The 57,671-nt window shown below is 66.7% G+C and carries 48 protein-coding genes and 1 pseudogene (2 of these 49 running past the window's edge); 27 read left to right on the forward strand and 22 right to left on the reverse strand.

Translation table 11 applies throughout. The features are described from left to right. Positions 1-237, reverse strand: the 5' portion of a protein-coding gene (locus FB547_RS25155; RefSeq protein ID WP_145746378.1) for a tripartite tricarboxylate transporter substrate-binding protein. Its footprint begins 744 nt before the window's first position; only the first 237 of its 981 coding nucleotides appear in the window; the start codon lies at positions 235-237; the stop codon falls past the left edge of the window. Between the two features lie 208 nt (positions 238-445). Between FB547_RS25155 and FB547_RS25160 the strand changes: the two genes are divergently transcribed. Together FB547_RS25160 and yccS are read left to right on the forward strand one after the other, a co-directional pair. Then, positions 446-988, forward strand: coding sequence for a MarR family winged helix-turn-helix transcriptional regulator (locus FB547_RS25160; protein WP_225613148.1), 543 nt, complete (start codon positions 446-448; stop codon positions 986-988). A 62-nt stretch (positions 989-1,050) separates the two neighbouring features. Then, a complete protein-coding gene (yccS, locus tag FB547_RS25165) occupies positions 1,051-3,264 on the forward strand; it encodes a YccS family putative transporter (protein ID WP_261380380.1) in 2,214 nt (737 codons plus the stop codon). A gap of 13 nt (positions 3,265-3,277) precedes the next feature. Here yccS and FB547_RS25170 read toward each other — a convergent pair whose 3' ends face one another. The 4 genes from FB547_RS25170 to FB547_RS25185 form a co-directional block, all read right to left on the reverse strand. Next, positions 3,278-4,180: an amidohydrolase family protein gene (locus tag FB547_RS25170; protein WP_145746380.1), complete on the reverse strand. Its 903-nt coding sequence runs from the start codon at positions 4,178-4,180 to the stop codon at positions 3,278-3,280. Between the two features lie 678 nt (positions 4,181-4,858). Beyond that, on the reverse strand, positions 4,859-5,785 hold the full coding sequence (locus FB547_RS25175; protein WP_186454246.1) for an alpha/beta hydrolase family protein: 927 nt from the start codon (positions 5,783-5,785) through the stop codon (positions 4,859-4,861). Between the two features lie 8 nt (positions 5,786-5,793). Then, on the reverse strand, positions 5,794-8,961 hold the full coding sequence (locus FB547_RS25180; RefSeq protein WP_145746382.1) for a CapA family protein: 3,168 nt from the start codon (positions 8,959-8,961) through the stop codon (positions 5,794-5,796). A gap of 182 nt (positions 8,962-9,143) precedes the next feature. Then, on the reverse strand, positions 9,144-10,097 hold the full coding sequence (locus FB547_RS25185) for a GlxA family transcriptional regulator (RefSeq protein ID WP_145746383.1): 954 nt from the start codon (positions 10,095-10,097) through the stop codon (positions 9,144-9,146). A gap of 108 nt (positions 10,098-10,205) precedes the next feature. On the opposite strand from FB547_RS25185, the gene FB547_RS25190 reads away from it, so the two are divergent. Then, complete coding sequence (locus tag FB547_RS25190) at positions 10,206-11,204, forward strand: SLAC1 anion channel family protein (RefSeq protein WP_145746384.1); 999 nt, start codon at positions 10,206-10,208, stop codon at positions 11,202-11,204. Between the two features lie 48 nt (positions 11,205-11,252). On the opposite strand, the gene FB547_RS25195 is transcribed toward FB547_RS25190, so the two are convergent. Both FB547_RS25195 and FB547_RS25200 read right to left on the reverse strand, forming a co-directional pair. Further along, positions 11,253-12,179: a protein NO VEIN domain-containing protein gene (locus FB547_RS25195; RefSeq protein WP_145746385.1), complete on the reverse strand. Its 927-nt coding sequence runs from the start codon at positions 12,177-12,179 to the stop codon at positions 11,253-11,255. A gap of 86 nt (positions 12,180-12,265) precedes the next feature. Next, positions 12,266-13,264, reverse strand: coding sequence for a LysR family transcriptional regulator (locus FB547_RS25200; protein ID WP_145746386.1), 999 nt, complete (start codon positions 13,262-13,264; stop codon positions 12,266-12,268). 102 nt (positions 13,265-13,366) lie between these two features. On the opposite strand from FB547_RS25200, the gene FB547_RS25205 reads away from it, so the two are divergent. From FB547_RS25205 to FB547_RS25215, 3 genes are read left to right on the forward strand one after another with little or no spacing between them, the layout of a single operon-like run. Further along, positions 13,367-14,572, forward strand: coding sequence for a pyridoxal phosphate-dependent aminotransferase (locus FB547_RS25205; RefSeq protein ID WP_145746387.1), 1,206 nt, complete (start codon positions 13,367-13,369; stop codon positions 14,570-14,572). 17 nt (positions 14,573-14,589) lie between these two features. Further along, a complete protein-coding gene (locus tag FB547_RS25210) occupies positions 14,590-15,579 on the forward strand; it encodes a Bug family tripartite tricarboxylate transporter substrate binding protein (RefSeq protein ID WP_145746388.1) in 990 nt (329 codons plus the stop codon). Positions 15,580-15,589: 10 nt separating this feature from the next. After that, positions 15,590-16,279, forward strand: a complete 690-nt coding sequence (locus tag FB547_RS25215; protein WP_145746389.1) for an RraA family protein — start codon at positions 15,590-15,592, stop codon at positions 16,277-16,279. 151 nt (positions 16,280-16,430) lie between these two features. Here FB547_RS25215 and FB547_RS25220 read toward each other — a convergent pair whose 3' ends face one another. Continuing rightward, positions 16,431-20,033 (reverse strand): indolepyruvate ferredoxin oxidoreductase family protein, encoded by a 3,603-nt coding sequence (locus FB547_RS25220; RefSeq protein ID WP_145746390.1) that lies wholly within the window; start codon positions 20,031-20,033, stop codon positions 16,431-16,433. Positions 20,034-20,125: 92 nt separating this feature from the next. Here FB547_RS25220 and FB547_RS25225 point away from each other — a divergent pair, with 92 nt between their 5' ends. The 4 genes from FB547_RS25225 (at position 20,126) to FB547_RS25240 (ending at position 24,977) form a co-directional block, all read left to right on the forward strand. Next, the gene (locus FB547_RS25225) at positions 20,126-20,644 is read left to right on the forward strand and encodes an Lrp/AsnC family transcriptional regulator (RefSeq protein WP_145746391.1); all 519 of its coding nucleotides are present in this window, start codon (positions 20,126-20,128) and stop codon (positions 20,642-20,644) included. Positions 20,645-21,100: 456 nt separating this feature from the next. Further along, positions 21,101-23,272 carry an aminodeoxychorismate synthase component I gene (gene pabB / locus FB547_RS25230; RefSeq protein WP_145746392.1) on the forward strand — a complete coding sequence of 724 codons (2,172 nt, stop codon included), beginning with the start codon at positions 21,101-21,103 and terminating at the stop codon, positions 23,270-23,272. Next, positions 23,265-24,128, forward strand: coding sequence for a DMT family transporter (locus FB547_RS25235; protein ID WP_261380381.1), 864 nt, complete (start codon positions 23,265-23,267; stop codon positions 24,126-24,128). The genes pabB and FB547_RS25235 overlap by 8 nt, the downstream gene beginning before the upstream one ends. A gap of 186 nt (positions 24,129-24,314) precedes the next feature. Then, the gene (locus FB547_RS25240; protein WP_145746394.1) at positions 24,315-24,977 is read left to right on the forward strand and encodes an acyl-homoserine-lactone synthase; all 663 of its coding nucleotides are present in this window, start codon (positions 24,315-24,317) and stop codon (positions 24,975-24,977) included. Here the strand turns inward: FB547_RS25240 and FB547_RS25245 are convergent. Beyond that, a complete protein-coding gene (locus FB547_RS25245; RefSeq protein WP_145746395.1) occupies positions 24,954-25,661 on the reverse strand; it encodes an autoinducer binding domain-containing protein in 708 nt (235 codons plus the stop codon). The genes FB547_RS25240 and FB547_RS25245 overlap by 24 nt on opposite strands. 308 nt (positions 25,662-25,969) lie before the next feature. On the opposite strand from FB547_RS25245, the gene FB547_RS25250 reads away from it, so the two are divergent. After that, on the forward strand, positions 25,970-26,950 hold the full coding sequence (locus tag FB547_RS25250) for a helix-turn-helix domain-containing protein (RefSeq protein ID WP_145746396.1): 981 nt from the start codon (positions 25,970-25,972) through the stop codon (positions 26,948-26,950). Between the two features lie 54 nt (positions 26,951-27,004). Here FB547_RS25250 and FB547_RS25255 read toward each other — a convergent pair whose 3' ends face one another. Together FB547_RS25255 and FB547_RS25260 are read right to left on the reverse strand one after the other, a co-directional pair. Then, positions 27,005-27,904 carry a ParB/RepB/Spo0J family partition protein gene (locus tag FB547_RS25255; RefSeq protein ID WP_145746397.1) on the reverse strand — a complete coding sequence of 300 codons (900 nt, stop codon included), beginning with the start codon at positions 27,902-27,904 and terminating at the stop codon, positions 27,005-27,007. A gap of 2 nt (positions 27,905-27,906) precedes the next feature. Then, entirely contained in the window at positions 27,907-28,689 is a 783-nt protein-coding gene (locus FB547_RS25260; RefSeq protein WP_145746398.1) for a ParA family protein, read from the reverse strand. A gap of 237 nt (positions 28,690-28,926) precedes the next feature. Between FB547_RS25260 and FB547_RS25265 the strand changes: the two genes are divergently transcribed. The 14 genes from FB547_RS25265 to FB547_RS25330 all read left to right on the forward strand — a co-directional run bounded on the left by FB547_RS25265 (position 28,927) and on the right by FB547_RS25330 (position 44,469). Beyond that, positions 28,927-29,487 (forward strand): hypothetical protein, encoded by a 561-nt coding sequence (locus tag FB547_RS25265; protein WP_261380382.1) that lies wholly within the window; start codon positions 28,927-28,929, stop codon positions 29,485-29,487. Positions 29,488-29,491: 4 nt separating this feature from the next. Beyond that, positions 29,492-29,812: a TrbC/VirB2 family protein gene (locus tag FB547_RS25270; RefSeq protein ID WP_145746399.1), complete on the forward strand. Its 321-nt coding sequence runs from the start codon at positions 29,492-29,494 to the stop codon at positions 29,810-29,812. Between the two features lie 12 nt (positions 29,813-29,824). After that, a complete protein-coding gene (locus FB547_RS25275) occupies positions 29,825-30,193 on the forward strand; it encodes a type IV secretion system protein VirB3 (RefSeq protein ID WP_145746400.1) in 369 nt (122 codons plus the stop codon). A gap of 14 nt (positions 30,194-30,207) precedes the next feature. Then, a complete protein-coding gene (locus FB547_RS25280) occupies positions 30,208-32,715 on the forward strand; it encodes a VirB4 family type IV secretion/conjugal transfer ATPase (RefSeq protein ID WP_145746401.1) in 2,508 nt (835 codons plus the stop codon). Next, positions 32,708-33,442 (forward strand): type IV secretion system protein, encoded by a 735-nt coding sequence (locus FB547_RS25285; RefSeq protein ID WP_145746402.1) that lies wholly within the window; start codon positions 32,708-32,710, stop codon positions 33,440-33,442. The genes FB547_RS25280 and FB547_RS25285 overlap by 8 nt, the downstream gene beginning before the upstream one ends. A 64-nt stretch (positions 33,443-33,506) precedes the next feature. Next, positions 33,507-34,481 (forward strand): IS5 family transposase, encoded by a 975-nt coding sequence (locus tag FB547_RS25290; RefSeq protein WP_145746403.1) that lies wholly within the window; start codon positions 33,507-33,509, stop codon positions 34,479-34,481. A gap of 386 nt (positions 34,482-34,867) precedes the next feature. Continuing rightward, positions 34,868-35,920 carry a type IV secretion system protein gene (locus tag FB547_RS25295; protein WP_145746404.1) on the forward strand — a complete coding sequence of 351 codons (1,053 nt, stop codon included), beginning with the start codon at positions 34,868-34,870 and terminating at the stop codon, positions 35,918-35,920. Positions 35,921-36,074: 154 nt separating this feature from the next. Continuing rightward, positions 36,075-36,797 carry a virB8 family protein gene (locus tag FB547_RS25300; protein WP_145746405.1) on the forward strand — a complete coding sequence of 241 codons (723 nt, stop codon included), beginning with the start codon at positions 36,075-36,077 and terminating at the stop codon, positions 36,795-36,797. Further along, positions 36,794-37,636 (forward strand): TrbG/VirB9 family P-type conjugative transfer protein, encoded by an 843-nt coding sequence (locus tag FB547_RS25305; protein ID WP_145746407.1) that lies wholly within the window; start codon positions 36,794-36,796, stop codon positions 37,634-37,636. Before FB547_RS25300 ends, FB547_RS25305 begins: the two co-directional genes overlap by 4 nt. After that, positions 37,633-38,970, forward strand: coding sequence for a type IV secretion system protein VirB10 (gene virB10, locus FB547_RS25310; RefSeq protein ID WP_145746408.1), 1,338 nt, complete (start codon positions 37,633-37,635; stop codon positions 38,968-38,970). The genes FB547_RS25305 and virB10 overlap by 4 nt, the downstream gene beginning before the upstream one ends. Then, a complete protein-coding gene (gene virB11 / locus FB547_RS25315) occupies positions 38,939-40,087 on the forward strand; it encodes a P-type DNA transfer ATPase VirB11 (protein WP_145746410.1) in 1,149 nt (382 codons plus the stop codon). Before virB10 ends, virB11 begins: the two co-directional genes overlap by 32 nt. Then, positions 40,053-42,008, forward strand: a complete 1,956-nt coding sequence (locus FB547_RS25320) for a type IV secretory system conjugative DNA transfer family protein (RefSeq protein ID WP_145746411.1) — start codon at positions 40,053-40,055, stop codon at positions 42,006-42,008. The genes virB11 and FB547_RS25320 overlap by 35 nt, the downstream gene beginning before the upstream one ends. A gap of 188 nt (positions 42,009-42,196) precedes the next feature. Further along, a complete protein-coding gene (locus FB547_RS25325; protein ID WP_145746412.1) occupies positions 42,197-43,282 on the forward strand; it encodes an LPD7 domain-containing protein in 1,086 nt (361 codons plus the stop codon). Between the two features lie 500 nt (positions 43,283-43,782). Further along, entirely contained in the window at positions 43,783-44,469 is a 687-nt protein-coding gene (locus tag FB547_RS25330) for a TraX family protein (RefSeq protein ID WP_261380383.1), read from the forward strand. A 72-nt stretch (positions 44,470-44,541) separates the two neighbouring features. On the opposite strand, the gene FB547_RS25335 is transcribed toward FB547_RS25330, so the two are convergent. Further along, positions 44,542-45,648, reverse strand: coding sequence for a relaxase/mobilization nuclease domain-containing protein (locus FB547_RS25335; protein ID WP_145746414.1), 1,107 nt, complete (start codon positions 45,646-45,648; stop codon positions 44,542-44,544). Beyond that, entirely contained in the window at positions 45,641-46,219 is a 579-nt protein-coding gene (locus FB547_RS33665; protein ID WP_261380384.1) for a hypothetical protein, read from the reverse strand. Before FB547_RS33665 ends, FB547_RS25335 begins: the two co-directional genes overlap by 8 nt. A 606-nt stretch (positions 46,220-46,825) precedes the next feature. Here FB547_RS33665 and tnpC point away from each other — a divergent pair. Beyond that, positions 46,826-47,548: pseudogene (gene tnpC / locus FB547_RS25345) on the forward strand (IS66 family transposase); the annotation flags it as partial. Positions 47,549-47,661: 113 nt separating this feature from the next. Here the strand turns inward: tnpC and FB547_RS25355 are convergent. Next, positions 47,662-48,135 (reverse strand): helix-turn-helix domain-containing protein, encoded by a 474-nt coding sequence (locus FB547_RS25355; protein WP_145746416.1) that lies wholly within the window; start codon positions 48,133-48,135, stop codon positions 47,662-47,664. A gap of 1,441 nt (positions 48,136-49,576) precedes the next feature. Between FB547_RS25355 and FB547_RS25360 the strand changes: the two genes are divergently transcribed. Next, the gene (locus FB547_RS25360; RefSeq protein ID WP_145746417.1) at positions 49,577-51,112 is read left to right on the forward strand and encodes an FAD-dependent monooxygenase; all 1,536 of its coding nucleotides are present in this window, start codon (positions 49,577-49,579) and stop codon (positions 51,110-51,112) included. Positions 51,113-51,165: 53 nt separating this feature from the next. On the opposite strand, the gene FB547_RS25365 is transcribed toward FB547_RS25360, so the two are convergent. The 8 genes from FB547_RS25365 to FB547_RS25400 all read right to left on the reverse strand — a co-directional run. After that, positions 51,166-51,651: a transposase gene (locus FB547_RS25365; RefSeq protein ID WP_261380385.1), complete on the reverse strand. Its 486-nt coding sequence runs from the start codon at positions 51,649-51,651 to the stop codon at positions 51,166-51,168. A 143-nt stretch (positions 51,652-51,794) separates the two neighbouring features. Continuing rightward, positions 51,795-52,532 carry a sel1 repeat family protein gene (locus FB547_RS25370; protein WP_145746420.1) on the reverse strand — a complete coding sequence of 246 codons (738 nt, stop codon included), beginning with the start codon at positions 52,530-52,532 and terminating at the stop codon, positions 51,795-51,797. Positions 52,533-52,549: 17 nt separating this feature from the next. Beyond that, a complete protein-coding gene (locus tag FB547_RS25375; RefSeq protein WP_145746421.1) occupies positions 52,550-53,014 on the reverse strand; it encodes a hypothetical protein in 465 nt (154 codons plus the stop codon). 126 nt (positions 53,015-53,140) lie between these two features. After that, positions 53,141-54,136, reverse strand: a complete 996-nt coding sequence (locus FB547_RS25380) for a branched-chain amino acid ABC transporter permease (RefSeq protein ID WP_145746422.1) — start codon at positions 54,134-54,136, stop codon at positions 53,141-53,143. Then, on the reverse strand, positions 54,133-54,996 hold the full coding sequence (locus FB547_RS25385) for a branched-chain amino acid ABC transporter permease (RefSeq protein WP_145746423.1): 864 nt from the start codon (positions 54,994-54,996) through the stop codon (positions 54,133-54,135). Before FB547_RS25385 ends, FB547_RS25380 begins: the two co-directional genes overlap by 4 nt. Then, positions 54,983-55,723 carry an ABC transporter ATP-binding protein gene (locus FB547_RS25390; RefSeq protein ID WP_261380386.1) on the reverse strand — a complete coding sequence of 247 codons (741 nt, stop codon included), beginning with the start codon at positions 55,721-55,723 and terminating at the stop codon, positions 54,983-54,985. The genes FB547_RS25385 and FB547_RS25390 overlap by 14 nt, the downstream gene beginning before the upstream one ends. Then, complete coding sequence (locus FB547_RS25395; RefSeq protein WP_145746424.1) at positions 55,720-56,448, reverse strand: ABC transporter ATP-binding protein; 729 nt, start codon at positions 56,446-56,448, stop codon at positions 55,720-55,722. Before FB547_RS25395 ends, FB547_RS25390 begins: the two co-directional genes overlap by 4 nt. Continuing rightward, positions 56,445-57,671: the 3' portion of an ABC transporter substrate-binding protein gene (locus tag FB547_RS25400; protein ID WP_145746425.1), read on the reverse strand. Its footprint extends 42 nt past the window's final position; 1,227 of the gene's 1,269 nt are visible here — the last part of the coding sequence; its start codon lies off the right edge, out of view — the gene reads right to left on this strand; its stop codon occupies positions 56,445-56,447. Before FB547_RS25400 ends, FB547_RS25395 begins: the two co-directional genes overlap by 4 nt.

Raw genomic sequence — 57,671 nt, forward strand, 5'->3', positions numbered from 1 at the left:
GAGCCGGCCGCCTTCGCCGGGGCGGTTCTCCACCGTGACGGCCACGCCGAGCTTCGGGCCCAGCCGCTCGGCGACCAGGCGCGCGATGCGGTCGGTGCTGCCGCCGGCGGTGTAGCCGACCACGAGCGTGAGCGCGCCATCGAGCGCGGGCGCCTGGGCGTGGGCCAGGGGAGCGGCACCGGCGGCGAGCGCCAGGCACCATGCCGAGAGCTTGCGCCGGGAAAGGAATGCGGTCATCGGATCTTCTTCCTGCTTGCAGTGGTGGCGACCGGGCGCGCGCAGGACTTCACGGCGACAATCGCCGGTCCACACTCGTTTCTTCCCGTGTCATTTGTTACATGGTTATACGCACGCAACAAACAGTTGATCTAATCCATCATTTCCGCGCGAGGCGCGCGAACGACACCGCCTTGACGGCCCCGACCTGATGCACGACACGCAAGGCATGCCAGCCCTCCCCGACGCCAGCGCCCTGCGCGCGCCCCGCTCCCTGGACGAGCTGCTGCTGTACCGGCTGTCGCGCGCGGTGCGCAACGCGAGCGGCATGGCCACGCGCCTGGTCGAGGGCGGCTTCGGCATCACGCGGCGCGAGTGGGGAATGATCGGCATGCTCGCGCAGCACGGCGAGATGAGCTCCTCGGCGCTGGCCGCGCACCTGCAGCTGGACCGCGTGCGCACCTCGCGCGGCCTGCGCAGCCTGGTCGAGAAGAAGCTGGTGTCGCGCCGACAGGACGAGGAAGACCGGCGCGGCGTGCATGTGCGGCTGAGCCCCTCGGGCCGGCAGCTCTTCGAGCGGGTGTTTCCGCGCATCGCGGCCCTCAACACCGATCTGCTCGCCGGCATCGAGCCCGCGCAGCTCGACATCTTCCTGCAGTGCCTGCAGCATCTCGAACAGCGCGCCGGCGCGCTGAGCGCACAGGGCGTGGTAGCAGAGAAGGCCGACCGGCGCGCGGGCGGCACGCGGCACCGCTGGCCGGAGGCGGGCTGAATCCTGCGGAGGCGGCCGCAGAACAGGCCGCGCGCTGGCACGCATCGTGCAAAACGATGGCAATGTCTTCTCTCTCCCTCGATCTTTTCCACCAGCGGCTTCGCCGGATGGCCGGCCACGCCCAGCCGCTGCGGGTGTTGCTCACGCTCGGCAGCCTGATGGCCATCGGCAGCCTCAGCGGGCATGCGGAAGCCATGATGCCGCTGTTCCTGGGTGCCATTGCCAGCGCACTGGCCGAAACCGACGACAGCGGCCGGGGCCGGTTGCGCGCGCAGGCCGTCACGCTGGCATGCTTCGCGGCGGCGGCGCTTGCGGTGGTTTCGTGGATCGACCACCCCCTGCTCTTCGTCCCGGGGCTGGCGCTGGCCGCGTTCTCGCTGACGATGCTGGGCGCGATCGAGCCTCGGTACAAGGCCGTCGGCTTTGCGACGCTCGCGCTGGCGATCTACGCCATGCTGGGCATCGACGGCAGCGCGGCCGCCCCTGGCGGCACCGGCCGGCTCGGCGAGGCGCTGTGGCTGCTGGCGGGCGCGGCCTGGTATGGCGTGTTCTCGGTGGCGTGGTGCACGCTCTTTCCGGCGCAGCCGGTGCAGGCGCAGCTGGCGGGGCTGTTCCGCGTGCTGGGCGACTACGTGTGCTTCAAGGCCTCGCTCTTCGAGCCGCTGCGCGGCATCGATATGGAGCGCAAGCGGCTGTCGCTCGCGCAGCTCAACACGCAAGTGGTGGGTGAACTCAACGCCGCCAAGGAAGGCATCTTCCGGCGCATCGGCAGCACGCGCGCGCCCACGGGCCGCATCGTGCGCTACCGCGGCCTCTACCTGATCGCGCAGGACGTGCACGAGCGCGCGACCTCCTCGCACGAGGACTACAACGCGCTGGCCGATGCCTTCTTCCACAGTGACCTGCTCTATCGCTGCCAGCGCGTGCTGGCCCTGCAGGGCGAGGCCTGCCGGCGGCTCGCCCTGTCCATCGAGCGGCGCGAGCCTTTTGCCGCCGATCCCGCCACCGGCCACGCGCTCGCGGAACTGCAAAGCGCCATCGATCACGAGCGCGCGCAGCTGCGCGAACCGCGCCGGGTAGCGCTGCTCGCGTCCGTCGAGGCCATGGCGTGGAACCTGGCACAGCTCGAGCGGCAGCTCGCCGGCGCCACCGAGCCATCGGCCCGGGCCGGGCGCGCCGACATGGGGTTGTTCGACCGCTCGCCACGCTCCGGACGCGAGATGGCGGAATGCGTGCGGCGCCAGTTGACGCCGCGCTCGGCGCTGTTCCGCCATGCGCTGCGGCTGGCGGTGGCGCTGGTGGCCGGCTACGGCGTCATGCTGCTGATCCACCCGGTGCGCGGCTACTGGATCCTGCTGACCACGCTGTTCGTCTGCCAGCAGGCCTGGGGCGACACGGTGTCGCGCGTCGGCCAGCGCATCGCCGGGACGGCGCTCGGCGTGGTGGCCGGCTGGGCGCTGCTGGTGCTCTTTCCGCAGCCCTGGGCGCAGTCGCTCCTCGCGGTGGCCGCGGGTGTGTTCTTCTTCGCCACGCGCGCGACCCGCTACCTGCTGGCGACGGCCGCCGTCACGGTGCTGGTGCTGATGTGCTTCAACCAGGTGGGCGACAGCGACGCGCTGATGGTGCCGCGCCTGATCGACACCGCCATCGGCAGCCTGATCGCCGCGCTCGCGATGCTGCTGGTGCTGCCGCACTGGCAGGCGCGGCGCTTCAGCGATCTGGCGGCCGCGGCGCTGCGCAACCATGCGCACTACCTGCGGCAGATCGCGGACCAGTACCGCTCGGGCGCGCGCGACGACCTGGCCTACCGGCTAGCCCGGCGCAACGCCCACAACGCCGATGCGACGCTGTCCACCGCCGTGTTCGAGATGTTCCGCGAACCCGGCTTCGTGCGGCCGCGCGCGGGCACGGCGCTGCGCTTCCTGATCCAGTCGCACACGCTGCTGAGCTACCTCTCGGCGCTCGGCGCGCACCGCGTGGCGCTGCCTGCGCCGCAGCAGCTGGAAGCGCTGCGCGCGGAAGCCGAAGGCGCCGCGGCGGCGCTCGATGCGCTGGCGTCGTACATGGAAGGCGGCTCGCCGGATACCGGCGAAGCGAGCGCCGAGCCCGTGGATCCTGCGCCGCCGGAAACAGTGCCCCAGGAAAGCGATGCCAGCGGTCACGCGGCGAAGCTTTTCCGCACCGAGCTGGCGCTGGTCCGGCAGCAGATCGAGGCGCTGCGCGAACAGGCCGGCCGATGGCTGCAGCCGCAGCCGGACGACGCGCCCCGCAACTGAGCGACCGAACCGCTCAGCGCAGGTCGAACAGCGCGGCCGCGTTGCCCCAGGCGATGCGCCGCGCCACATCGGGGGGCAGGTCGCCGAGCCAGGTGCGGTAGCCGCGCATGATCTCGTCGTAGGCGCTCCAGCGCTGGTTCACCCAGGTGTCGGAGCCGATCATGAAGCGCCCCGGGTACTTGAGGATCAGCGCACGCCACTCGGGGCACAGCCTGCCGCCCTCGCAGGTCAGCCCGGGCCGGTACGAGAGTTCGCCCATCAGCAGCGGATAGCGTTCCAGCAGTGCCTGCACCCGCTCGATGGGCGCGCCGCCGATGCCGGTGTGGGCCCAGATCAGGCGAAGGTCCCGGCCCTTCGACGGCGCGTTGGCCATCAGGAGGTCGACCGCCACGTCGTCGACATGCGCGAGCACCGCGAGCTTCTGGCGCTCCGCCAGCGCGATCAGCTTCTTCGCCACCGGGCCATTCGCATTGGCGCTGTCGTACAGGTGGAACTCGCCGAGCCCGCGGTAGGGTCCGCTCGCGGTGCCACGCGCCAGCTCGGCCTGCACCATGTCGTGGATGGTCTCGTCGCGGAACCAGTTGCTGTAGTCGTCGCGGTTGCGGTACAGCCGCACGAAAGGCACCACGGTCACGCCTGCGTCGCGGGTTTCGCGCGCGGCAGCCAGCGTTTGCGTGCCTGCGTTGGGCCGCGAATTGGCAATGATGGCCGTCACATTGTTGCGCTGCATGCGCGCGATCGCCTCGGGGGGCGGATAGGGGCCGGTGTTGCCGTCCCAGGCTTCCTGGTTGTAGTGCAGGTGCGTGTCGAACAGCGGGCCGGCGTAGGGCGACGGGTTCTCCGCAGCCTGGGCGTGGGGCGCCACGGCGAAGCAGGTGGCCAGGACAAGGGCCGCGACGGACGTAGCGGTTTTCATGTGTTTCGTAAGGGTGGAACCCCGCCCATTTTGAACCTGCCGAACGGAGCGGCGAGACGATGCCGAAAAGCCCGAACCCGGTTCGCTTCCGAGATTGGCTGATTTCAAGGTCGATCCAGAAAGGCTCCAGGCCCACTTTCTGGACCGTCTAGCAATCGAGCGAAACGGCTGATCAGCCATCGCTGACTCTGCAAGTACCTTGACGCCTTCGAGGACGACTGGGAGAACGCACGTACGTTCTAAAGTTCGTGTTTCGAGAGACGGGCAACCGCTGATTGATTCGACCAACCTGACAGTCGGTGTCCCGAAAAATCGAGGCCTGAAGCAGCCATTCGTGGTCAGTCTCACCGTGGACTCAGCGCTGGTGATGCAGTTTTGAGCGCGACATCCGATTGGTCGAAGGGAAGCGGAGTAAAAAAGAGCCGGTTGGGCGCTACTTCTTCAACGCATGTTCACTCGAATTCATCCAATATGTGGGCCATGAGTTCAATGCGGCAAGCACATTGCTTTAAGGCTTTGGGATTACAAAATGCGGGCCGGCTTCAAGTAACTCGCGACTCGCGCGCCGACTGGGCTTTTATCTGAACGATCAAGCAGAATTCATTGCTGCGCCCCGCGTTGCTCCCGCAGAGTGGCGTTGGTGCAGGGCCCCTTGAGCTCCGGCCGCCTTCGTTCGCTCTAGTCGCCTCGCGCGCAAGCCGCAGCCTGGCGAAACCCTGCCTCCTCGCGCATGTCGTGATATTCCGGCGGCCTGCCCTCGGCTTGTCGCACTTCAGCCTGGTGCCCGGCTCGCTGCAGCGCATTGGCGAACTCAACCTGCAGCACGAAGGGCGTGACGGTGTCACGCGGGTCGCCAAGCACATAAACCGTCCGACGCGGGTCGTGCACCACGCCGGCCACATGCGCAAGTGGGTCGTACATCGCACGCGCGAGAACCTGTCCCCGCTCGACCGAGGGTGCTGGACCGCCCTGGATGCGGTTGATGCGCCAGCGCTCCAGGTAGTCGAAGGCCGCAGAGGTGATGACCGCGCACCGCAGGTCGGTCCGGCCCATCGTGAGCATGGCGGCCGCCGCTGTCGCCCCTCCGCTATGGCCCCACAGCACCAGGCGCCCGATACCATGGCGGCGTCGCAGCAGATCCAGCCCCGCGTACAGAGGTTCAAACTCCTCGGTCATCCGGCGGCGCAGCCGGTGGTCACCCGAAGACCCATACGTGCCAGGACGGGCCAACATCACCACGGGCACAGCGGCTTGGCGCGACAGCCGCTGCATGGCCGCTATCTGCGCCTGCGCCGTGTTAGCCGGAATCTGGTCGGGTGGCACGCGCAGCAGCTTGTCGCGATCGCCCGTGAGGTACACGATGGCTGTGCCCGCGCCCTGCAGGCCCGCCGATGCAAAGTAGCGAAGACACACATTGCCGCTGGCAAGCGGCAACCACAGATAACTCTCCTCGTCCGGGCACGCGTCACGGCTCGCTCTCTGGCTCCAGGGCAATGGTGCATCGGGTGCCAGCAAAGCCCATGCGGGGCCGGGGGCCAACCAGGTTGAAAGAGCGGCGCATGCCAGGCGCAGCAGGACGGGAAGAAGAGATGAGGGTTGACCCATAGCAAAACTCACCGTGGCGTCGTCTGGCACAGCGCCTGAAGTCTCGGAAAGACTTCGCCAAAGTCCGAGTCGCGGCGCGAGCCCTTGATCAATAGCGCATCGCCATCTTGCAGATGTGCATGCAGCCATCGCGCCATCGCGTCAGCGGTTTCGAAATGCGGTCCCAGGCGTTCAGGCGGTAGCTCGTCGCGCATGTGCAACATTTCTTCGCCATGGGTCAGTACCAGCTCGACGCCGTTCTGCAGAAGAGGCTTGGCCAGGCTGCGATGGAGTTCCGCAGCCATGTCGCCCAAATGCACGATGCGTCCCAGCGCGGCCCACTTGCGGCTGTTGCGCTTGAGCGCCAGCACGCCGAACGCGTGGACCATGGAAGCGACCTCTGCGTTCCAGCTGTCATCAAGTACGTCGGCACGCCGACCGTCCCAGGCCAGGCTGTGCCATTGCAGCCGGCTCTGCGAGGAGGCCATGGCACCCAGGCGCGCCATGCCGGCTTCCACGTCACGGCCCATCGCATGCAGCACCGATGCCACGGCCAGGGCGTTGGACACCATGCCCTCGCCAGGTATGGGCACATAGAAGCGGAAGATCCCGGCGCCAATCCGAATGGTGGCCCAGGAGCCATCGGGGCTGGCCTCCACATCTGTCAACCGCACCTCGCAGTCGACGCCGCGTCCGTAGACGATGCTGCGACTCGCGTGTCGCCGCGCCTGGGCCCGGACTTTCTCCAGGTGCGGCAGGTGATCACCGAATACCGCGACTGCCGCACCCTCGAGACCGTCGAACACGCGTGTTTTCCACTTCACCACGTCCTCGGTCGAGCGCACAAGCCGTTGGGTCTGCGAATGGGCGATGGCCGTGATCAGCGCGATCGTTGGGCGCACTTGGCGCGTGACGGGGCCGCGGTTCATCCAAAGTGCGCTCTGCGCCACCTCGACGACGGCGGCCTCATGGTCTGGCGCAAGGCTGGCCAAGGTGGTGGGCGCGCCCACGCGCGAGTTGTAGTTGTCGATGCTGCCCAGCACACGTTCGGGGCCCCCGAGGGCCTGCACCAACATGCCCAGCGTGCTGGACTTACCCACCGTGCCTGTGACGGCAACGACCTCGCCGCGGTAGCGCGCGCGGGCCGCGAACCCCAGCTCCATCACCGCGCGGATCGGGTCATCGACCAGCAGCAGCGGCAGGTCCGGCGACAGCCCTGGCACGGGCCGCGACACGATGGCGCCGGCAATGCGTTCTTGCAGGCCGGGCAGCAACAGGTGTCTGTCCTGCGAACGGGCGGGCGGGTTGGTGTGCTGCTCATGGCGCATGCGCTGCGCCGTGGTGTTGGCCACGAAAAGCACCGGCTGCTGCCGGAGCGCCACATGGTTGGCACCCGAGACCACCGATCGCACAAACCAGCCTCGCGGCGGTTCGACAAGCCATCGTCCGCCCGTGATGCCGGCGAGTTGGGCCGCGTCCCAAGTCTGCCCGGGCACGCTGCGCAGCAGCGCCTCGTCGAACGCCGTGCGGTATACCTGCGGTGCAGAAATCTCTGCGGGCGGAAGATGCGCTGGCGGCGCGGCATCGGGCCGGCCGGGGATCGCCACATCGATGAAATGGTCCAGGTCGTGTACGTACATCCGCTCAAGCCCCTGCACGAGGGCCGCCTGCAGCTGCAGGCGGCCGTTGAACAGCTCGCTCAACGGTGGCGGGCGAAGCGGACACAGGTCCACATAGATCTGCCCCGGCTGCCAGCGACTTGTCGGCCAGAGCCAGTCACAGGGATCGTGGTCCATGCCCAGGCCCCAGTGCTCGCGCTTGTGCGGCCCCATCGGCACCGCGCGCAAGTCCAGCCGCAAGTCATGCTCCACCGGCGCATCGCAGCACCAGTAGCTGCGCAGCCAAAGGCTTTGCCGCTTGGTGAGCGGCGTTTTGGACTCGACACTCAGGCCCAGCAGGCGCAGCGGGCCAAGCTGCAGTGGCTGGGTCAGGCGCGCTTCGGTGGGTACCTCCTGCACTGATGCATCGTCCGGCATCGGCTGCGGTGCGCGGATGGCGCGCAGGTCGTAGCCCGCGGGAGGCGGCAATGAGCGCCTGGCGCGCGCCGGGCGCGCGGGCGGCGCCAGTTCAAGTGACGCGGTGCCGTCCTCGCGCAGCAGCAATGAGGTGCCCATGGCGTCGCACAACCTGGCGTAGCGTTCCGCCGCCGCGCTGCGGGCCTCGCCGGCCAACTCGGTGCTTTGGCCGAAGCCAACCTTCACCGGCACGAAGACGACGCGCTCAACACCGCCGGCGCCGATCTCGAGCTCGAACACGCCGCCGACGCCGCCGTCGTTGCGCTTGGCGTCGAAAAGCAGATCGCCAGCATCGAAGATGATCGGGCGGCCCTGATGCGTGCCGATGCCTTGCAATCTGTGCGCAGAGGCGCCCAGTACCGCGTCGGCACCGATTTCGATCAGTGTCTTTCCCAGCGCGACCTGCGCGGCCGCAGGTTCGTCTCGACGGTTGTCGCCCCAATGCACCGCCACCAGCACTACGTCTGCTTGTTCACGGGCCTCAGCGATGCGGGGCCCGAGCATGGCCCGCCAAGCTTCAGGATCGGCCAGAGGCAGGTGCGCGCAGCCCGGCGAAGTGGGTCCGGCCGCAAAGCGCCGCTGCGTGCTGTCGACAGAGAACACCGCCACCGTGAACGGCCCGGCCGACGCCAAGGCCGGACGCAGCGCCTCGTCCGCATTGCGACCACTGCCGCATTGAGCGATGCCCGTGCGCTCAAGCCACTGCAGCTGTTCCAGCACGGCCTGCGGGCCATAGTCCCCGGAATGATTGTTGGCAGTGCTGACCATGCGCACACCCGCTGCGGTAAGCACCTCCAGCATGGCCGGCCGGGCGCGAAAGTAATACGGACCCCCTTCGCCCTTGGCTACGGCGCGGTGACCGCCGGTCGCCACCACGCATTCCAGATTCACAATGCTGAGGTCGGCCTGTGATATCGCACTCACTGAAGCCAGCGCTCGCGACATGCCCAGACGCGCTGCGATGTAGTGCTGACGGCGACCCAGATTCACGTCGCCACCCCATAGCACCACCGGCCCTTTGCGAGGAGAAACGGGTGTGCGCGCGAAAAAATCCGGCACTGCAGCAACACTGCCGGTAGCCAAGGGCGCCGACGCCGGGTGTGCAGTTAAGAAATGGTTCATGCCGGCGAGCTCGGAAAACGAGCCGGAAGGTCACACCCTGAGAATTTATCAGTCCACACACCGATGTTCCATGAGGTTTCGTAAGCCTAATCTGGATCCGCAGCCACACGCTGCATTTCCGATCCTAGCGGGGATCAAGTGCAGCGCATCCGCGGCAGGCATGACGGCGCCGCACTCCGCCTTCATTTCGCGAATCGCCTTCGATACTCCACGAGGCTCACGCCAAGGCGCCGGCCGAATGCGCGCCTGAAGCCGTCCACGTTGGCATAGCCCACCTCGTCGGCCAGGCGCTTGGCCGGCAACTGCGACTCCTCGGCCAGGCGGCGGGCGGCATCGATGCGGGCGTTCTCGACGAACTCGGCCGGCGTGGTGCCGGTCTCGCTTCGAAAGATCCGCGCGAAGCTGCGTTCGCTCATGCCCGCCAGCGCGGCCAGCGCCGGCACCGACAGGTCGTCCTTCAGGTGCGAAAGCACATGGTCCTGCACCTGCCGCACGCTCGAGCGCTCGGAGGTCTGGGCCGCCAGGTGGGCGCTGAACTGGCTCTGGCCGCCCGGGCGCTTGAGGAACATCACCAGCTCGCGCGCCACGCGCAGCGCGAGTTCGCGGCCGTGGTCCTCCTCCACCATGGCGAGCGCCAGGTCCATGCCCGCGGTCACCCCGGCCGAGGTGAAGAGCTTGCCGTCCTTCACGTAAATCGCGTCCGGCTCGACGGTGGCCAGCGGATAGGCGGTGGCCAGCCGCGCGGTGGAGTTCCAGTGCGTGGCCACGCGCTTGCCGTCCAGCAGCCCCGCGGCCGCGAGCACGAAGGCGCCGCTGCACACCGAGCCGTAGCGGCGCACCGTGCGCGACTGGCGCCTGAGCCAGCCATGCAGCGCGGCATCGCCGGCCGCGGTGCCGATGCCGGGGCTGCCGGCCACCAGCAGGGTGTCGATCGGCCCGCGCTGCGTGGCAACCGTGGCGTCGACGGCCAGGCGCACGCCGCTGCTGCTCTTGAGCAATCCCCCCTCGGTGCCGATCACCTGCACCTGGTAGGCGCGCGGCCGGCCGAGCTGGCGCGCCGCTTCGGCGAACACATCGGCCGGCCCGGCCACGTCGAGCAGCTGGACACGGGGAAGGGCAAGGATGGCGACGCGCATGGCAGTGAAGGCTCTGTAATTGGCAGAAAACGCCGTGCCGCGGCGCCCGCAGCGCAGGCAGTTTGGCAGAAACTATCCATACCAGCAAATTCAGCCAACGAGCCCATCATGCAGAACGAGTCATTGAATCCGCCCTTTCCGGTTTTCTCCCCCACCAGCGAAGCTTCGCTGCGCCACCTGCCCGTCAACCTGTTCGGCTCGGTCATGGGCCTTTCGGGGCTGGCGCTGGCCTGGCGGTTCGCACACGGCAGCCTGGGTGCGCCCGCCTTCATCGGCGAGGCCATCGGCGCCTTTGCGCTCGGCGTCTTCGTGCTGCTGGCGCTGGGCTACGCCGCGAAGCTGGCCAGGCATCCACAAACCGTGCACGCGGAATTCCACCACCCGGTGACCGGCAACTTCTTCGGCACCATCGTCATCTCGATGCTGCTGCTGTCGGCCGTCATCGCGCCCTACAGCGCGCCTGCCGCGCATGCGCTGTGGACGCTGGGCGCCATTGCGACCTTCGCGCTCAGCCTGGTGGTCGTCTCGCGCCTGCTCAAGGGCCGGCTGGACGCCGCGCATGCAGTGCCGGCCTGGCTGATTCCGGGCGTCGCCACGCTGGACATCGCAGTCACCGCGGGTCATGACCCGTCCATGGCCTGGGCCGCGGAGCTCAACTTGCTGGCGATGGCCGTGGGCGCGGTGCTCGCGCTGGTGCTGCTGGTGCTCATCGTCGGCCGGCTGGTGCACCAGGCCCCGCTCGCGCCGGCAATGACGCCCTCGCTGATGATCCTTGTGGGGCCGTTCGCGGTCGGCTTCCTCGCCTACACGAACGTCACGGGCAGCATCGACCGCTTTGCCGCGCTGCTTTTCTACTTCGCGCTCTTCCTGTTCGCGGTGCTGGCGCCGAAGGTGTTCCGGCCGAGCATCAATTTTTCCGCGGGATGGTGGGCGATCGGCTTTCCGATGGCCGCGCTGGCCAACGCGGCGCTGAAGTACGCACAGCTGCGGGGGACCGCGCCACTGTGGGCCATTGCGCTCCTGCTGCTGGGGCTGCTGAGCGTGGCGCTGGCGGTGCTCACCGTGCGCACCCTGCGCATCGCATTCAACGGCAAGCTGTTCATGTGAGCCAGGGCTTTCCCGGCGCGCTGCCGCCACGAAAGCAGCGGCTTCCCGCTAATCCAGCGGCTCGAATCCCGGCGCCTGTTCCATTTCGGAAGGCTTGTAGATCTTGTGCTGCGCCGCGGTGCCGATGGCATCGGCAACCACCAGCAGCCGCCAAAGCGGCTCGCGCGCCGAGCTTGCACGCTCTTCGCTCGTGAGCCGGAAACTGGGCACGCCCGTGGACGTGCCCTTCACCACCACCCTGAGAAGCGTGGCGCCCTTCGCGTTCGACACCTCGAGGTCGTAGCCGAGCTTCCGGCTGGTGACGTCCTCGGCCTTGTAACCGTAGCCCTTGAAGTGGCGCATCACGTAGTCCATGGCGGCGGCCTGGACCTCTTCCCGCGAGGCTGACCGCTCGGCAGCCGCTGCGCCCGCGTCGCCGGCCGCAGCGACCGGCACGCTGCCCCGCGCCTTGGCTGCCTGTATGTCGGCTTCGCCGGGCACCCAGCCGCGCGCACCGCGCACCAGGACCGCGAGCTGCTGGTCGGAATCCCAGGAGGCGACATGCCATTCGGCGTCGTCGCGCACCCGCGTGGAGACCTTCGCGCTCTTGTTGCTCTCGAGCTCGGCAATGGCAACCCGGTTGGTCTGCAGCACGGCGCGAAAGCCCTGGCCTGCATCGACGGTGCGCTTGAGCAGCGCACGGCGGTCCTTGGCGCGCTGGATCTGCTGGGGGCTGCGCACGCCGCCGCCGACGCGGTGCTGCGTGTCCAGCGACTCGAGGCAGAACCAGCGCCCATCGGCGCCGATGTTCACGAATTCGGCCCAGATGGTGGCAATGACGTTGTCGCCCGTCGCGAGCCAGGCGTGATCGAACGGCTTTTCCCGCGCATCGAAGACACCCATCTTCGCGACGATCTCGACCGGCGTGAGCCGCGGTCCTGACAACCGCATCTCATCGATGACGGCGAGCACTTGGGGGTCGACTTCCTTGTCCATTCAGCGGGGTCTCTGGCGAGTTCGGGGGGTGGGAAGTATGCCGCATCGGATGCGGGCCGGCACGCGCGCCGGTCAAGGCCATGCCGCTAGCCTCTTGCCGGCTTCTTTTTCACGCCCTTGCGTGCAGGCCGCTGCCGCAGGCCCGAACTCGTGCCCCGCAGCGGCCGGGCCGGGGCCACGTCGTGCTGGCTCGCCCGCAACCTGAAATCGCAGGTCTTGACGGCCAGCTCGACGATGCGCGCCAGTGCGGGGCTGGAACTGTCGCTCCGATAGACCGCGCTGTAGACCAGCGGCGGCGGCATCGGATCGCTCTTCACGACGCGCAGCACACCATTCTTGATGTCCGGGCGGACATAGTCGAGCGCAAGCTGGCTGATGCCGAAGCCGCTGATCGTCAACTCGCGCAGGACCGTCGTGCTGTTGGTGAGCAGGACCTTGCCGAAGCGGAAACCGTGCTCCGCGCGCCAGGCCTCGTAGAACTTGTTCTTCGAAGCGCCGGCGGGCTGCTCGATCACCGGATAGTCGGCAAACTCGTGCGGCGCCAGGGCCCGTTGCGGAATGCCGAGCCGCGGGCTCGCGATCCAGGCCTGGTCGACCTGCCCGACCTTGATCGATTCGAACGCCTGGCCCCAGTAGGTGCCCGGCATGATGGACAGGTCGAGCTTGTTGGCTTCGAGGCGCTCGAAGAGCGTCAGCCCCGCGTCCACCACCGGCTCGAGCGTCACCTGGGGGTGCAGCTTCTGGAGCAGCTGGATCAGGCGTGTGAGCCACGTCATCGCAATCAGTTCCGTCACGCCCACGCGGAATGTGCCGCGCAGCGTCTTGTCCACGCTGATGTCGTGCTGGATGCGCTGCCACAGGCGATGGGCTTCCTCGGCCAGCGGCAGCAGCTCGCGGCCGGCCTGGGCCAGCTCCAGCCCGTGGGAAGTGCGGTGCAGCAGGGTCCCGCCCAGCGACTCCTCGAGTTCGGCCAGGCGCTTGGAGATGGCCGACTGCGTGGTGTGCAGCTTCACCGCCGCCGCGCTGAAGCTCTGGAGCTTGGTGCTGAAGAGAAAGGCCTCCAGCTGCTTGAAGGTGAAGTTCATTCCAATGGAATGTAAGCCCAATGCTCCGCAGGAAAAAAAGGAATACCTCGATGCTCCGATTTCTCGTTTGTCCCGCGACGCATGGCCTTTGATACTGCGCCCATGCTCCATATCGCTCCCCGGCTCCATCGCATCAAACCTTCCCCCAGCTCCATGGCCGGCCAACGCGCGCGCGAACTGCGCGCCATGGGCCGGGACATCCTGAGCCTGACCGCCGGCGAGCCCGACTTCGAGACACCCGGGCACATCAAGGAGGCGGCAACCCGCGCCATGGCGGCCGGCCAGACCCGCTACACCGACGTCGGCGGCACGCCGGCGCTGAAGGAGGCCATTGCCGCCAAGTTCCGCAACGAGAACGGCCTGGACTACGCGCCGGGCGAAATCATCGTCGGCACCGGCGCCAAGCAGGTGATCTTCAACGCGCTCATGTGCACGGTGGCGGCGGGCGACGAAGTCATCGTGCCCGCCCCCTATTGGGTGTCGTACCCGGACATCGCCCTGCTGGCCGGCGGCGTGCCGGTGTTCGTCGACTGCCCGGCCGCCCACGGGTTCAAGCTCCAGCCCGCGGATCTCGAGCGCGCCATCACCGGCAAGACACGCTGGCTGATGCTCAACTCGCCGAACAATCCGAGCGGCGCCACCTACACGCGTGCCGAGCTCCAGGCGCTGGCCGAAGTGCTGAGGCGCCACCCCCACGTCTGGATACTGACCGACGACATCTACGAACATCTCATCTATGGCGATGTCGAATTCGCCACCATGGCCCAGGCGGCGCCCGACCTGAAGGACCGCACCCTCACGGTGAACGGCGTCTCCAAGGCCTATGCGATGACGGGCTGGCGCATCGGCTACGGCGCGGGTCCTGCGGAGCTGATCAAGGCGATGGTCAAGCTCCAGTCGCAAAGCACGTCCGGCCCCAACTCGATCGCCCAGGCCGCGGCCATTGCGGCGCTCGCGGGCCCGCAGGACATCGTTGCCGCGAACCGGCGCGAATATCAGCAGCGCCGCGACACGGTGGTTGCGGCGCTCAACGCCGTCGACGGCATCCATTGCCAGGTGCCCGACGGCGCCTTCTACATCTTTGCTTCGTGCAGCGCGCTGTTCGGCCTCTGCACGCCCAAGGGGGTGAAGATCGGCAGCAGCGACGACTGGATCATGCATTTGCTCGATGCACAGGATCTGGCCGCGTTGCAAGGCAGTGCCTACGGCGTGCCAACGCACTTCCGGCTCTCTTTTGCCGCCAGCACCGAACAGCTGCTGGAGGGCTGCCGCCGCATTGCGCGGGCGCGCAACGAACTTGTCGTCTGAATGAACCAGGAACAGCCATGAACGTCCGATCGCTTTCTCCCAAACTCCTGCCGTGGCTCGTCGCCGGCACCGCCTGGCTGTGCGCCGCCCATGCGTTCGCGGCCGATCCCTTTCCGTCGAAGCCGGTGAAGATCCTGGTCGGCTTTTCACCCGGCGGCTCCAACGACGTCGTGGCGCGCCTGATCGCACCGAGGCTGGCCGAGGGACTCGGCGCGCAGGTGCTGGTCGACAACAGGCCCGGCGCCGGCGGCAACATCGCGGTCTCGGCCATGCTCACGGCGCCCGCGGACGGGCACACGCTGCTGATGTGCACCACTGGAACCCTGTCGATCCAGCCGCACGTTTTGAAAAGCATGCCCTTCGACCCCGAAAAGGACATCGTGCCGGTCACGCAGGTCACCAACGCGCCCTACATGCTGATGGTCAACGCGACGCTGCCGGTGACCAGCGTCAAGGAACTCGTCGCCTACGCCAGGCAGAAGCCGGGCGAGCTCAACTTCGCCTCTTCCGGAACCGCGACGGGTGGCCACCTGGCGGGCGAGATGCTGAAGACACGCGCAGGCATCGACATCGTCCACGTGGCCTACAAGGGAACCGGCCAGGCCATGACGGATCTGCTGGCGGGCCAGGTCTCCATGATCTTCGACCAGCCCGTCAGTTCGATGCAGTACGCGCGCTCGGGCAAGCTGCGCGCGCTGGCGGTGGCCAGTCCGCGCCGGCTGGCGGCATTCCCCGACATTCCGACCGTGACGGAGGCCGGCATTCCCGACTTCGAACCCGTGACCTGGGCGGGCATCTGCGCGGCCAAAAACACGCCGCCGGCCGTCGTCGAGCGCATCCAGCGCGAAGTCGCCAAGGTGCTCGCGATGCCCGACATCGCCAAGCGGCTCGCCGCCGATGGCCTGGAGCCCGTGGGCAGCACGCCCGAGCAGTTCCGTGCGTTTCTGGCCGCCGACAAGCGCAAGTGGGGCCGCGTGGTGAAAGACGCCGACGTCAAGGCCGAGTGAGAGCAACGACATGAAGAGCCAATCCCCCGATATCGTGCGCGACTTCCCGCGCATTTCCCCTGAGCTGGTCGCACAGGCCTCCGCGTTCCAGCCCGCCATCCTGGCCGACGTCGCGGGCCGCCGCGGCGCCCTGCACGGCCGCATCGCGGCCCTGCGCCACCGCATGAAGCTGGCCGGCAGCGCGCTCACGGTGGAAGTGCGGCCGGGCGACAACCTGATGATCCACGCCGCCATTGCGCTGGCCAGGCCGGGCGACGTGCTGGTGATCGACGGCAAGGCCGACCAGACCGCCGCCCTGATGGGCACCATCATGATGAACGCCTGCCGGCAGGTCGGCATCGCCGGCGTGGTGGTCGACGGCGCGGTGCGCGACAGCCTCGAGATCGACGGGATGGGCTTTCCCGTCTTCTCGGTCGGCACCAATCCCAACGGCCCGACCAAGCTGGCCTCAGGGCGGATCGGGCACCCGGTGTCCGTCGGCGGCGTGACCGTGCGGTCCGGCGACCTCGTGGTTGGCGATGCCGACGGCGTGGTCGTCATCGAGCGCGGAAGAGTGGAAGCGCTCCTCCAGGCCGCAGGCAAGAAGGTCGAGGACGAAGCCGCGCGGATCGAGGCGATCAAGAAAGGCAACACGGCCGCCAAGTGGCTGGACGCCGCGCTGCGCAGCGCGGGTGTGCTCAAGGAAAACGAGACGCTCTAGCAAAGCGCAGAGGGAACAATCGGCAGCCGAACGCCACGACCCGCACCGCCCTTGACCCGACAGTGAACGGTCTTCAACCTCCCTGCCGAGTGCCGCATCGATCGGCATCGCCACCAAGCCCAGCACGGGGCCCCCTGCGCTCCACTCGCGGTCACTGCGACACGACCGCGATTCCCCTGAACTGCCCCGCCTTCGTCTTCTTCTCCGGCCGGGGATAACGCTGCGGCGAGAAGCGGTGCATCAGCTCCGCCTCGCGCTCGGCCGCAAGGGCCAGATTGGCCAGCTTCACATGGCCGAAGCCGCGGATCGTCAGCGGCAGCGCCGCAATCTGTGCGGCGAGCTGCTGGTTGCCGGATGAAAGGCCGGCCGCCAGTTCGCCGAGCCGCTGCTCGAACTGGCCGATCAGCGCGCGCTCCAGCCGGCGCTCCTGCGTGTAGCCGAACAGGTCGAAGGCCGTGCCGCGCAGCCGCTTGCCGTGTGCCAGCCACTTCATCGCCGGCAGCATCCACGCGCCGAGGCGGATCTTGGCGGGCGCCTGGCCATGCACGGGGCGCGAGAGCAGCGGCGGCGCCATGTGGAACTCGAGCTTCAGGTCGCCTTCGAACTGGTCCTTCAGTTTCTGCAGGAACGCGCCGTCGGTGTAGAGACGCGCGACCTCGTACTCGTCCTTGTAGCTCATGAGCTTGAGCAGGCTGCGCGCCGCGTTGCGCGTGAAGGGCAGGCTCGCGTCGCCGCCCGGCAGCGCGGACTCGGCCGCCTGCAGTGCGCGGACACGCTTTTCGAAGCGCTGCGCCCATGCGGCGTTCTGGTAGCCGGTGAGATGGCGGCGCGCATCGGCGAGCAGCGCTTCCAGCGGACGCTCGTCGGCTGGCTGCATCTGCGCGTCCATCGGCGCGGCGCGCAGCTGGTCGAGCGCCGCGGCATTTCCAGCGGCCAGCCGGCCCAGCGAGAACGCCGACTGGTTGGCCGCCACGGCCACGCCGTTGAGCTCGATCGCATGCATGAGCGCCTCGAGGCTCAGGGGCACCAGGCCGCGCTGCCACGCATAGCCGGTCGCAACGATGTTGGCGGCCAGCGTGTCGCCGAGAAACTCCTCGGCCAGGCTCTGCGCGTCGAAGGTCTCGACCTGTTCGTCGCCCGCGACGAAGCGCATCTTCGCGAGCAGCAGGTCGACGTGCAGCTCGGCATCGGGGTTGCGCAGCGACTCGGCCACCGGAATCTCGTGGATGTTCGCGAGCACGCGCGTGCGCCCGTGCCGCACGGTCTGCAGCGCGTCGGCCGAGGCGCCCACCACCACATCGCATGCGAGGATGGCGTCGGCCTGCTGCGTGTCGATGCGCACCTGGTTCAGCCGCTCGGGCGTGTCGGCCAGCCGCACGAAGCTCAGCACCGCGCCGCCCTTTTGCGCGAAGCCCATGAAGTCGAGCACGCTGGCCGACTTGCCTTCGAGGTGCGCGGCCATCGCGATCACCGCGCCCACCGTCACCACGCCGGTGCCGCCCACGCCGGTCACCAGCAGGTCGTACGGACCGGTCCATGCGTGCGGCGCAGGGTGCGGCAGCGCCGCCACGCGGTGCAGGAAGGCATCGCGCCCGGCCGCCAGCGCCCCGCTCTTGCGGCGCAGCTTGCCGCCGGTCACGCCCACGAAGCTGGGACAGAAGCCCTTGGCGCAGGAGTAGTCCTTGTTGCAGCTGGTCTGGTCGATCTTGCGCTTGCGGCCCATCGGCGTCTCGTGCGGCAGCACGGCCACGCAGTTGCTCTGCACGGTGCAGTCGCCGCAGCCTTCGCACACCGCTTCGTTGATGAAGAGGCGCCTGGGCGGATCGGCCAGCTCGCCCTTCTTGCGGCGGCGGCGCTTCTCGGCGGCGCAGGTCTGTTCGTAGATGAGCACGGTCACGCCGGGCATCTCGCGCAGGTGGCGTTGCACCTCGTCGAGCGCGGCGCGGTCGTGGAATTCGGTGCCGTGCGGAAAGCGATTCCTGATGGCGTCGTACTTGCCGATGGCATCGCTCACGACCACCACCTTGGCCACGCCTTCGGATTCGACCTGCCGCGCAATCGCATCCACGCTGATGACGCCGTCGACCGGCTGGCCGCCGGTCATCGCGACCGCGTCGTTGAACAGGATCTTGTAGGTGAGCGTGGCCTTGGCCGCGACGGCCTGGCGGATGGCGAGGTAGCCCGAGTGGTAGTAGGTGCCGTCGCCCAGGTTCTGGAACACGTGCGGCGTCTTTGTGAACATGGCGTGCGAGATCCAGTCGACGCCCTCGCCGCCCATCTGGATGAGGCCCGCGGTGCTGCGGTCCATCCAGTTGGCCATGAAGTGGCAGCCGATGCCCGCGCGCGCCGTCGATCCCTCGGGCACCTTGGTGCTGGTGTTGTGCGGGCAACCGGCACAGAAATACGGCAGGCGCTTGACGGTGTCGCTCGCGTTGCCCAGCAGCTCGGGCGGCGTGAAGTCGCGCACGTGCTGCAGGTGGTCGCCCAGGTCGTGGTTGTCGGGAAAGTGCGCGGCCAGCCAGTGCGCGACCAGTTCGATGAGGCGCGAGGGGCGCAGCTCGCCAAGCGCGGACACCAGCGGCAGGCCATCGCGGCCGTGCTTGCCCACGAGCACCGGGCGCGCATCGGCCGGTGCGTTGTAGAAGATGTCGCGCAGCTGCGTCTCGACCACCGCCCCCTTCTCTTCCACCACGAGGATCTCGCCGAGCCCCTGCGCGAAAGCCTTCAGGCGCGTCTGCTCGAGCGGAAAGCTCAGCCCCACCTTGTACAGCCGCACACCGGCGCGCGCGAGCTGTTCGGGCGAAAGCTCGAGCCGGCGCAGCACTTCCATCAGGTCATGGTGCGCCTTGCCGCAGGTGACGATGCCGACCTTCGCATGCGGGCTGACGATGACGTGGCGGTCGATGCTGTTGCACCGCGCGAATGCGGCCACGGCGGCAAGCTTGTCTTCCAGCCGCGACTCGATGCGCAGCGACGGCAGGTCGGGCCAGCGGTAGTGCAGGCCGTCGGGCGGTGCGGCGTGGCCGGTGGCGGCACGCACGGCATCGGCGTCTGCCCAGGCCGCGACGCGCGCGTTGACGGCGTCGAGATCGACGGTGCCCGCGCTCTCGACGATTTCGGACAGCGCCGCCATGCCGACCCATGCGCCCGAATAGCGCGACAGCTCGTAGCCGTACAGCCCGAACTCCAGGTACTCGGCCACGCTGGCGGGCTGCATCACGGGCATGCGCCAGGCCATGAAGGCGTGGTCGCTCTGGTGCGGCATCGACGACGACACGCAGCCGTGGTCGTCGCCCGCCACCACCAGCACGCCGCCATGCGGCGACGAGCCGTACGCATTGCCGTGCTTGAGCGCATCGCCCGCGCGGTCCACGCCCGGCCCCTTGCCGTACCACATGGCATACACGCCGTCGACGGTGCGCTCGGGGTCGGACTCCACGCGCTGCGTGCCCAGCACCTGCGTGGCCGCAAGCTCCTCGTTCACGGCGGGCACGAAGCGGATGCCGGTTTCCTTGAAGCGGTCGCCGGCCTTCCAGATAGCCTGGTCGACCATGCCCAGCGGCGAGCCGCGGTAGCCGCTGACGAAGCCCTGGGTGTGCAGGCCACGCGCCGCGTCGCGCCGCCGCTGCATCGCCAGGATGCGGATCAGCGCCTGCGTGCCGGTGATGAAGACGGCGCCGGCATCGGCCCAGAGGTTGTCGGAAAGCTGGTAGTCGGGCCGCTGCAGCGCGGTGGTCTTGTGGGGGGCGTTCATGCCCGGAATTGTTCTGCCGCACCCCGAGTAAGTGTTTCTTCAATACACTGGCGCAGACCCTTGTTTGAAGAAGAATCCTCTCGGAAACCGCGATGAACGTTGATTCTGTTTCTCTTGACGAGCATTGCCTCAAGATCCTTTCTGCACTGCAGCACGACGGGCGGCAGACCGTGCAGCAGATTTCCGAGGCCGTCGGGCTCTCGCCCACACCGTGCTGGAAGCGCATCCGGGAGATGGAGGCCGCCGGCGTGATCCGCGGCTACACGGCCTTGATCGACCCCGAGCTGGTGGGCCTGCATGTGTCGGCCGTGGCGGAAGTGAACCTCGATCGGCACAGCGAGGCGATGGTGCAGCGCTTCGAGGAAGTGGTGGCCGCGTGCCCGCAGATCATCCGCTGCGTGTCGGCCACCGGGCCGGCGGACTACATCCTCAACGTGACGGTGCCGGACATGAAGCACTACGAGCGCTTCCTGCACGAAGTGCTCTTCAGCCTGCCGGGCGTGACGCACGTGCGCTCGAGCATCGTGCTGCGCGAGATCAAGTCGGAGGTGGCGCTGCCGCTGGGCCACCTGCTCGGCGCGAAGACGGGCGCGGCGGCTTCGCGGCGCTAGACGGCGCGTGCGCCCGGCAGCCCGCCGGGACCACCATGCACCACCGGCGGTCGACGCAAGCACCCTGGAGCGCGCCGCGCGTTCGTCACCGGGAGGCGGTCCGTGCGGAACGGCGCCGTGCGGCCGGCGAGCGCACAGCCCGCTGCGCATTGGCCCCTCGCGGGCTCTGGCAGCGGACCATCGGAACCCGCGCTTGCACGGATCGCGGGTCCTCAGGCCGAGTCGCGCCTTCCGGCGGCGCCGCCCCATCGGCAGGCCCTCGCCGCTCGCCTTCCCTTCCAAGCGCCCGGCGCACGGACCGGAACACCGCGCAAATGCGAGCGACCGGACATCCGGGCAGTGAGCGCGCTGCATGCACAGGCGTTGCCGGCCTGCGCAACTAGCACATTGCGCAGTGGCGACATCCGCCTGATTCCTCAACGATGCACAGCCCCGCTTTCCGCCGAGGAGCCTTCCATGCGCACCCTGTTGATCGACAACTACGACTCGTTCACCTACAACCTCTACCAGTACCTGGCGGCCTGCAACGGCGAGCCCCCGATCGTGCTGCGCAACAACGAAATGCACTGGGACGAGGTCGAGCGCATGCACTTCGACAACATCGTGATCTCGCCGGGCCCCGGACGTCCGCAGCGGCGCGCCGACCTCGGCATCTCGGCGGACGCGCTGCAGCGTTCGCGCAAGCCCGTGCTCGGCGTCTGCCTGGGCCACCAAGCCATCGCCCACCACTGCGGCGCCCGTGTCGACCTGGCGGTGCGACCGATGCACGGACGCCTGGACCGTGTCTCGCACGCGCAGCGAGATCTCTTCGCCGGCATCCCGGACCGCTTCGAGGCGGTGCGCTACCACTCGCTCGCAGTCACGCAGCTGCCCTCAACCCTGGAGCCGCTCGCCTGGACGTCCGACGGCACGTTGATGGGCCTGCGCCACGTCTCTCTGCCCTGGTGGGGGGTGCAGTTCCATCCGGAGTCGATCTGCACCGAATTCGGCGCACGGCTGCTGCGCAACTTCAGGGACCTGACGCTGGAGTGGCTCGCACAGGCGCCCCGGCGCGAGGCACAGAACCGCTTCGGATCCCCGCTGCGCTTCGAAGGCCCGCAGGCGTTGTTGCTGCATGCGGAGTGCATCGAAACCACAGCCGATGCCGAGGCCGTGTTCATGGGAACGTTCGCGCAGCGCGACTGCGTTTTCTGGCTGGACAGCAGCCTCGCCGAGCCCGGGCGGGCGCGCTTCTCCTTCATGGGCGACGCGAGCGGCCCGCGCGCCCAGGTGCTGAACTACCGCACCGCACCGCGCGAACTGATAGTGCGCCGGGGCGACGTCGTCCAGGTGCGCGACGAGAGCATCTTCGACTACCTGCGCGACCACCTGCCGGGCCAGCCACCTGCAGGTCCCCCGCTTCCCTTCGACTTCGCCTGTGGCTTCGTGGGCTACTTCGGCTATGAGCTCAAGCGGGAGCTGGACGGCACGCACGCCCACGACGCGGACACCCCAGACGCGATGTGGATCCTCGCCGACCGCTTCCTCGCCTTCGACCACGCCGAGCAACAGGTCTGGATCGTCTGCCTGGATGAGGCCGTGCCGTCCAATGAGAACCGCCGCTGGATGCAGACCATGCGCGCGCGGCTGGCAGGCGCACAGGCGACCGCGCCTGACGACAGCGCGGCCGCCGCCCGCGATCTGCAGCCACTGGCCTGGCGGATCGACCTGGCGATCTACCGGGAGCTGATCCTGCGCTGCCAGCACGAGATCCTGCAGGGCGAGACCTACGAGGTCTGCCTCACGAACCAACTGGTCGGCGAAGGGCGCATCCATCCGCTGGAGATCTACCGGATCCTGCGCAGGCACAACCCTGCCCCCTATGCGGCCTACCTGCGCTTCGGCGGCTATGCCGTGCTGAGCGCCTCGCCCGAACTCTTCCTGCGCATCTCCAGCGCCGGCGATGTGGAATCGAAGCCCATCAAGGGCACCGCGGCGCGCGGCGCGACGCCGGCCGAAGACCACACGATCGCGGACGCCATGGTCGCCGACGAGAAGACCCGCGCGGAGAACCTGATGATCGTCGACCTGCTGCGCAACGACCTCAACCGGGTCTGCGAGATCGACAGCGTTCACGTGCCGAGCCTGTTCGCGGTCGAGACCTATGCCACCGTGCACCAGCTGGTCAGCACGATCCGGGGGCGGCTGCGCGCGGACCTCGGAGCGGTCGATTGCATCCGCGCCGCGTTCCCCGGCGGCTCCATGACGGGCGCGCCGAAGGTGCGCACGATGAAGATCCTGGACGAACTCGAGGCGGCGGCCCGCGGCATCTACTCGGGCAGCATCGGCTATCTGTCGCTCAACGGCGCGGCGCAGCTCAACATCGTGATCCGCACCCTGGTGTCGGCCAACGGTCGCGTCTCCATCGGCGCCGGTGGCGCCATCGTCGCCATGTCCGATCCGGACGCCGAGGTCGAGGAGATCGTTCTGAAGGCGCAGGCGCTGTGGGACGTCCTCAGGCGTTGCGGCGCACCGCTCGGTCCGCAGCCGGGGACGGCGTCCGATGCCGGTGCCGTGGGCGATCCCGGCGTTCCGCCGCTCCCGCAGGCCACCCCCACGCCGTCCCCGCCCGCGTCCGGCAATGGCTAGCGCACAGGCCAACCGCCGCGGAATCCTGCTCATGCTGGTGGCCATGGGCTGCTACGTGCTCAACGATGTTTTCGTGAAACTGGCAGCGCAGAGCCTCCCGCCCGGGCAGGTCCTGGCCATGCGCGGCGCATTCGCCACCCTCTTTGTCCTGGCCCTCGCCCGCGGGACACGCGCCGGCTGGCGCACGGCACTGAGGCCGATCGTCGGCGTGCGATGCGGGCTCGAGATCACGACCGCCCTCAGTTCCGTCGTCGCCCTGTCGCTCGCGCCGCTCGCCACGGTCAGCACGCTCATGATGACCGCGCCGCTGATGATTGCCGCCACTGCGATGGCGCTGCGATGGGAGCCTTGGCATGGGGGCCGGCTGCTCGCCACCGCGGCGGGATTCGCCGGCGTCCTGCTGGTGACCCAGCCGTCCGCGCGGTCCGAGGTCCCTGCAGCCGGCCTCGCCTGCGCGTTGTTGTGTGCCGCCTCGCTCGCCGCGCGCGACCTGGTGACGCGGCGCATTCCCGCCACGGTCCCGTCGTCGATCATCGCCGTGACGACCACGCTCGTCGTATGCCTGGCAGGCCTGCTGCTGGGTCTCGTGGAAAGCTGGGCGCCGCTCACGCGCCACGAGCTCGGCATGCTCGCTGCGGCGGCGGGCTGCGCGGCACTGGGCAACTTCGCGCTCATCGTGGCCTGCCGCGGCGTCGATCTCTCGGTCGTCACGCCCTTTCGCTACAGCCTGATCGTCTGGGCCCTGCTGTGGGGATACGCGATCTGGGGCGACATGCCGCGCCCCGAGGCCGCCGCCGGCGTGGTCCTGATTGTCGCGGCCGGTGCCTTCACCATCCGGGCGGCGCGCCGTCCGTGAGCGAACCGCCGGGTCCCCCGCCTGCGGCGGGACGGCCCCGACAATCGATCTGCCCCACGACAGCAGTCTGCGAGGGCGACCGCCCCAAAAAACGAAGGCCTCGAACCGCCAGCCCTATCAACTCTGACAGTGTCCCCGGTGTGCGTCATCAGGCTGTAATGCGGCCTCATTCAGCGAGGTGACCTCATGGAGATCATTGCGGGAACGATCGATTCTTTCTCGGCGGACGTGCTGTTCGACATGGCACGCTACCGGCACGAGGTTTTCGTCGAGAAGCTGGGCTGGAAACTCCATACGCGCGGCCGGCTGGAACTCGACGAATTCGACCGGAAGGACACCATCTATCTGATCGCACGCAATCCGGACGGTGAGATCGTCGGCACGAGCCGCCTGTTGCCCACGCACCGGCCCTATCTTCTGGCCAGCGTCTTCCCGCAGCTGCTCGGCGACACGCCGGCGCCGTGCTCGCCCGACATCTGGGAACTGTCGCGATTCGCCGCCGGCGACGGCACGCGGCTCGGGATGGGCGGGGATCCGCATGGATGGTCGCTCGCGCTGGACATGCTGAGCGCCGCGATGCGGACCGTCGCCAAGGAGGGCGGGCGACGGCTCATCAGCGCCTCGCCTCTGGGCATCGAGCGCATCCTGCGTCGCACGGGCCTGTCCGCGCACCGTGCAGCACCGCCAGTGCGGGTCGACGGCCAGCTTCTGTTCGCCTGCCTCATCGATGTGGACAAGAACTGGTGTCCGCACCGGAACCACCACGCCGACGGGACCGGCCGGGTCGCCCGCCGGCCTGCGGGCGAAGCGGCCGCTGCCATCCATTCAATTCAGGAGCCCGAGTCGTGAAGCGAACGCCGCGGCCGAGCTCTTGGTGGCAGCACCCAATCTCGCCATTGCATTCCTCAGATGGAAATCGACCGTGGGCTTCGAGATGCAGAGGATGGCCGCGATTTCGTCGCTCGTCTTGCCATCGCCCGTCCAGCGCAGCACCTCCACCTGCCGCTTCGTCAGCGGTTCAATCCCCGCGAGCGGGCCGCTCAGGAGGCGGCAGAACGCGCGGTGGGCGTTATTCACCAGCCACTGGAGCGAGTGGTCCTTGGCGCGCATCTCCGCGGCCGTCAGCGGTTCGCCCGAGCGGGCAAGCGACAGCATGCCGACCCGCGCGTCGGGCTCGAAGACCGATTGCGCCCAGCCGACGCGCAGGCCGAAAGAGCGCGCCTCGTCCCACATCTGCGGCGCGTCCCGGAAGACTTCGTTGCTCCAGACCACGGGCACCCCGCTGTGCACGCCGTGGGCGACGGTGGGATCCACCTGGAGATATCCCGCACTGATGTACCGGCGGCGCCATCGCTCATCGTAGGTGCTGAAAATCAAAGTCTTCGGCCGGGTGAAGGGCACGAGGGTGCGCAGCCCGTAGGCGCAGTGCTCGAAGCCGAGGTGCCTGGCTGCCACGCTGACCTGCGCGAGCACCTGGGATGGTTCGCTGGCCTCGTTCAACCGACCGAGAACATCTTGGGTCCACTCGTTCATAGGTGCACTTCCTGCGTCGTCGGCACCCCCACCTTTTTCGCGGGCGCGATCCACGCTCCCGCGGCGCAGCCCGGCAGGCGGCCCAGCCGCCTGAACCGACCCGCGCTGCGCCGGCCTGCGGCGTGCGCGTGGCGGTCGTTCAGCGCGCGATGGAGGCAAGGGTGCGACAGTTTAGGAGCGCCTTGCGGTGCCCGGAGGCAAAATTCACCACCATTTCTGCCAATTTCGCGAGCCTGCCTTCGCGCACTGGCGCGGTGCGGCCCAGGGTCGGGAGATTACGGATCGATCCCCTACGTTGGCTTCTCACGATGCACAAGGTCTGGCTGCTGCTGCTTCCCGGCTTCCTTCTTCTCGACGTCATCCGCATGCTCGCGGTCTTCAAGGCCGCCAATGCCGCCTTTCGCCGGACGCGCAACAAGCTCGCCGGCTACGACGTGCGGCTGGCCTCTGCCGCGGGCGGCCAAACCCTGAGTTCAAGCGGCGTGGCACTGTCGACAGGTGCATTGCCGCAACGGCTCGTCGGGCGGGCGAGCACGCTCTTCATCAGCGGCGAACCCGTTCCGGGCGCGGCCGAGGCGGCAGGCGCGCAGCGCCTGCGCGAATGGCTCTCCAGGAACCGACGGCGTCTGAAGCGCTGCGCCGTGCTGGGCGCGCAGGCATTGCTGCCGCCTGCCCCGGAGGCCCGCGTCGTGCGGCGGCAGGGGCGTGCCGCGCCGCCGGCCCTGCGCTGTGGCGGGCAAGGACCGGGCCTGTTCGCGGCCGGCATGAGAATGCGCAGCTGGCGCGTCATCGAACCGGGCCAGGGCGCCGATCTGGCGCTGTCCTGGATCGAAGAGGACCGGGGCGCCGCGTTTGTCGAGACACTTGCCTCCCGCCTGCCCGGACCGCGCAGCCGTCGCCGCGGCATGCTGCGCCGTCGCCGCTTGCCGCTCGAGCCGCCCGCGCCCGACGCGCGGATCGGCGTGCTGCACCAGTGGATCGCGGCACATCTGCAAGAGAAGCTCAGCGTCGCCCGATTGGCACGGGAGGTCCACATGTCCACGCGCTCCTTCGCGCGTTACTACGAACGCGCGACGGGTCTCTCGCCCGGGCGTGGCGTGCAGCAGATCCGACTCGACACCGCCCGTCGCCTGCTCGAGACGAGCACGCGCCCCCTCAAGGCCGTCGCCGCGCAGTGCGGCTACGGATCACAGGAGGTGATGCGAAGAGCCTTCGTCCGCGACCTGCAGATGACGCCGCGCGAATACCGGCGCCGCCACACGGCGATGAAAGCGGCCGGCGCGGCCTAGCAGGACCCTGTCCCGCCACCGGGTGTCGAGCCGCGCCGGCCAACGCCGGCATTGCTATTCCTCCGTGGCCCAGCACACCAGCTGCAAGTCCGCCAGCGGCAGCATGGCGCGCGTGCCATCGCCGAAGCGGACTTCGCCGACGTTGCCGTCCTTCGCCTTGATGCGCAAGGACCCGCGCCGTCCTCCATGCTCGACCACCAGCACCGTGCGGCCGCCGCTGATGATCCTCGGGATCCCGTTTCCGGGCGGCGGCGCCGCCGAGCCGCCGACGGGCTCGGGCGATTGCGGGCGGCTCCTGGTCTGGACACGTCCGATCGGGGCGCCCCGCGCGATCAGTTCTTGGAGTTCCTGCGGGCGATCTCGCGCGACGGCCACCAACTGGTAGAGCACCCGCACATCCGCGCCGAGCCGCCCTTCCTCCACCGCTTCCCGCAACTGCCGCGGTGCGTCGCTGAGCCGCGCGGCCTCGGTGATGAAGGAGCGCGGTTTGCCCAACCGGCGCGCGATCTCGGCGCGCGAATGGCCTTCCCGTTCCCGCTCGGCGATGAAGGCCGCCAGATCGAACGGCGACATGTCCTCGCGGTGCAGGTTCTCCGCCGCTTGCGCGAAGGGATCGACCCGCGGGTCCACGAACGCCGGAACGCAGGACAGGCCGGCCCGGCGCGCCGCGCGCACCCTGCGCTCGCCGCGGTTGACGATGTACCGATCCGCGTGCTCTGGATGGCAGCGCAGGGACACCGGCTCCAGCACGCCATGCTGGCGGATCGATTCGGCGAGTTCCTCGATGCGTTCGCCCCGCATGCGACGGCGCGGCTGGCCGGGGTCGAAGTCGATGCGTTCAAGCGCCACCTGTGTCGGTGCGCCTGGGCCCGCAGGGGCGGCTTCGACCGTGAGCAGATCGGCCGCCCTGAACTGCGACAGCGCACTCAGGTCCAGGCCGTCGGGCGCCCTCATGCCTACGTATCCGCCGGCATCGACGCGTTCGAGCCGTCGATGCGTTGCTGCAGCAACTCGAACACCCGCATCACCTCGAGGCTGGCCTCGCGTGCCGCGCTCTTGGGCAGCCGCCACACGGGCACCCCCGCGGCCAGCGCCTCGGGAATGGCCGAACGGGTCGAGATCCGGGCCGGTATCACGAACTCCCGGAAGTTCAAGACCAGGTCCTGCATCGCGGCCTTCTGCCGCAGCGAATGCGGATTGAACCGGTTCAGCACGATGGCCGCCATCCGCAGTTGCGGGTTGTAGCGCCGCCTGACCCCGAAGACGGTCCGGAGCATGTCGGCGACGCCGTCGATGCTGTACTCCTCCAGCTCGATCGGACAGGCCACCGCATGGCCGGCAATCAGCGCCGCGCTCATGCGCAAGCCCAGCGCCGGGGGCGTGTCGATCACCACCGCGTCGAAATCCTGCGCCAAGCGCCTCACATTCCCACGGAACAAAGGAATCACGAGGTCCGCCCTCGCGAGTTCGACGTCGGACAGCTTTCTGCTGCCCGCCGCCAGCGCAATGGTGCGCTCGCGCGGCGGGGCGATCGGGCCCGGATCCGGGCCGAACAGTTCCACCGCTTCGGCGATCGCCGAGGACCGGTTCAGCGATTTCGAGCTGTTCGCCTGCGCGTCCAGATCGATCACGCACACCGACCGACGTCGCACATCGGCCAGCCAGCATGCGTACAGCACCGCCAGCGTGGACTTGCCGACGCCGCCCTTCTGGTTGCCGAAGATAACCACGTTGCCCATGACTTGCTCCTCAGGCCTCGGCGCGGGACGCGCGTCCATCGCACCCGAACGGCGCGCCTCGCGGGCTGCCGCTGCAACTTGCAAAGGGCCCCTGCAGATGGGCGGAGCCGCCTCACTGGCCAACGATCGAACCGCCCTGCCGCGTCGCTCTCGAAATATCGCCGCCTCGCGCTTTGCGACACCACTGTCAAAAATAATAGTCGACACACGCACGGGCAGAGGCGGACATTGCGCCCCATGCAAGCAAACGACACTCAACGTGGGCATGCGACCGATGAAGGCCGACGCTCAGCCTGGCTTTCCATGCTCATGTTCGCCGGCTTGATGGCGCATGCGCGCCCCCTGTGGGCCCAGGCGGAGCCCAGTGCATCGCAGGGCGTCGGACCACACCAGCAGGCGGCGCGCGACAACGACCGCATCGAGATCCTTCGCGAGGAGCTCAGGAAGTCGGAAGCTCAATTGGAAGGTCTCATGCGCCGCAAGGCCGAGCGGCTCACCGCATCCGACCTGAAGGCTGCGACCGAGGCCGAGGAACAGCGCGTCCGCACGCTCGGCGACATCGCGGCCATCCGGCGGGAGATCGCTTCGGCCTCTCATGCCGCCGCCCAGGCCACGGCGGTCAGGCCCACGGTCGTTCAGGCCGCCAAGCACCCTTCCGCCGCTGGCAAGCGCGTGGCGCCAGCACCGTGGTGGGACGTCTACGGCAGCGGTCGGCGCACTGAGCCGCCTGCTTCACTTTCTCCTGCATCCCCGCATGGGCAAGTGCCTGCGGGATCAGCCCCCGGCCCAACGGAGTAACGCCATGACCGCATGCTCGATCCACATCCGGCCCGCAACGGCAGCCGGCATCCGTGTCAAATGGATCGGATGGCTGCTCATCGCCGCCGCCCCTGCCGAAGTCGCCTGGGCGGGCAGCCCGTTCGCGACCGGTGCGAACGCGACCCAGCAACAACTCGTCGCGATCCTGACGCCGCTGGCCGCAGTCGCCGTGATGGTCTCCGGCGCCATGGCCTGGTTCGGGCGCCTGAGCTGGTGGTGGATGGTCGCGGTCGTGATCGGCACCGTGCTGGTCTTCGGCGGCCCGCAGATCGTGTCCTGGATCCGGGGCCTGTTCGGGGTCTGAGGGGCGCGGTCCATGAGTCGCAACCAGGGCATTGCCGCGGACCCCCTGTTCGTCGGCATGACGCGGCCTTCGATGGTCTGGGGCGTCACCTACTCGGCCATGATGTTCAACATCGTCGTCACGACCGAGTCGTTCATCGTGACCAAGAGCCTCGCGTGGCTGCTGGCCTTCGTGCCGATCCACGGCGTGCTCTACCTCGTGTGCCTGTACGAGCCGCGCTTCTTCGACCTGCTGCAGCTCTGGGGCCGCACGCGCCTGCCGGCCATGCTCGGCGGCAACCTGCGGTTCTGGCGTGCGAACTCGTACAGCCCCCTGGCGCTGAACATGCCTGACTGGCGGGGGTGCCGCCGCATGCGCACGCCGCCCGTGACCTTGGTCTGACGCCGTACCGCGCCATGAAACTGCTGTCGCGCTCCGAGCACACGCTGCGCCGCGAAGCCGGCGCGGCGACCATGATTCCGCTTTCGGCGCATGTGGACGAGCATGTGGCCCTGACACGTGCCGGCGACTATGTGCAGACACTCCGCCTGGCCGGCACGAGCTTCGAAAGCGCGGACGACGAGGACATCAACAACTGGCATGAGCGCCTCAATGTCCTGCTGCGCAACATCGCGTCGCCCAACCTGGCGCTCTGGGCCCACGTGATCCGCCGTCGCGAGGCGGCCTATCCGACCGGGCGGACGACGCCCGGCTTCGCCGACGAGATCGAGCAGCGCTATCGCCGCAAGATGGCTGGCGAGCGGCTGATGGTCAACGAGCTGTACCTGTCGGTCGTCTTCCGGCCGCAGCCCACCCGCATCGGCAACGCCGCATTGCGGCTGTTCAAGCGCGCGGACCCAGAGGGTGCGCGGGCGGAACTGCACGATGCGCTGGACGCCTGCAGCAAGCTGCGCCAGGAACTGCTCGCCGCCCTTGAACGCTACGACCCCGAAGCACTGGGCATCTATCGGCTGCAAGGGAACGACGGGCTTTTTTCCTCCCTCGTGGAATTCCACGGCCTGCTCGTCAACGGGGAGTGGCAACGCATGCCGCTGCCGCGCTCGCCACTCAACGAGGTCCTGGCCACCACCCGCCCCTTCTTCGGCAATGAAGCCATGGAGTACCGCACGGGCACCCAGACCCGGATCGGGGCCTTCCTCGGCATCAAGGAGTACCCCACGCCCACGGCGCCGGGCATGTTCAGCGCCCTGCTGACCGCGCCCTTCCCCTTCGTGCTCACGCAGAGCTTCACCTTCCTGGCCAAGGGCACAGCCACCGACATGATGAGCCGCCAGCACCACCGGATGGCCGCCGCCGGTGACCTGGCAGTCTCGCAGGCGGAGGAGCTCCAGGACGCGCTGGACGACCTGATGAGCAATCGTTTCGTGGTGGGCGACCACCACTTCAGCCTGCATGTGCTCGTCGACACCTACGACGGCGTCAGCGAGTCCGAGGGCCGGCCCCGTCTGAAGCAGCTCAACGACAACGTTGCCCGCGCCCGCTACCTGCTGGGCGACGCAGGAATGGTCGTGGCCCGCGAGGATCTCGCGCTGGAGGCGGCCTTCTGGGCGCAGCTGCCGGGAAACTTCGGCTACCGCAGCCGCAAGGCGCCCGTCACCAGCCGCAACTTCGCCGCCATGTCACCCTTCCACAATTTCCCGACCGGCCGGGCGACGGGCAACTACTGGGGCGATGCGCTGACCATGTTCACCACGCGCGCGGGCTCGCCCTACTACTTCTCGCTGCACGCGAACGATCCGCGCAGCCCGGACGGCGGCAGCCGCCGCGACGTCGGACACATCACGGGTGTGGGACCGGTCGGGACCGGCAAGACCACGCTGCTGGGCTTCTGCATGGTGGCGATCTGCAATCGCCTCGACGCCACCCAGGTCATCTTCGACAAGGATGAAGGGCTGCATATCCTGGTGCGGGCCCTGGGCGGCCAGTACCTCCCGCTCAAGAACGGGGCACCAACAGGCTGCAATCCGCTGCAGCTCGACGATTCGATCGCCGACAACGTCGAGTTCATGCGGCACTGGCTCAGGCGCCTCGTGATGCGCGCGCCGGGCGAGACGCTGACCGTCCGTCAAGAGGACGATCTCGACCAGGCACTGCGCGGCATCCTGAAGCTCGAGCCTTCTTTCCGGCGCCTGTCCCGGCTCGCCGCCTTCCTCGATATCACCGACCCAGAGGGGATGCATGCACGCCTTCGGAAGTGGTGTGCCTCGGAACACGGGGACTATGCCTGGGTCTTCGACAATGATCACGACGAGGTGGCCCCGCTGCTTGCCGGGCACACCCTGGTCGGCTTCGACGTGACCGACTTCCTGGACAACGAGGTCGTGCGCGCCCCACTGACCCTGTACCTCTTTCACCTCGTCAACCGGATGGTGGACGGCCGCCCGCTGGTGTGCTGGATGGACGAATTCGCCAAGCTGCTGAGCGACCCGGCCTTCGCGAAGTTCGCCAAGAACGGCCTGGAGACCTGGCGCAAGAAGAACGCGAACATCGCCACCTTCACCCAGAGCACCAGCCATGTGCTCGATTCCAGCATCGCGCGCGCGATCGTCGAGCAGACGCCGACGAAGATCCTGTTCCCGAATCCGGAGGCGGACTACGACGAATACACCCGGGGCTTCAACCTGACGGACCGAGAGTTCGCGCTCATCAAGCAGGAGCTCGAGCCTGGCTCTCGCCAGTTCCTCATCAAGCAGAACCACGTCAGCGTGGTCGCACAGCTCGATCTCCATGGCTTCGACGACGCCTTGCACGTCATCTCCGGGCGCACCGGCAACGTCCGCCTCATGCGCGAACTGATCGCGATCTGCGGACCGGACCCCGCCCAATGGCTGCCGGCTTTCCGCAGGGCGCTTGCGAACGACCCTTCCCATTCATCCTCACACCAGGAGATCTCCCATGCGTAGATTTCTTGTTTCTCTCTTCCTCGCGGCCACAGCTTCGCTCGCACCGCTGCACGCGAAAGCCGGCATCCCGGTGATCGACATCACGGCCGTCGCCAACCTGATACAGCAGGTCATGTACTGGCAGCAGCAAATCTCCGGGATGCAGAAGCAGTACGACCAACTGAAGGAGTCGAAAGACCAGCTGACCCGGACCCACAACGCCATGACGGGAAGCCGAGGCATGGAGCAGTTGCTGCCGACCTCGGACCTCGCACGCAACTACCTGCCTCCCAGCTATGGCGAACTGATGGGCACGCTCAACGGCTCGTCGGCCAGCTATGGAGGGCTGGCCAACCAGGTCCAGTCGATCATGAAAGCCAACAACGTTCTCTCGGGAACGCAGTTGGAGGGGCTCAGTCCGGAGTTGCGCCAGGTCGTCGAGCAAGGGCGGCAATCGGCAGCACTGCTCAACGGAATGACCCAGAACGCGTACCAGAACACCAGCCAGCGCTTCTCGGCCCTGCAACTGCTGATCGATCGCATCGCTTCCGCACAGGACCCCAAGGCGATCCAGGACCTGCAGGCAAGAATACAGGCCGAGCAGAACATGCTCACCAACGAGCAGACGAAGCTCCAGAGTCTCTATCAAGTCGCTCATTCTGAGGAGCTCATGCGCAAACAACGCGCTCGAGAAAAAACCGCTTCGGGCATCGGTTCTACAAGATCGCTCCCTACTGTCGACTACTAGGGAAGGTCTGATCAAGAGCACGCTTCTTACATGAAGGACTGAACCCGGCAAAGGGGCACGAGCGATGAGCCAGATTAGTTTTTCGGATGCGGAGCAAGCTGGCAAGAGGAAGAAGACAAGGCGCGAAGTCTTCGTTGCCGAAATGGAACTGGTGATGCCGTGGAAGGCGTTGCTCAAAGTCATCGAGCCCCACTATCCAGTGGCAGGCCGAGGCCGTCGTCCCTACCCGCTGCAAGCCAAGCTGCGCGTGCACCTGATGCAGAACTGGTTCGCCCTGAGCGACCCGGCGATGGAAGAAGCGTTGTATGAGATCGCCTCGCTGCGCGCGTTCGCCGGACTCGGCCTGGAGGCGATCCCCGATGAGACGACCATCCTGAACTTCCGCCACCTGCTGGAAGCCAGCGATCTGGCCGAAGACATCTTCAAGCAGGTCAACGCCCACCTGGCCAGGAAGGGGCTGCTCCTGAAGCGCGGCTCCATCGTGGACGCCACAATCATCGCCGCGCCCAGTTCCACCAAGAACAGCACGGGCGAGCGAGACCCCGAGATGCACCAGACGAAGAAGGGCAACCAATGGCACTTCGGCATGAAGGCGCACATCGGCGTGGATGCAGACTCGGGGCTGGTGCACACGGTGACGACCACGGCGGCCAACGAGGCCGACGTGGAACAGGTGACTGACTTGCTGCACGGCAAGGAAGACGAGGTGTGGGCCGACTCGGGCTACCGGGGCGCGCAAGCGCGGGTGAAGCGCGATGTGCGGTGGCACATTGCGGGCAGGCCCAGCGACATGGCGAAGATGCCGGAGGGCCGAGCCAAGGCCAGAGCGCGCAAGCAGGAATACCAGAAGGCCAGCATCCGAGCAAAGGTCGAGCATCCGTTCCGGGTGATCAAGCGGCAGTTCGGCCTGGCGAAGGTGAGGTTCAAGGGACTGGCCAAGAACACAGCGCATGTGATCACGCTGTTTGCGCTGTCGAACCTGTGGATGGTCAGAAGGAAGCTGATTGCGATGGGACAGGTGCGCTCGCAGGCAGCGTGAAGGGGCCACAGAGGCTCTCAAACGCGTGGGATGCCCGGTGCGACGAGCCCGCAAGCGCAGCAACTCAACACGCGTCCTCGTCATCAAATCAATTTACGACTTGATCAGACGTTCCCTAGCGCTGAAACTGAAAATGAACAAGAGCACTTGGATGCTCGCTGCAAGTGGCGTCATCGCGGTGGCAGTGGGTGGACCGTACCTACTCATACAGCATCAGGCCGTCGAACAGGTACCGTCCAAGATGCAGCATGCCCCCACTCCTCAGACTTCAGCGCCAAAGAAAACTGATAGCGCGCCGACTCAGCGAAAGCTTGATGGTATCGGAAGCACGCGAGAGCTGAAGCCGATTCCTATCACGCAAGACGACGCACGATAGAGGTTCCATCATGGAATTTTTTGCGCAGTTCTTTTCTTGGCTCGATCGCCAACTTGCTGACTATATCGGCACGCACTCGGCGAAAGTTGCGTCCGCAATTGAACCCGCGGCCGTGACACTCGCGACCGTGTACGTGATGATCTGGGGTTATCTCAGCCTTTCCGGACGAATCCAAGAGCCGATTTGGGAAGGAATCAAGCGAATATTCACCATCGCAATCATCCTTGGTCTAGGACTTCGGCTATGGACTTACAACCAAGTCCTCGCTGATAGCTTCTATCGAGCTCCTGAGCAATTGGCCGCGGCAGTCGTTGGTGCAAACACAGTCGTGAGCGTGATTGATCAAGTCTGGCTTGATGGAACGACGATTGCCGAACAATTGCTCAAGAAGGGAAGTGTGCTTGACAGTGATTTCGCGTTTTATGTCGCCGGGTTTCTGGTCTACCTGCTGATCGGCCTAACCGTTGTCGTAACCGCGTTCTTGCTTGGTCTATCGAAGGTCGCCATTGCGATCTTGCTTGCCCTAGGCCCGATCTTCATCGTCTTGCTCCTTTTTGAAGCAACAAAAAGATTCTTTGAGTCGTGGATCGCACAGCTAGCCAACTACGCACTTGTCGCGGTTCTCACACTATTCGCTGCTTCGCTACTTCTCAATATTGTCAGGTCTTATGCGGCTGGCGCGGCGTCGGCGGGGGCAGGGATAACTATCGCGGCCAGTGCGCGAGTGTGCGTTGCCTCAGCCCTCGTTTTTCTAGTAATGCGCCAAGTTGCACCAATCGCTGCGGGACTCGCGAGCGGTGTCGCGCTGAGCACCTATGGCGTTGTCAGCGGAATGCTCCGTTGGGGACTTGGAGCTTCCAAGCGCACCAGCTACGAGTTCGGACGCGGCGTGCTGGACGGCCTGCGGCGAGAGCCTGGCAGTCGCTGGGATTCGTTCCGCCGCTTGGCGGGCAACCGCGTCGGCGCCGGCGTGGCTTCCTTCAGAGGGATCGGTAGCTCGCGTCGCGGTGGCACTGTGCTTTCCAGAGAGCAGGTCATGCCGAGCCTCTCGCGCGGTCGCTAGCGGTGGAATGTGCAGATGAAGCCCTCGATCATCCTTTCTCTGCTTACCCTCCTCCTGGCGGCATGCGGCACTCGCCCACCCGCACCGCCGGACTGCGAAGGGCCACTCACACCGATCAACATCTCGAGCGGTGTTCCCCCATCAGGAGCAGTCAATGCGCCGGGACGCCTCCCTTGAGAACTACCTGCACGAAGCCCAGAGCTGGGAACTCGACCGCGCGCGTCGTGCGGAGCGATCGACCAGGATCGCCTGGGCCGTGGCCACATCGGCGGCATTGATCGCGGTTCTCGCCGTCGCCGCCGTCAGCGGGCTCACGCCGCTGAAGGAGCCAGTTCCCGTTCTCATCCGGGTCGACAGCAGCAGCGGCATCGTCGACATCGTTCCCACCTACGAAGGCACGACCGACATCGAGCAGGTCGTGACACGCAACCTGCTGCAGAACTATGTGATTGCGCGCGAGCGTTATTTCTACGGCACCGCGGAAGCGGACTACGAATTGGTCGCCTCGCAAAACTCGCCTCGTCTCAACCAGGAGTGGGCGACCTTGTGGGCGGCCGACAACCCGGCTTCGCCTCTGAATGTCTACAAGGACGGCACTTCCATCCGCGCACAGGTGCGATCGATCACCTTCCTCAAGCTGGAGAGCGGGAGAGACAAGCTGGCACAGGTCCGCTTCAGCCGCTCGACGCGCGCAGGCGGCACCGGGGAGGAGCAGACCAGCCACTGGGTCTCCACGATCGAGTTCGCCTATGTCGCGCCATCTGCGGACAACAGGATGCGTTCGCTCAACCCGCTGGGCTTTCGCGTCGTCGAATACCGTCGCGAGCCCGAGGTCGCCCCGGGCGGCGTTGCACTCGGCAGGCAGGATGCACGATGAAGCCCCGGCGCGTGCACCGCAGCTTTCCGCTGGCGATCGGACTGGCGGCAAGTCTGGCGCTTGCCGCGCCGTACGGCCGAGCCGCGACCGTGCCGGCTGCCGGCAAGGTCGATGCCCGGGTACGGGTGGTCGCCTACAACCCGGCAGACGTCATCAGCTTGCAGGGGTACGTGGGCTACCAGATCCATCTGCAGTTTGCCGAAGGCGAGGAGTTCGTGAATCTCGGCTCCGGCGACAACGGCGCCTTCGATATCGGCGCCGAGCGCAACCACTTCTTCATCAAGCCCAAGGAAGCGCGCGCCGCGACCAACTTCACTGTCCTCACGAACCGGCGGGCCTATCATTTCGACTACACCGTCTCCTCCATCACGCCGGTAGGCGCTGCCACCAGGCGCATGGTGTATTCGATACGTTTCACCTACCCAGAAGACGAGGCTCGAAAGGCAGCCGAGGATCAGGAACGGAGCCAGGCCGAGGCGCGCATGAGCGAAGGGGCGACCGATCGGCCACGCAACTCCGACTACTGGTTCTGCGGGAACGATTCGCTCAAGCCCGTGAGCGCCCATGACGACGGGGCGCAAACGCGTCTGCGTTTCCACGCGCGCTCCGACTTCCCGGCGATGTTCGTCCAGAACGACGACGGGTCCGAATCGCTGTTGAACTTCAACGTTGACGCGGACGAGGTAGTGATTCACCGCGTGGCGCACCGCATTGTGCTGCGGCGCGGCGGGCTGGTCGGTTGCGTGATCAACCGGTCCTTCGTCGGCGGCGGCGCGCGCGCCCCCACCAACACCAGCACAACAGGTGTGCGGCGCATCACTGCAGGAGATGGGCCATGACCTGGATGAGTGAGCCCCGCCGCGCGTCCCGGACCGATCCCCAGGAGCATGGCGACGCGCCCGAGATCGACCCGGCCACAGGAGAGATCCTGGCAGCGCAGCGAGCCGCGGCCCCGGGAGACGGGACGTTCCTGGCAGCCGAAGAGCGCCCGACGATCCAGGGCGAGCGCGCCATTCCATCGGTCAATCGCGAGCGCTCCATCCAGTCGCGCATCAGCGGGTTCCTGGCGCTGACAGCGATCATGCTGCTGGGCGCCGGATTCCTGTTCTGGTACTACAACACCCAGTATGCCAAGACCCAGGAGGCCGAAGAGGCTGCGAGAAAGGCGGCTGCTGCGCGCGCCGGCGGCGAGATGAAGGTTCCACCGCTAGGCCGCATCGATCCGCCCAGAGCGATGCCGGAAGCAGCAGCGACCGCCGCTCCTCCCTCCCCGCCGCCACCGTCGGCGAACGGCACCAACACGGGACCGCCGCAGAAGACACCCGAGCAGATCGCACTGGAACGACAGCTGGGCGCCCCGGTGCTTCGGCGTGCCCAAGCCGCACAGGCGCACAGCGCCACGACGCCGCACGCGTTCGCGGATTCGGCGATGCTGCCTGCCGGCGGCGTGCCAAGCATGGCCCAGCTGATCGGTACGCTGCAGCCGCCCCACGCCGGTTCGGCGGCACCCGGCGGCGGTCAGCTCGCCGCCAGCCTTCGGCCCACGCCGACCCCGGCGGTCGTCGCCCAGACCCTGCCGACACGGCGCATGCTTTTGCCCAAAGGCGCGTTCATCGACTGCACGCTGGAAACCGCCATCGATTCCACCTATGAGGGCATGGCCACCTGCATCGGCGCGAGCGACGTCTACGGGGCAGACGGCAAGGTCGTGCTGCTGGAGCGTGGCACCAAGTACGTCGGCGAACAGCGTGGAGCGCCGCGACAGGGACAGGGCCGCGTCTTCATCGTCTGGAACGAGGCGCGCACGCCGACCGGCGTCGTGGTCCAGCTGGCTTCTTCGGGCACCGACGAATTGGGACGCAGCGGCCTCCCCGGCTTCGTCGACACCCATTTCTGGGATCGCTTCGGTGCCGCAGTCCTGATCTCGGTGATCGACGGCACGATGCAGGCGATCGCCGCCCGGCAGCAAAACACCAACTCTGTCGGCAGCGGCGGTGGCGTGGTGATCGGCCCGCAGGGCAGCCGCGACGTCATCACGGAGGTCCTGCGCAGCACCGTGTCGATCCCGCCGACCGTGATCAAGAACCAGGGCGAGCGGATCCAGATCCTGGTCGCCCGCGATGTGGATTTCAGGAGCGTCTATGCGCTTCGAACCGAACCGGCCATCCCTTGATGGCGAGCCCGGCGCCGCCACAGGCGACCGGCAGCCGGCGCGGGCGCACGCGCGTGACGCAACCTCCGCTGAGCCGCCATCGTCGCTCGCTCTCTTTCTCGGTCCGCTCGGCCACTTATTGGGTGATCCCGCGGTGACCGAGATCTGCATCAATGAGCCCGGTGCAGCCTTCGTGGAACGCCAGTCCGGCTGGACACGCGAGGCGTTGCCGTTCGCGAGCTTCGACTGGTGCATGTCCATCGCCAAGCTCGTGGCCAACTTCACGCGACAGCGCATCTCGGCCAACGAGCCGCTCCTGTCCGCCACGCTCCCTGGCGGCGAAAGAATCCAGATCGTGCTGCCGCCCGCGACCCTGGATCAGACCGTCTCGATCACGATCCGGCGCCCCTCGAACACGCTCTGGACCCTCGAAGAGCTGGGGAATTTGCACATCTTCGAGACCACGTGCAGTGCTCCCGCGACTCCGGCGCGCCCATCTGAACTGGCGTCCCTGTCACCCCAAGACCGGGAGCTGACAGATCTCCTCGCACGCCGGCAATTCGTGCCCTTCCTGCGACGCGCCGTCCGGTTCCGCAAGAACATCCTACTGTCCGGCGCCACCGGCTCCGGCAAGACCACGGTTGGCAAGGCGCTGATCCTCGAGGTGCCGTCCGAGGACCGCCTGATCACCATCGAGGACGTGAAGGAACTGTCGCTGCGCAACCAGCCCAACCACGTGAGGCTCTTCTACTCGCAAGGCGCCCAGGGGCAGGCCGAGGTCACGCCAGGCCAACTGCTCGCCAGCGCCAAGCGGCAACGCCCCGACCGGGTGTTCGTGTCCGAGCTTCGCACCGGCGAGGAGGTTTACGACTATCTGGTGTCCGTGAACACCGGCCACCCAGGCTCGATCACCAGCGTGCACGCCGACAGCGCGGAGATGGCCTTCGTGGCGCTGGCGCAGTTGATGAAGCGCAGTCAGGCGGGCCACGGCATGACCACGCGCGACGGCGTGGAATTGGCGCAGATGAGCGTGGACATCGTGGTGCAGTGCGCGCGGGAGCGCCGGGACGGCTTGCTGCGGCGCATCGTGCAGGAGATCTGGTATGACCCTGGCACCAAGATACGAAGGCTTGCCTAGCCCCTTCAGAATCGCGGTCGCGCTGCTGGTGGCGGCGCTGGTCGGCGTGTACGTCGCCGGCCAAGCGTTCCTGATCGCGATGAATCTGCCGCCACAGCGCGCCACGCTGCTGACCCTACACGAGTACTGGCAGGCCTATGGCAAGCGGCCGGACGTGCGCCGTGTCCTCATTGCGTCGCTGGCCGGCTCCCAGGGGCTGATGCTCGGTTTGGTCGGAATTGCCATGCTGCCTCGCCGCCGGCCGCTGCATGGCGATGCCCGATTCGCGAGCCGTCGCGAGATCGCGCGATCGGGCCTCCTAGACGAGCACGGCATCATCCTCGGGCGGCTCGGCAATCGCTACCTGGTGCTTCCCGGCCAGCAGGGCGTCGCACTCGAGGCGCCGCCGCGCAGCGGCAAGGGCATCGGCGTGGTCATCCCCAATCTGCTGAACTGGCCCGGCTCGGCCATCGTCAGCGACATCAAGGGCGAGAACTTCACGCGCACCGCCGGCTTCCGTGCGGCCCATGGGCAGCAGGTGCACCTGTTCGATCCCCTGTCCGAGAGCGAGCGCTCGGCACGCTGGAACCCGTTCGGATACGTCTCCGAGACGCCCTACCGGTGTATCGACGATCTGCAGCGCATCGGCACGATGCTCTTTCCCGATCCACAGGCCGGCGATCCATTCTGGACCTCATCGGCCAGATCTCTGTTCCTGGGTATCTCCCTCTATCTCTTCGAGACCAAGGGTGCCATGCGCACCTTGGGCGAGGTCCTGCGCCAGGGCATGGCCAGCGATGCCGAGGGCTTTCAGAAGCACTGGAAGCGCGTGATCGACGCCTGCGAGCGCGCCGGGTACCCCTTGTCGCAGGAAGCGGTGCAGAGCCTCTACGATGTGATCGACCTGGCGCCGACCACGGCCTCCAGCATCCGCAAGACCTTCACCAGCCGCCTGGACCTGTGGCTCAATCCGATGATCGATTCGGCCACCTCGGCCAACGACTTCGACCTGAGGGCACTGCGCAAGCACCCGATCTCGATCTATGTGCAGATCAACCCCGACAACATCGCCCGGCTGCAGCCGCTGCTGAACCTGTTCTTCCAGCAGGCGATCGGTCTGCAAACACGAGAACTCCCCGAGAACAATCCGCAACTTCGCCACCAGGTGCTCCTGATGCTCGACGAATTTCCGGCGCTAGGGCGCATCCCCGTCATCGCCGACTCCACAGCCTTCCTGCCCGGCTATAACGTGCGCACCGTAGTCATCGTCCAGTCCAATTCTCAGCTGATTGAGAAGTACGGTATCGAGGGCGCCAAGTCGATCCGAAAGATGCTTGCCGCACGCATCGTGTTCCCGCCCAAGGAGTACGAGGACGCCGAGGCCATCTCGCGCGAGCTGGGGACCTACACCATCCGGCAGAAGAACGTCAGCCGCCCGATGTGGGGCGGGGCGAACAAGGAGCCGACCGTGAGCATCAGCGAGCAGCCGCGCCGTCTGCTGCTGCCCCAGGAGGTCAAGGAACTGGGACGGGACCGGATGATCCTGTTCTACGAAGGCCTGCGGCCGGTGCTGGCGCACCGGATCCTCTACTTTCGCGACAGGCTTTTTGCCTCGCGCGAACTGCCGCCACCACCGGTGCCAAAGCTGAACGTCGACAAGTCCGGCGGCGTCGCCGCACCCACGCCGGCGGCAACGCCCGATGACAGGAAAGACACGCCCGGCACGGGCCCCGGATCGATCTCCAACGCCACGCCTCAGGATGGTGGCGCCGCGCTGACAGCCAGGCAGGCCGGTACCGTGGCCGGCGATGTATTGAACGACGACTTGACGCTGGACGACTTCTCGTTCGACTTCGACGACGTGGAGATTCCCACCGAGAAGCTCAGCGACGAGGACATGAAGCGCCACGCCGATGCGTTCATGGCGCGAATCCTCGACTGATGCGACATCGAACCGGTTCGGACAGCCCCGGGCCGCCCTGCCTGACAGCACACGTGATAGGAGCCGCAATGTCAACAGACCGTTCTTCCCGAAACCAAGCTCCGAACGGGACCGAGAGCACCGCACCTTGGAATGACGCGGGCTCCATCCAGGGAGATGCGCCTGCTGCGGGCCACGGTCATTCCCGGGTGCCCGATGCCATCGAGCGCCGCTACCTGCGCATCGACAATCGCTACTTCTTCCCGGACCGCACCCTCGCGTTCATCGACGACGGCCGCCGCCTCCGCGTGCGGACCGAGAACCGCGAGGTGCTGCACAGCGTCGTGGCGATCGCCGAAGCGCGCGGCTGGCGGATCATCGAACTGAAAGGCACCGAGACCTTCCGCCAGGGCATGTGGCACGAAGCCGCGCTGCGCGGCATCGAGGCCCGAGGCTACGAACCGACCTCGGCTGAGATCCTCCAGGTCCAGCGTGCGTTGAAGAAAAGAGGGTCGCCCTCGCACGAGAACGGACGGGGTCCGATACCTGCATCGCTGGACCGCGGGGCAGCAACCGTGCACCAAGGCGCCGTACCCGCCGAAGCCCCCAGCAATTCCGGTCTTCATCCACCCGAAGAACCGCAAGACCGCAGGTACGAGCGCGGAGGACCAAGATCGCCTGTCAGGGGGATGCTCGTGGCAGCCGCCGCCGCACCCTATCAATTCGATCCGGCGCAGCGCATGTCCTTCTTCGTGACGGTTCGCGCGGAGACCGGGGCTCGCACCATCTGGGGTACGGACCTCGAGCGGGCCCTCGCAGAGTCCGCTTCGCAACCGCGCGTCGGAGACCAGGTGGTGCTCACGCGGCGCGGCACCCGTCCGGTCAACGTCCGGGTCGCGGCCCGCAATGCGGAAGGTGAACTGGTCGGCGAAAAGAAAATTGTCGCGCAGCGTGCGCGGTGGAGCATCGAGACATCCGATCACCTTCGCGCGATGGAACAACACGCCATGCGCATACGCACCGGGGAATTGCTGTCCGATGCGGCCCGGGGGCGGGACCCCGAACTGTCCACGGCGGCGGCGGATCTCAAGCTGGCCGAGCAGTACGCACAGCGCGTGACCCGCGATCCGTTCTCCCAGCAGCGCCTCGTAGAGCTGATTCGCGAGCGGATTGCCGAGGCGCTTCTGCAAGGCCGCACCATCCACCTTCCGGATCGACTCCCGCGCCCCGCACGCATGCATGCGCGCCAACGCACGGCCCGAAGCCGTGATGAGTTGAGCCACGAGCGCGTCTAGAAATCGTTGGAGGCCAGGGTTGAAGCTTGCAGCTCTTCGTCCAGCCTTGCGTGCGCGTTGTTCGCGCCCCTCTCCGGTCCTGCGCTGGCGCGGAACACCATCCGAGGCACCTGCTCGACACTCCGGGCGCAGGGCCTATGCTTTCGGCACCCAGACGCGGCGCGGCTGTTCGGTCCTACTCCACCACCAGCTTTCCGGTCAAGGAACGGGTGCCGGTCCGCTCGAACGCGCCTCATGCCCTTGAACACGACAAGTTCATTGTGGCGGACGACATGGACGTGCAGGCCCGCCGCCCTCAACTGCGCGTCCTCGGCCTGCACAGCGCAACGCCGAGAGCTTGTTGGTTGTACGCAATGCGCCGATGCTCGCCGCTTCGCACGGCGTGGCGTGGCGTGGCGCCAGCAGTGGATCGAAGGTATTGAACCGCCCCCGGCGTTCTGATGCAAAGGGAATCAACCGGTCTCGCCGCTATGTACCGAAGGCTCCAGATACGGAACCGAGTGAAAACTCAGCCGCAGGTGAGCGCCTGGTCGATCTCGGACGGCTCGCTCGAAGCGCTCAAATGGGTCGGTCTGTTGCTCATGGCGGGCGATCACGTCAACAAGTACCTGATGCATGGGTCGAGCCCGACTCTCTACGCATTCGGTCGCATGGCGATGCCGCTCTTCGGATTCGTGCTCATGGTCAACCTGACACGCCCCGGAGCGCTCGAGACCGGCTTGCACCTGCGCGTCATGAAGCGACTGGCGATCTTTGCCCTGCTGGCGACACCCGCTTTCGTTCATCTGGTCGGTTGGTGGCCGTTGAACATCCTTGCCACCCTTTTACTGGCAACGCTGATCGTCTGGCTGCTGGAGCGGGACGGCCGGGCCGCGCGCTGCACGGCCTTGATCGCCTTCCTCGTTGGTGGCGCCGTGGTGGAGTTCTGGTGGCCGGCGCTGCTCTGCTGCCTGGGCGCCTGGGCGTTCCTGCGCAGGTCCACCTGTCTGCGGATGCTGTTGTGGGCCTTGGCGACGGCTTCACTCACTGTCATCAACGGCAACTTCGCTGCAGTGGCTACCCTGCTCTTGATCTGGGGAGCTCGGCAGGTCGAGATTACGTTGCCACGCAGTCGGTGGGTCTTCTACGCCTTCTATCCAATCCACCTCTCGCTGATCGCCCTGGTGTTGATCGTCACCGAAAATTGACGCAGCGGGATGCTCCGATGCCGATCCAATGCCGCGGCATGGGGGCGGTCTGCGTTCGAGTGCGCGTGGCGTTCACCGGGTGCGCTTTCCGGGCGGCAGAGCATTGTCGCGCTCTGGAGTTCGGCGTCTGATCTGCTCTTTCCAGTGGTCGGCCAGTCGCTGTGAGTCGGTTTGTACGCCCGGCATCCTTTCGACGAAACGATCCACTTGGTCGGCAAGATCTGCCTCGCCCCGTCTTCGGAGCGCATCCACTGTCGCGCGCCAATCTGCGACCACCTCCCGCCGGGTGTTTCGCATCTTCTCTTGGCCGTCATCCACGGCGCCTCGCCCCGACCTCAGAGCCTGGAGCAGGCTCTCCAGCTTGGCGCGCATGAAGGTCGAGGTCTTCGGCGGTCGATGCCCGGTCCGGTCGCTCGAGGGCAGTTGGCCGAATGCCCGAAGCGCGCGCAGCCGGTGATGGATTGCATCCCTGTACGGCTTGCGCGTCTGCCCTCGCACTTGACGCGGCGTCGCATTGGCCGCCACGCCCTGCTCTCGCATCAGTGCGGCGAACTGCTCGCGCCATTGCCGCAATGTCTCCTTGCGGATGTAGAGGCGCTTGCCCGGCTCGAACTCGTGCTCGCACTTGACCACCAGGTGCACATGCGGGTGCGGCTGGTCCGTGTGCAGCACCATGGCGTAGCGATGCTGCAGCGCGAAGTTCTCGCGCGCGAAGACGCGTGCCGCGGCCCGTACCTTGTCCGCTGGCGTGCCGGTGGGCATGGACAGGACAATGTTGTGCACCAGCTTCGCACGGGTGTCTTTCTGCCCCAGCGCGGGTCTCGGCTTGTACTGACTTCTGCAAAGCGCCAGCTGCCAGTCGGCCGTGATCTCCTGGGCGGCACCCCGGCCCTGCGGCGCCAGTCCCTCGTCGGTTTCCAGCTGCAGCTTGCCGTGCCGGCCGATGTAGCGCAGATGGGCCTCGACGCCACCGATGTCCCGTCCGCCGCCGGAGACCTTCACCATCACCTCGGGCGTGCGCCCCACCGTGCGCTGGATCTGCGCGATCTGGTCGGCGCCGAGGCGCAGCGTGCCGCCTGGCCCTCGCCGGCCGTAGCTCACGATGTCCAGTGCCAGGTCGCGCGGCGCATCGGCCGCGCCGCGGCCGCTTCGGCCGATGCGCGCCGTCTGTTCAGGCACGAGCACTCCCAGCGCCGGTCTCCCAGCTGACCAGGTTGCGGCGCACGATGGCGGCCGTGGCTTCGCGCGCCTCCTCGACTTCACGCCGGACCCGCGCGATCGTTTCACTCAGGCCCGATGCAGGCTGAGACAGAGTGTTCGGCATGCCGAACATTCGGAGCTGCCGCCCCAGCGCGGCCAGTTGGGCGCTGGTGGCTTTGATCTGGTCCAGTTCGTTCGGCGGCAGCACGGCCGCGTCACGCACATGGTTGTGGATCAGCAGGGCGAGGTAGCTGGCTGTCTTCATCCCACGGGCACGGGCGCGTCCGGCCGCCAGCGCACGATCGCCATTGCGAAGCCGCAAGGTGACGCGATCCGCCACGCCGGGTCGGTTTTCCGTCTCGCGCAGGGAGCGCTGTCCACCCGAGCCCAGCAAGATGTCGCCGTTGGTCTTGAGGACCTCGTCGACCATCCTCGCGAGCAGAGTCGACGCACTGAGATGGTGACGCGCCGCCAGCGCGGCGAAGCGTGCCCTCGTCTCGGGCGGCACCCGGGTGGATATCACGCGGCTCGAAAGAGAGGTCTGGTTCATTGCAACGCCGTGGCGGTAAACAATGTCTGACGGCAGTCTATCCTGCCCTCATAGCCGCACAAGGGCTTTGCCCTCGGATTCCGATCGGCAGCTCGAAGACCACCATCCATGTTCGGCATGCCGAACATTGCGGAGGTAGACGGAACGACCCCGCCCTCGTAGCCGCACAAGGACTCTGCCCTCGGAATTCCAGCGTCGAGCGCACCGCGCCGTTTTGCGGCTCCGTAGCGTTGCTGTCGATCGACAGCTCGAAGGCCACCATCGATGTTCGGCATGCCGAACATTGCGGAGGTGGACGGAACGATCCTGCCCTCGTAGCCGCACAAAGACTTTGCCCTCGAAATTCCAGTGTCGAGCTCACCTCGCCGTTTCGCGGCTCCGGAGCGTTGCCGTCGATCAACCGCTCGAAGACGACCATCCATGTTCGGCATGCCGAACATTGCGGAGGTGGACGGAACGATCCCGCCCTCGTAGCCGCACAAAGACTTTGCCCGGAGCAAGCCCACCCGGCCGCTGCATAGATTTCCTCACGACTCCATCAAACGGAAGACCTCCGCTGTTGCTACCGTTCGAGACTTTCGCGGTGTTCGGCATGCCGAACACCGCGAAAAAGCTACGCACAGAGAGGTGAATTCGGCACGCAGCGAATTCGCGAACGATCAATCGGATGCGCATCTGCGTCGCTCGGCAGAGACCATTGACGCCGACTTGGCGGCGATGGAGCGTGAGCTGGAGGAACTCGCGACCGTGCCGTCTGCACAGCACGAGAAGCAGCAACCCAAGCGCCAGCCACTCCCCGCGCAGCTGCCGCGCCGGGAGATCCGCCACGAGCCCGAGAGCATCACCTGTGCCTGCGGCTGCACCCTCCAGCGCATCGGCGAGGATGTGGCCGAGAAGCTCGACTACCGCCCTGGGGTTTTCAGCGTCGAGCGTCACGTGCGCGGCAAATGGGTCTGCACGAAGTGCGAGACGCTGGTGCAGGCGCCCGTCGCCCCGCACATCATCGACAAGGGCATCCCGACGGCCGGGCTGCGCTCAAAGGTGCTGGTGGGCAAGTACTTGGATCACCTGCCGCTGTACAGGCAGGAAGCCATCTTCGGTCGCGCGGGCTTGGCCATCCCGCGCTCGACGCTGGCCAGCTGGGTCGGGCAGTGCAGCGTGCAGTTGCAGCCTCTGGTCGACGCGCTCAAGCGCGAGATGCTCGAAGACCGCGTGCTGCATGCCGACGAGACGCCCGTGGCGATGCTCAAACCCGGCAACGGCAAGACACACCGTGCGTACCTCATTGGAGAGATTACGCACCCATTCGTCGTGTATCTGTTCGCTCCATTTGGCGTGAAAAAGGCCTTCTACAGCAAGGCTCATCAAGACGTCTCTCACCAACGTAGGATAGAGGACGTTTGCGTCCAATACAGCCGTGTATCTCGATGAGCCTGCCAAGATCAAAACTCCAGGCTGAGGTCCTGTGAGAGCTTCGCCAACTCTTGAAGTTTTCCTTCAGATCTTCGCTTTTGTTCCGCCATGTAGCGTCTTAGCTCCTCAAATTCGATTCGCCTATGCGCGCCCACAAGGCGGCACTTCAGATTGCCGGCCTCGATCTCTTTAACAACGAATGGCCTAGAGACATTCAAGAAGTTCGCAGCATCTTGGGTCGTTAATTCGTGCTTCTGGGGCATAAGCAGCATTGGCTCACGCTTCGCCATTTGTCGAAGCACATCCGCAAAAAAACGAAGCGCCCTGGGCGGCAGTTCCAGCACAGGCGCCTCTCTACCTGCCTCAGCTTCAGCCAGCTCAAGTATCACTTTGATGTGATCAGCTTTTGAATGATCCAAAGCCGCCACCAAGCATTGATGAGCCACCGCAGCCATCTCCGCCTCAGCTGCGCTGGCAGGATCCAGTACGTCGTGCTCATTCATCTGTTTCTCCTTCAGTTGCCTAGTCGATCAAGTTGAGGCTTCTTTCGAGCCCCTGCAGGTATACTACCTTAAACGAAACATTCGTAATAGACGCAGCAATCGAATTAGGCGATCTCGGCGATAGCCCTTAGTTATGGACGGCACGGCTACTGGCAGCTCATCACGATACTGTATACTTATACAGTCACTTCTTCGCTGAAGTCACCTTGTTGACGCATCAGGGCCTTCCGTGAGCGCAACAAGGCTGGCCGCAACATCGTTGAGGCCAGCCTGTACGAGGCGTCTGGAACTACCAGGATGGCCGGCCGCGGGCGAATCACCGACCCCGTGATCACGCCGTTCAAGGGACCTGGAATTCTGCTCGCAGGCACTGAACTTCACACAGAAGCCGTCGACGGTCACTTGCAGACCAGGGAGCATCGACAGCTCTGGCTCTGCGTGCCCGTTGAGCGTCAAGGGACGGAGTAGTCCTCAGCTTGCTTCCCCGACTCAGGGCAGAACGTCGATCTTTCGTAGAAGGCCGATCTTCCGACCCCATTCATTCCGGCCTCTGGGAAGCCCTTTGCCGTGGGCAGCGGCAACGAGGGCATTTGTCTCCCCAGAAAAGGTGCGTACCGCTCATGCGCGCGTGCGGCGCAACTTCTACAGTGACTTCACGGCGAAACATCTTGTTCAAGACAAGCGGCGCCGGTTGTCCACCTCACTGGAGAACGCACATGGAACGCAACCAGCTACCCGGAAATTGCTTCTTGGTGCTTGTGTACTTGCTCGCGCTGCTTGCTTTGTGGCTCAGCAACTGAACGTGACGCGGCCGCCCCTAAGCGTCACTTCTGGTGAAAGTTCTCTTACTGGCCGCTGCCGAGGAAAGAGCGCTTGATCGTGGCTGTTTGAATCTGCTGCCCATCGAGACTTACCGATTCGATCTGCCAATCGCCCCTTTTGACAAGCTTCGCATACAACTCGCCAGACCCATTGGAGCCTTCCACCGAAGCTGAAAACTCGGCACTTCCGCCTGGCCCAGCCCAAAGAAACGAAGTCGCAAGCTGGGACGCTCCCCGACCCTCTCTCTGATTTCGCTAGATGACTTGACGAAATTGGCAAGGGTTTGATCGGCATCCGTCCGCAAGACAATGAAGGTATGCGGCTGGTTGTCCCACCTTGACGAGTTGAATGCCTTGTAACGCGATGCCTACACTTCCGCTTCCGGCAAAGAACGGGCGTTGATGGTGTCCACACTTGGTGCCGCCCGGCGTTAAAATGAGTTTGTCGAAAAAGGCAGACTTGGTTCGGTAAGCCCAAGTCCTTTCGGAAACGATAGCTCTGCCTGTGCATCGTGCACGAGGCCCCACGACGAACCCGGGATGCTTGCGCATCTCCCCTGTTCGTCCGTGCGGTTTCGAATCGACAACCGCTCCGGTCGAACGACCACCAAGGAGTGTTGATGCACGATTCGAAAACCTACGATGTTGTCATTGCGGGCGCTGGCCCAGTAGGCTTGTTCCTGGCCTGCGAGCTTCGCTTGGGCGGTGCCACGGTGCTGGTGTTGGAGCAAGCCGAAGACCCGCGTGCGCCGCTGAAGCGCTTGCCTTTCGGGATGCGCGGCCTCTCCGCTCCAACGATCGAGGCCTTCTACCGTCGTGGAATGCTGGCCGACATCACGCACGTCCAACCTTCGTCGGACAAGACGGCCTCGGCCACCACTACTGCGCCGCATTGGATGAATCAACGACGCCGCCCGGGCGGTCACTTCGCTGGCATCCAGTTCCTTCTGGACAACGTCGAGCCGTCTCAGTGGCCGCATCGCTTGCCGAGCCCAGCCGGCACCAACATGGCGACCACCATGGAGCACATCGAAACTGTGCTCTCCGCCCGTGCCCAGACAGCCGGGGTCGAGATCTGGCGAGGCGCTGGCGTCGAAAGCTTTGATCAGTCAGCCGACAGCGTCACGGTTCGCACAGCCGGGAAGACGTTCAAGGGGCGATGGCTGGTCGGATGCGATGGAGGCCGTAGCACAGTGCGAAAGGCGGGCGGCTTCGAGTTCACCGGCACCGAGCCTGAGTTCACCGGCTACTCGGTAGAGGTCGAGCTGGCCGATCTGGACAAGCTGGCCATCGGCCGTCAATACACAGCGACGGGTATGTACACGTACCAGGCGCCTGGGACCATTGCGATGGTTGATTTCGACGGTGGTGCTTTTCACCGAACCGAGGCCGTCACCCTTGAACAGGTTCAGTCCGTGCTGCGGCGAGTCTCCGGGACTGACACCACTGTGACCAATCTGCGGCTTGCGACCACCTGGACCGATCGGGCCTATCAAGCGACGACCTATCGCAGCGGACGGGTGTTGCTGGCCGGCGATGCCGCACACATCCATTCGCCGCTCGGTGGACAAGGTCTGAATCTGGGACTTGGGGACGCTATGAACCTCGGATGGAAGCTCGCGTCGGTCATCCGCGGCGACGCGCCCGACACGTTGCTCGACAGCTACTTCGCGGAGCGGCATCCGGTGGGTTCCGAGGTACTCGACTGGTCGAGAGCGCAGGTCGCACTCATGCGGCCGAGCCGGAGTTCGCGCGCACTTGAGGCGATCATCCGCGACCTCATGGCCACACGCGACTGCGCGACCTACTTTGCTGAGCGCGTCTGGGGCGTGTCGCTCCAATACGAGCTGGGCGGCGGGCACCCGTTGGTCGGCCGTAGCGCACCCGACTTCGAATTTACAGACGGTACCCGACTCGGCGAGCATCTCGAAGTTGGTCGAGGCGTGCTGCTGGACTTCAATGCCGACGCCATGATGGGGGAGGTGGCGAGCCGCTGGTCGGATCAGATCGTGTATCTCGCGCTTGGCGCAAAGAATGCCCTTGGCTTGAGCGCGTTGCTACTGCGGCCGGACGGTGTCGTCGCTTGGGCCAGCGAAACAAAGCCTGAGGCCGGCCGGGCTGCACAGGCCGCAGTAAGGTGGTTCGGCGAGGCTTGATGGAAGAGGGATACGGCGTAACCAGGTGACGGCGAAGGCCGGCTTTCGGAGCCCTAAGCTGCCTCCGGCTTGTGCTGCCATCTGTGCGGCAGCAGCTCGTCGATGCGATGGTTCGGATGCATCGGCAATCGTTCGAGCACGTCCTTGAGGTAGACCCAAGGGTCATGACCATGCAGCTTGGCCGAGTGCAGGAGGCTCATGACCACTGCAGCACGCTGACCGGCAAGCTCACTGCCCGCGAAGAGCCATGCCTTTCGTCCCATGGCCCATGGACGGATCAGGTTCTCGCAATGGTTGTTGTCGATGCTCACGTCACCGTCTTCCAGGAAGTGGCCGAGTGCCTTCCAACGATCGAGGCTGTAGTCGAGCGCTGCGGCTGCACCGCCACCATCAGGCACCTTGCGGCGTTCAGCAGTCATCCAGGCATGCAGGGCGTTCCAGAGCGGCCGGCTACGCCCGCCTCGTGCCTCCTGACGTTCACCCGTCGTGACCATGGCAACTTCTTGCTCAATTCGATACAGGGCAGCGATGCGCTGCAATGCCGGTGCAGCGATCGCATTTGCGCCAGCCTTGAGCAGTTGTCGAATCTTCGTCTGGCGTGCACCTTATGCGCAGCTCCGCATAAGGCGCATTATCTCGAGCGTCGTTTTATGTGGAGTGGCGTTCGCTCTGCTTCAACACGTCACCGACAACACGCCCTAAACACCCAGCCGTCAACAACGGCCTCGGGCGGACTATTGCAGTTCATCGCTTCTCGCCGGGTGAGGTGATAGACACGAGCGACCAGCATTCGTGCAGCGAGCTCCTCGTCCACTGCGCGAACCTGTTCGATGATCGCGCGCTCGGTCGCGGGTGCGAGCGGAGGAAGGGGAAGCACGAGCGTTTCGAGGAGATATCGAGACTCCGGGTCGCCCGGTGCCGCAGCCTGATGGAGCCACCGGACTGCGCGCTCGGCCTCTTCGAGGCAGCCTGCCTCCTTCAGCAGCAAGGCCCCCAAGGTCCGCTGCGCTTCCACGATGTCGGCGGCGGCGGCTTGCTCAAGGAAGAAGCGGGTCATCTCCTTGTCACTGACCGGACCCCGACAGCTTGCCGCCGCTTCGTAGAGTCGCAGCCAGGCATCGGCTCTACCCGCGTCGGCTGCACGCAACAGAATCGCTCGCCCACGGCGCCCGTCCTTGCTTTGCGCGATATCGTGCGGCGCGACGTTGCCGTAGGCCAGGCCGAGGTAAGCGCATCCGAGCGCGTATTGCGCCTCGATGCCGCCGTCCTCTCCCACAGCCCCCAAACTCGTCTCCACGCTCGATGCAGGAAGGCCCACCTGGCCGCCGGAGGATGCAGCAAGGCGCGTCAGCGCGAACACAAGCACGTCGAGCCTTGCCGGCATGTGCCCTGAGTGATCCAATCCCAAGAGCGCCAGCAAGCTGAAACGTGCGTCTTCTAGATGCTGGCATGCAAGAGCGCGCTCGACAGCGACACACAGCAACTCGCGTGCGTCGAGCAGCTTCTCGATACCTGCGCAGCGAGCAGAGTCGCCAGGTCGCTGGACGCGAAGACACTCGCGAAGGGATGGTCGCCGGCCAGTACACCCGCGCGAATCAGCCAGCCGATTCCGTCGGCCCGATCGGAGGCGCACAGTACTTGCCAAAAACCCAGCTTGGCCATCGGCGCCCGCAGCCTGCGCGCCGCAGCACGTTCGAGCACGCCGCGATCCCCCTGGGCCAGGAGCGTCTCCAGCGGGACCAGCTCGCCCACCAACTCAACCGCGGCGGTCGACTCCCTCAGCGGTTCTTGCTGAAGGTATGCCAGCCCCAGCTCGATGTTTTTCGGAAAGCTGTCACCGCCGAGGAAGTAGCGCCGGGCGATTTCAAGGCTGGCGCCAGGCTCGCCTCGGCGCGCGGCCATGCGCAGGAGCAGGTCAGGCCGCCGCATCACGCTTGCTCGCGGGAACAGTTGGATCGCATTGAAGTCTCCTGCATGGGACTTCTTCGAGCCCCTTGCTACCTCGAACTCCCCTGGGCGCCGGTTCGATCAGCGCGCCTGCGGCATCAACCGCCGTCGCGTGGGGAACCAGTGCCAGTCCACGCGCGCCGTCACCACGCCCCACAAACCGCCGCGCGCGTAGAGCGCGACGACCAGCGTCAAGAGCCCCAGCGCGACCATGTAGCTCGCTCCGTACTCCGAGAACAGCCGGTCGGCGGCGAAGTACAGCAACGCGCCGATCAGCGGACCTTCCAGCGTTCCGATGCCACCCACCATCACCATGAAGATCGCGATCGATGTCCAGTTGGGATCGAAACCGGCATTGGGCGAAAGACGCAGCGCGTTGAGGTAGTACACGGCGCCGACGAGGCCCGTGCCCACCGCGGCGGCCAGGAAGACCATGAACTTCAGCCGGCCGACGTTGACGCCCTGGCTGGCCGCGGCCACCGCGTTGTCGCGCATCGCGGTCAAGGCTAGGCCATGCCTCGATCGCAGCAGCAGGTAGGTGCCGCCGAAGGTGAGCAACAGCATGGCTGCCGCCAGCCACAGCACGCCCGTCTCGCGCACCTCGGGGGCGTACTGTTGCATGGCGCGCAGCGTCATGCCCGAGCTGCTGCCCAGCGCTTCGGTGTTGGAGGCCAGCAGCCGGCACACCTCGGCGATGACCCAGGTGCCGATGGCGAAGTACGGCCCTTCAAGACGGCGCAGCAGCGCGTAGCTGGGCACCGCCAGAAGAACCGGTGCGGCCAGGCACAAGCCCACGGCCAGGAAGGGATCGACGTCCCAGCGGTTGGCCAACACGAACAAGGCGTAGCCCGCCACGCCCATGAAGGCCTGCTGCCCCACCGACACCAGGCCGGCGTAGCCCGCGAGCAGGTTCCACATCAGCGCGAGCGAGATATAGCAGGCCAGTTCCACGACCGAGCGGATGGTCCCGCTGTCGGACCACCAGGGCATGCTGACCATGGCCAGCATGGCCCCGGCGGCAATGGTGAAGGCGACCCGGCTGCCCGTGGTCTGCCTGGCAATGGTCATCGGATTCATCGGCGTACGTTGGAGATCAGCCCCTGCGGGCGGACGGCCAGGATGGCCAGGAAGAGGACGTGGCCGGTCAGCGGGCCCCAGCCGGCATCGACGCGGGCCCCGAGCGCCTGGGCCACGCCTAGCGCCATCGCGCCCAGAAAGCCGCCCCAGATCGAACCCATGCCGCCGATGATCACGGCCTCGAAGGCGTAGATCAGCTGGCCCGGACCGTCGGCCGGCGACACGGTGACCCGCAGCGCCTGGAACACCGCCGCCACGCCCAGCACGCCGACCGCCAGCGCCGTGGCTCCGGCATAGACGTGGCGCGGATTGACGCCGGTAGTGGCCGCGGCGTCCGCGTCGGCGGCCGATGCGCGCAGCGCGCGGCCGAAGGCGGTACGCTGCAGCAGCAACTGTACGGCCACGGTGAGCATGAGTGCGGCGACGAAGATCTGCAGCGGCAGCAGGCCCACGCGCAGCGGCCCCAATCCCAGGCTGGCCGCCTCGAGGCCGCCGCCGGGCAGGGAGCGTGCGTCGGCCGAGAACAGCTCCAGCAGCAGGTTCTGGATCGCCAGCGACAGCCCGAACGTCGCGATCAGTGAGGGCAGCGGATCGCTGCCGACCACGCGGTTGAGCAGGCCGCGCTGCAGCGCGTAGCCGCCGACGGCCGCCAGCGGCGTGAGCAGCGCCATCGAGGCGAATGGCCCGAGCCCGAGATGCGCGGCCAGCGTGATCGCCACGAACGCCAGCAGCACCAGCAGGTCGCCGTGGGCGGTGTTGACGATGCGCATGACGCCGAACATCAGCGACATGCCCAGCGCGTACTGCGCGTACAGGCCGCCCAGCAGCACGCCCTGGATGACGGCATCAAGCCATTGCATGCGCGGCTCCTCCGAAGAACGCCCGAGTGATCGCCTCCCGCCCCACCTTGCCCGAGGCCGCGTGCAGCGTGACCCGGCCTTCCAAGAGGCAATAGAGCCGGCTGGAGGCCCGCTGCGCGAGCGATACGTCCTGCTCCACCAGAACCATCGCCGTGCCTTCGGCCGCGATGACGGGCAGCGCGGCATAGATCTCGCCGATGACCTTGGGCGCGAGTCCCAACGACAGCTCGTCGCACAGCAGCAGCCTCGGGTTGCACAGCAGCGCGCGACCGATGGCCACCATCTGCTGCTGCCCGCCCGAAAGCGACTCCACCGCCACGCGCCGCTTCTCGGACAGCACCGGAAACAGCTCATAGACGCGCTCGAACGTCCAGCCCGGGCCTTCGCCGCTGGCGAGCCGCCGCGCGTGGTCGCGCGCGACCTGCAGGTTGTCCTCCACCGTGAGGCCCGCGAACAGGCGCCGGCCTTCGGGCACCATGGCCACGCCGCGCTGCACGATCTGGTGCGGCGCGAGCCCCGCGATCGATTCGCCGCCCAGCATCACCATGCCCGGCCGGGTGGGAAGCAGGCCCGTGACGCACTTGAGCAAGGTCGATTTGCCGGCGCCGTTGGCGCCGATCAGGGCCACCACCTCCCCGGCGGCCACCTCGATGTCGAGGCCGAAGAGCGCCTGGAAGTCGCCATAGCGGGCGGTCAGGCCGCGCGTTTGCAGCAGGCAGTTGGTCACGCTTCAATCCCCATGTAGACGCGCTGCACATCGGGGTGGGCCATGACCTCGGCCGGCGCGCCTTCGGTGAGCCTGCGGCCGAAGTTCAGCACCAGCAGACGATCCGCCACGGCCATCAGCGCGCGGAGCACGTGCTCAATCCAGACGATGGTGATGCGCTGGGCCTTGAGCGACGACACCAGCTTCACCAGCTCGTGGGCTTCCTCGTCGGTCAGCCCGCCGGCGATCTCGTCGAGCAGCAGCAGCCGGGGGCCGCTGGCCAGGGCGCGCGCCAGCTCCAGGCGTTTTCGGTCCAGCAAGGTCAGGCTGCCCGCCAGCACGTTGGCCCGGGCCGCCAGTCCGCACTGCTCCAGGATCTCGGCGCAGCGCTGGGTGGCTTGGCGCTCGCCCTGCGCGCCGCCGAACATGGATGCCACCAACAGGTTCTCGAAGGCCGTCATGCCGCCGTACGGGCGCGGGATCTGGTAGGTGCGCGCGATGCCCATCCGGCAGCGCTGGAAAGGCGGCTCTCCACCGAGCGCGCGGCCGTCGAACACCAGCTCGCCGGCATCCACGGCCACATCGCCGCTGACCAGGTTGAACAAGGTGGTCTTGCCCGCGCCATTGGGCCCGAGCACGCCCAGCACCTCGCCTTCCACGACATCGAAGTCGAGGTCCGAAATGACCTTCAGCGCGCCGTAGGACTTGCCCAATCCCCGCGCCGCAAGCAGCGGCCCGGCGTTCATAGCGGCTTCAACTTGGCGGCCGCGGGCACCACCTTGGCGGTGGTGTTGTCCACGATCACCAGGTCGTACTTGAATTTGCCGCCCCGCACCCATTGGCCGCCGAGCACCGCGGTTTTCGCGATGTTCTTCACGGGGCCACCCTTCCAGCTGACGGGGCCGACCAGCGTCTGCAACTGCGTCGACAGGATGGCGTCGCGCACGGCCTTGCGGTCGTGCGGGTTGCCGCTGCGCTTGAGCGCGTCGAGCGCCACCTCCCACAGCGCGTGCGAATAGCCCAGCGGCTGCGTCCACTGCTTCTTGGCGGTCGCCTCGTAATCGGCGGCGAGCTTGGCGCTGGTCTCGCCGGTGAGCGACGACTTGAACGGAAAGGCCGATGTCCACCACACCTCGGTGCTCATGCCCAGTCCCAGGTCGCCCATCGCGCCCACCGCCGAGGGGAAGAGCAGCGCCTTGCCCACAGTGACGATCTTCGGCTTGTAGCCTTGCTGCGCGCATTGCGCCATGAAGTTCTTCAGGTCCTGCGGCAACGTGATGCCCGCGATGATGTCGACGCCCGCGTTCTTGAACTCGGTGATTTGCGGCGAGAAGTCGGCCGTCATCGGCTGGAAGTACGGCGGCGTCACGAAGGTGTAGCCCGCCTTGGTGACCGCCGGCGGGAAACCGAACTCCTTGTTGCCCCAGGCCTCGCCGTCGGTGCTGCGCTCGAACAGGAAGCCGATCTTCATGTTGGTGGGCACCGAGTTCCACATGCCGATGAAGCCGGCGATGATGTCCTCCAGGCCCCAGAAGAAGTGGAAGGTCCATTCGAAGGGCTTCTCGGGCTTTCCGCCGCGCGAGAAGAAATAGCTTTGCCAGGGCTGCACGGTGGACAGGCAGGGCACGCCGTTGAGCTCGCACTGGTCGGCCACGGGGTTCACCGTTTCGGACGTGCACGAGGGCAGCATCAGGTCGACCTTGTCCTTGAGGATCAGGTTGCCGGCCAGCTCGGCCGCCTTGTTGGGGTTGGACTGGCTGTCGCGCACCAGGATGTCCACCGGGTAGGTCTTGCCACCCACGTGAAGGCCATTCTTCAGCAGCGCGCGGACCTGGTCGGTGACGTAGCGGTCGGCCTCGCCGAACAGCGCATATGGGCCGGTGAGCGGGCTGACATAGCCGATCTTGATCGGGCGTTCGGCAGCGCGCGCGGCGGGCAGGCCCAGGGTGGCCGCGGCGGCGGTGGCACC

It is taken from the genome of Variovorax beijingensis (genome assembly GCF_007828835.1).
Lineage (GTDB): Bacteria > Pseudomonadota > Gammaproteobacteria > Burkholderiales > Burkholderiaceae_C > Variovorax > Variovorax beijingensis_A.

Excerpts from the sequence above, each read along its gene's own strand:
- FB547_RS25275 (WP_145746400.1), top strand. The coding sequence starts at position 29,825 with ATGAGTCGCAACCAGGGCATTGCCGCGGACCCCCTGTTCGTCGGCATG.
- FB547_RS33665 (WP_261380384.1), bottom strand. The coding sequence starts at position 46,219 with ATGAACCAGACCTCTCTTTCGAGCCGCGTGATATCCACCCGGGTGCCG.
- FB547_RS25195 (WP_145746385.1), bottom strand. The coding sequence starts at position 12,179 with ATGGACAAGGAAGTCGACCCCCAAGTGCTCGCCGTCATCGATGAGATG.
- FB547_RS25375 (WP_145746421.1), bottom strand. The coding sequence starts at position 53,014 with ATGGCCGCGCGCCGAGGCGAGCCTGGCGCCAGCCTTGAAATCGCCCGG.
- FB547_RS25280 (WP_145746401.1), top strand. The coding sequence starts at position 30,208 with ATGAAACTGCTGTCGCGCTCCGAGCACACGCTGCGCCGCGAAGCCGGC.
- FB547_RS25270 (WP_145746399.1), top strand. The coding sequence starts at position 29,492 with ATGACCGCATGCTCGATCCACATCCGGCCCGCAACGGCAGCCGGCATC.
- yccS (WP_261380380.1), top strand. The coding sequence starts at position 1,051 with ATGTCTTCTCTCTCCCTCGATCTTTTCCACCAGCGGCTTCGCCGGATG.
- FB547_RS25225 (WP_145746391.1), top strand. The coding sequence starts at position 20,126 with ATGAACGTTGATTCTGTTTCTCTTGACGAGCATTGCCTCAAGATCCTT.
- pabB (WP_145746392.1), top strand. The coding sequence starts at position 21,101 with ATGCGCACCCTGTTGATCGACAACTACGACTCGTTCACCTACAACCTC.
- FB547_RS25235 (WP_261380381.1), top strand. The coding sequence starts at position 23,265 with ATGGCTAGCGCACAGGCCAACCGCCGCGGAATCCTGCTCATGCTGGTG.
- FB547_RS25200 (WP_145746386.1), bottom strand. The coding sequence starts at position 13,264 with ATGAACTTCACCTTCAAGCAGCTGGAGGCCTTTCTCTTCAGCACCAAG.
- FB547_RS25395 (WP_145746424.1), bottom strand. The coding sequence starts at position 56,448 with ATGAACGCCGGGCCGCTGCTTGCGGCGCGGGGATTGGGCAAGTCCTAC.
- FB547_RS25300 (WP_145746405.1), top strand. The coding sequence starts at position 36,075 with ATGCGCCGGGACGCCTCCCTTGAGAACTACCTGCACGAAGCCCAGAGC.
- FB547_RS25170 (WP_145746380.1), bottom strand. The coding sequence starts at position 4,180 with ATGAAAACCGCTACGTCCGTCGCGGCCCTTGTCCTGGCCACCTGCTTC.
- FB547_RS25175 (WP_186454246.1), bottom strand. The coding sequence starts at position 5,785 with ATGGGTCAACCCTCATCTCTTCTTCCCGTCCTGCTGCGCCTGGCATGC.
- FB547_RS25205 (WP_145746387.1), top strand. The coding sequence starts at position 13,367 with ATGCTCCATATCGCTCCCCGGCTCCATCGCATCAAACCTTCCCCCAGC.
- FB547_RS25180 (WP_145746382.1), bottom strand. The coding sequence starts at position 8,961 with ATGAACCATTTCTTAACTGCACACCCGGCGTCGGCGCCCTTGGCTACC.
- FB547_RS25190 (WP_145746384.1), top strand. The coding sequence starts at position 10,206 with ATGCAGAACGAGTCATTGAATCCGCCCTTTCCGGTTTTCTCCCCCACC.
- FB547_RS25355 (WP_145746416.1), bottom strand. The coding sequence starts at position 48,135 with ATGAATGAGCACGACGTACTGGATCCTGCCAGCGCAGCTGAGGCGGAG.
- FB547_RS25260 (WP_145746398.1), bottom strand. The coding sequence starts at position 28,689 with ATGGGCAACGTGGTTATCTTCGGCAACCAGAAGGGCGGCGTCGGCAAG.
- FB547_RS25210 (WP_145746388.1), top strand. The coding sequence starts at position 14,590 with ATGAACGTCCGATCGCTTTCTCCCAAACTCCTGCCGTGGCTCGTCGCC.
- FB547_RS25360 (WP_145746417.1), top strand. The coding sequence starts at position 49,577 with ATGCACGATTCGAAAACCTACGATGTTGTCATTGCGGGCGCTGGCCCA.
- FB547_RS25185 (WP_145746383.1), bottom strand. The coding sequence starts at position 10,097 with ATGCGCGTCGCCATCCTTGCCCTTCCCCGTGTCCAGCTGCTCGACGTG.
- virB11 (WP_145746410.1), top strand. The coding sequence starts at position 38,939 with ATGCGCTTCGAACCGAACCGGCCATCCCTTGATGGCGAGCCCGGCGCC.
- FB547_RS25220 (WP_145746390.1), bottom strand. The coding sequence starts at position 20,033 with ATGAACGCCCCCCACAAGACCACCGCGCTGCAGCGGCCCGACTACCAG.
- virB10 (WP_145746408.1), top strand. The coding sequence starts at position 37,633 with ATGACCTGGATGAGTGAGCCCCGCCGCGCGTCCCGGACCGATCCCCAG.
- FB547_RS25285 (WP_145746402.1), top strand. The coding sequence starts at position 32,708 with ATGCGTAGATTTCTTGTTTCTCTCTTCCTCGCGGCCACAGCTTCGCTC.
- FB547_RS25240 (WP_145746394.1), top strand. The coding sequence starts at position 24,315 with ATGGAGATCATTGCGGGAACGATCGATTCTTTCTCGGCGGACGTGCTG.
- FB547_RS25380 (WP_145746422.1), bottom strand. The coding sequence starts at position 54,136 with ATGAATCCGATGACCATTGCCAGGCAGACCACGGGCAGCCGGGTCGCC.
- FB547_RS25290 (WP_145746403.1), top strand. The coding sequence starts at position 33,507 with ATGAGCCAGATTAGTTTTTCGGATGCGGAGCAAGCTGGCAAGAGGAAG.
- FB547_RS25265 (WP_261380382.1), top strand. The coding sequence starts at position 28,927 with ATGCAAGCAAACGACACTCAACGTGGGCATGCGACCGATGAAGGCCGA.
- FB547_RS25295 (WP_145746404.1), top strand. The coding sequence starts at position 34,868 with ATGGAATTTTTTGCGCAGTTCTTTTCTTGGCTCGATCGCCAACTTGCT.
- FB547_RS25305 (WP_145746407.1), top strand. The coding sequence starts at position 36,794 with ATGAAGCCCCGGCGCGTGCACCGCAGCTTTCCGCTGGCGATCGGACTG.
- FB547_RS25250 (WP_145746396.1), top strand. The coding sequence starts at position 25,970 with ATGCACAAGGTCTGGCTGCTGCTGCTTCCCGGCTTCCTTCTTCTCGAC.
- FB547_RS25215 (WP_145746389.1), top strand. The coding sequence starts at position 15,590 with ATGAAGAGCCAATCCCCCGATATCGTGCGCGACTTCCCGCGCATTTCC.
- FB547_RS25160 (WP_225613148.1), top strand. The coding sequence starts at position 446 with ATGCCAGCCCTCCCCGACGCCAGCGCCCTGCGCGCGCCCCGCTCCCTG.
- FB547_RS25385 (WP_145746423.1), bottom strand. The coding sequence starts at position 54,996 with ATGCAATGGCTTGATGCCGTCATCCAGGGCGTGCTGCTGGGCGGCCTG.
- FB547_RS25255 (WP_145746397.1), bottom strand. The coding sequence starts at position 27,904 with ATGAGGGCGCCCGACGGCCTGGACCTGAGTGCGCTGTCGCAGTTCAGG.
- FB547_RS25320 (WP_145746411.1), top strand. The coding sequence starts at position 40,053 with ATGACCCTGGCACCAAGATACGAAGGCTTGCCTAGCCCCTTCAGAATC.
- FB547_RS25245 (WP_145746395.1), bottom strand. The coding sequence starts at position 25,661 with ATGAACGAGTGGACCCAAGATGTTCTCGGTCGGTTGAACGAGGCCAGC.